Source organism: Buttiauxella massiliensis (genome assembly GCF_902500225.1).
GTDB classification, from domain to species: Bacteria; Pseudomonadota; Gammaproteobacteria; order Enterobacterales; family Enterobacteriaceae; genus Buttiauxella; species Buttiauxella massiliensis.
The window spans coordinates 172,761-230,431 of sequence record NZ_LR722650.1 but is presented as its reverse complement, the minus strand read 5'-3'; the positions used below and the strand labels follow the sequence as shown (position 1 = coordinate 230,431).

Here is a 57,671-nt window from a genome sequence, read left to right as displayed (position 1 = left end):
CAGATGCCACGAACATCCCCTATCTCTATTTCGATGCTGATCAATGGACTGCCCGTTGATGCACAAAACCAGGCAACTTTTGAACGCCGCAATCCGCTAGATGAACACGTCGCGACTATCGCACCTGCTGCCACTGTCAATGATGCTCGCGCAGCAGTCGAAGCCGCAAGCCAGGCATTTGTCGCCTGGTCACAAACTCCGCCAAACCAGCGCCGGGCTTTGCTTTTAAAAGCCGCTGATGCGCTGGAAGCCAAACAAGCCGCATTTGTCGCCGCGATGTTGGCCGAGACAGGTGCTACCGCTCAGTGGGCTGAATTTAATGTGCATTTAGGCGCCGGGATTCTGCGTGAAGCCGCAGCTCTCACCACGCAAATTAATGGTGAAGTTATCCCATCAGATGTGCCAGGAAATCTGGCAATGGCAATACGCCAACCTGCGGGTGTCGTGCTGGGAATGGCACCGTGGAATGCACCGGTGATTCTCGGCGTGCGGGCTATCGCCACACCGCTGGCCTGCGGCAACTGCGTAGTACTGAAGGGTTCTGAAATCTCCCCCGCAACACATGGTTTGATTATTGATGCACTCAATGAAGTCGGATTCCCGGCGGGTGTGGTCAATTTTGTCACCAATGCGCCACAAGATGCGGGAACCGTAGTGGAGACAATGATTGCTCATCCCGCAGTGCGCCGAGTGAACTTCACCGGTTCAACGCACGTCGGAAGGATTATCGCGCAAACTTGTGCTCGTTATCTCAAACCTGTGGTTTTAGAGCTGGGTGGCAAAGCACCTTTGCTGGTTCTGCATGATGCTGACATTGATTTGGCGGTGAACTGTGCGGCGTTCGGAGCCTTCGCCAACTCCGGGCAAATCTGCATGTCAACCGAACGCATTATCGTTGACGAACGGGTAGCCGATGAATTTGTAGCAAAATTTGCAGCTAAAGCGACGAGTTTGCCGTGCAGCGATCCGCGCCTTGGCCCTACCGTGCTGGGTTCAGTTGTCGATGTACAGACGGTTTCGCGCTGCAATGATTTGATTGATGACGCATTGGCAAAAGGTGCAAAGCTGGTTGCCGGTGGCAAAGCGGATTCCACCCTCATGCCCGCTACAGTGCTGGATTTTGTCACTAATGAAATGCGCATTTACCACGAAGAATCCTTTGGGCCGGTAAAAGGAATTATTCGTGCAAAAGGTGATGACGAAGCGCTGGCTATCGCCAATGACAACGATCTTGGCTTGTCTGCTGCGGTATTCAGTCGCGATACCGTTCGCGCATGGAATATTGCCAGCCGCATTCAAAGCGGAATCTGCCACATCAATAGCCCAACGGTGCACGACGAAGCGCAGATGCCATTTGGCGGTGTGAAAGACTCAGGTTACGGTCGTTTTGGTGGGCAGGCAGGAGTACGAGAGTTTACCGATCTGCGTTGGATAACGATGCAAACACAGCCTCGCCCCCTGCCGTTCTAGCGAAAATGGTGGATGACGTGATGCGCTTGTCCACCTTTTCCCCGCTCGCCAATATCCACTCATTTGAATTCTGATCACTGCGCTAATAATACGATAAAGGTTGCAGGTCAAAAATCGGTAGCTGGAAATTATTCATGATTTCTGCCAGGATTTGCTTATTCATCAACCAACTGAATATATAAGGAGGAACCCATGCTGCTGTTTCGTGAAATTTTGTTTATTTCACATACCTTTGGTGATCGCCATAGCTCAAGCGTTATCGATATCGCACTGCGATAATCCGGCTTGAGCGAAGCAACCAACTGCAATCCCTTCCCTCGGGCTTACCGGGTTATCGTCAGCCATATTTGACGAGGCGTTTTAGCGCCTGTAACTCTTGAGTAAGCAACAATGAGCACATTATTAACCGCACAATCCCTTAGTCTTGATACCGCTTTCGGCCCGCTGCTGGCTGACATCACTTTTACGCTTAAAAAAGGCGATCGCCTGGGCTTAATCGGCCACAACGGCTGTGGTAAAAGCACCCTTCTTAAATTGCTTGATGGCACAATCGAACCCAATAGTGGCAGCGTGACGCGCGCGCATCACTGCTTATTGGCGCGTGTCGAACAGCATTTACCTAAAGATTTACATTCTCTCACCTTACTTGAAGCCGTGATAGCGAGACTGAGTGAAGCACAGCAACATACCGATGGCTGGCGAGCACAGGCGCTCTTAGCCAGCATGGGTTTTGATGAAAGTGCCTGGCAACTCAGTGCCGGAACGCTAAGCGGTGGGCAACACACACGTTTATTATTGGCGCGTGCGTTGATCACCGAGCCGGATCTCTTGCTGCTTGATGAACCAAGCAACCACCTCGATTTGCCCACACTACTGTGGCTGGAGCAGTTCTTACGTAACTGGAACGGCAGCTTTGTGCTGGTTTCTCACGATCAACATCTGTTGGATAACGTCACCAACGGAACATGGATCCTGCGTGACCACGGACTCAGTTTCTTCCAGCTACCCTGCTCTGCAGCCCGCGCAGCTCTTGAAGAGCGTGACCGTACCGATGCACACCGCCATCAGGCCCAGCAAAAGGAAATTGACCGCATAGCGGCCAGTGCGAAACGTCTGGCAATTTGGGGCAAAGTCTATGACAACGAAGACCTTGCCCGTAAAGCTAAGCAAATGGAAAAACGCGTCGACAAACTTAAGGACAGCCAAACCGAGCTAAGTGCTGCGAACCTGTGGCAACTGATACTCAAAGGCGAGGCATTACCCGCTAACCGCCTGCTGGAAATGGAAAACCTGTCGGTAAGTCCGGCACCGGATTGTCCTCCACTGTTTAACCTGACTATGCAACGCCTGAAAAGTGGTGATCGGGTGGCAATAATCGGCAAGAACGGCTGCGGAAAATCATCTTTATTACGCCTGCTGTGGCAGCATTATCAGCAGTCGCAAGATGAGTCCTCAATCCGCCTGCATCCACGCGTAGAGATGGGTTATTACGACCAGACACTCCATCAGTTACGTGACGGTGACACCTTGCTCGAAGCACTCGAACCTTTTGCGCCGTTATCCGAGCGCGATCGCAAAATGGCGTTGATCAGCGCCGGTTTTGCCTGGTTACGCCATGGGCAAACGGTCAGCACTTTGAGCGGTGGAGAACGATCCCGATTGCTGTTTGTTGGGCTGACTCTTGCGCGCTATTCTCTGTTACTGCTTGATGAGCCAACCAACCATCTGGATATGGAAGGCAAAGAGGCGCTGGCAGAAACGCTGCAAAGTTTTGAAGGTGGCGTGTTGCTGGTCACACACGACAGGACATTAATCGCCAAAAGCTGTAACCGCTTCTGGTTGATTGATAATGGCGAATTGAGCGAGTGGCACTCACTTGAGGGGCTATATGCGCAACTGACAAATGACAACGTCGATATCGTGACAACGTCACAGAAAGACGAGTCATCAACGGCGGTTCTGGTTCATTCGGAAACTGAAAGCTGGTTGGAACGCCTGGTTGAGCTGGAGGAGAAGCTTGCGCAGGATTTAGCACGCAAGCAAAGCCACCAGAAACCAGCGCTTCAGCAGCAATGGCGGATGGAGATTGCCGCGCTTAATCTGCGGCTGGAACTCGAGTAAACGTTAGCATCGGATGTCGCGGAGCTAATCCGACCTACGAGGTAACACCATTCATTTAAGCTAATGAATTAGGGGAAACACCGGGATTTGGTTCCCGGAGGGACCCCAAACCCGGTGGTCGCCCCGGATATCTCATTCTTAAACTAACGGTGTTAACAACCTACGAGTGGCATTTTCTGGGAGTTTATAGGGTGGATTAGCGCAAGCGACATCCACAGATTCACATCATCTAAAATGTTGCCCAGTTATCGTCTTCGTCTATAACGGTTTTAGCGGCCTTAGCGGTGGTTTTCGGCTTTTCAGGCTGAGTTTTGACAACGTTAGGCTGATGGCTTAAACGAAATGTTCCTACCGCGGTAGTCAGGCGTGCCGCCTGCTCCTCAAGAGAATTCGCCGCAGCGGTTGCTTCTTCAACCAGTGCTGCGTTCTGCTGCGTCACATTATCCATCTCGTTTATCGCGATCCCGACCTGCTCAATACCACGACTTTGCTCATCCGATGCCGCCGCAATTTCTTGCATGATATCGGTGACACGTCGCACCGCGCCGACAATATCCGTCATAGTTTCGCCTGCATGGGCAACCTGACTTGAGCCACTATCAATGAGCGATACTGATTCACTGATAAGCCCCTCAATTTCTTTGGCAGCTTGTGCACTGCGCTGTGCCAGAGTGCGTACTTCAGTCGCTACCACAGCAAACCCGCGCCCTTGTTCACCGGCTCGCGCCGCTTCAACCGCCGCATTCAGCGCCAGAATATTGGTCTGGAAAGCAATGCTGTTGATGACCGCAGTTATCTCGGAAATTTTCTTCGAGCTGGTAGAGATATTGGTCATGGTTTTCACAACACTTGAGACAATGCGCCCACCGTCACCGGCTTTGTTAGAGGCTTCTTCGGCAAGCCTGGTCGCGTGATGGGCGTTATCTGCATTCTGTTTCACCGTGGCCGTTAACTGCTCCATACTGGCCGCCGTTTCTTCAAGTGCCGCCACTTGCTGTTCAGTACGCGCCGACAAATCGGTGTTACCGGCAGAGATCTCGCTGGTGCCCTGGTAAATCGCCTCGGCCCCCATGCGCACTTCGCCAACCGTATTCACCAATGAAACCTGCATATCCTGCAAGTTCTGATTCAGTTTGCCGATTTCACTGTTACCGAACGATTGCAATGGCTGGGTTAAATCGCCTTTGGAGATATGTTCGATGCGCGTTGCCGCCTGTTGCAGAGGTTGAATAACCACGCGGCGTAACACGACAAAGGTAAATATCGTCAGGAGCAGCGCGATTGCAAATGCACATGCCATGACCATCACACTTAAATGTGAGCGGGCCTGGGCTTGCTCATGAAGTGCTACTGCACGCTCGGTACGGATCTTCGCCGCTTGCTCTAACACTTTGTTGTAGTCCGCATCCAGCTTGCGGGCTTCTTCATTTTCATGATTGATGATGGCCTCAAACATGCCGTTTTTGGCATATTTCATCATCGGCGCCATACCTTTATTCAGATATTCATCAAAGCGTGTGCGTAGCTGGCTATCCAGCGCTTCACCCGCCTCAACTTTGTCTGCACGAGCCATATAAATATCGAAACTGGCCTGCGCTTGTTTAATCAGCTTTTCTGCCTCAGCGATATTAAATTTCATATCATCCATGTCGGCCACACGCCCTGCCGCCCCTGCATGGATGATATTCAGTCGCGCACTACGCAAATTAGTCGAGCTTTCCGAAAGCCCAATCCGTACCTGAATTTCGTTGGTCACATCTTGCAGCGCTTTGTCGCTCTGGATCAAAAAATAGCTCGCAAGCCCTACACATAAAGCGAACAGCACTAAAATCCCAACCAGAATTGATGTAAACAGCGGCACTAATCGGATGTTGTGCCAGAAACGAACAGCCCCTTGTGGGGAGATTTTTGTAGTTGCCATGTCCTTGGTTTCTCTTTTTGTAAAAAGGTGTTTCTGTAAAAGAGTCATCGGCCATGAGAAACAAAAGATTGAACAAAAAGTTGTCGTTTTGTGGAGGGGTTAACAAATCATCGATGAATAGTTATACAGATCACAGTTTAGCCCTGGAATTAGTAAGGCTTACATTCAGTTTAAACCGGAGTAAACTGACTGTAACAGTAAATGGCGTAACCGCGTGCGGTCGCTCAAAGGACAACAATTAAGCGTTATGAAATTTAAATCTGCAATCAAACCCTATCGCGCTGCAGCCGGTGGCTGGGGCTCTCTTGAAGCAACTACCCGCTTTGTTATCGACAGTAAACACGCCATAAAAAACCTGCGCAACTTGATGCGCATGAACAAAGCCAAAGGGTTTGACTGCCCAGGTTGTGCATGGGGCGATGACAATAAAAGTACTTTTAGCTTCTGCGAAAATGGCGCGAAAGCAGTGACATGGGAAGCAACTCGCCGTTTTATCGATAACGAGTTTTTTGCTAAACACAGTGTCAGTAATCTGTATCAGCAGAGCGATTATTTCCTTGAATATCAAGGACGCCTTACTGAGCCGTTGCGTTACAACCCGCAGACTGACCATTACGAAGCCATTAGCTGGGATGACGCACTGGCGCTTATCGGTCAGCATATTAAAGCATTGGATAATCCCGACCAGATGGAACTGTACACCTCAGGACGCGCGAGTAACGAAGCGTCTTATCTGTACCAATTATTCGGTCGCATGATGGGAACCAATAATTTCCCGGACTGCTCGAATATGTGCCATGAAGCCAGCGGCAGCGGGCTTAAACGCAGTATCGGCGTCGGTAAAGGCACCATTCATTTAGATGATTTCGACAAGGCTAATGCCATTTTTGTGTTTGGCCAAAACCCAGGTACTAACCATCCTCGCATGTTGCATAGTTTGCGCCACGCAGCTGAGAACGGCGCACAAATTGTGACCTTCAATACCCTGCGTGAACGCGGTCTTGAGCGTTTTGCCGATCCGCAAAAGCCGTTAGAAGTGGTGACACCACTGGCCGGTAAAATCAGTAGCTACTATTACCAGCCGAACCTGGGCGGTGATATGGCTGCGATTCGCGGTATGGCAAAAGCGCTACTGGAAACCCATCGTCAGAAACTTGAGAACGGTGACACGGGTATTTTCGATGAAACCTTTATTGCTGAGCACACTCATGGCGTGGAAGCATGGTTTGCTGAAATCGACAACACGTCCTGGGAGCACATTACCCATCAATCCGGATTGAGCGAGCAGCAACTGCGTGATGCCGCGACTATCTGGCAGCAGGCCGAACGTGTGATTTGCACCTGGGCAATGGGAATTACCCAGCACAAACACTCCCTGAACACCGTACGTGAAATCGTTAACCTGCAACTTCTGGGTGGCCATCTTGGAAAACCTGGTGCGGGCCTGTGCCCAGTGCGCGGTCACAGTAATGTGCAGGGTAACCGCACGATGGGCATTGATGAAAAACCATCGGCTGCATTACTCGATAGCCTTGCAACTCATTTCGATTTTGAACCTCCACGCGCGCAAGGCCATAACACCGTTGAAGCTATTGCGGCAATGCTACGTGATGAAGTTAAAGTTCTGATTACACTTGGTGGCAATCTTGCGGCAGCAGCACCAGATAGCCCTCTCACCGAGGAAGCTCTGCAACGTTGCGGCCTGACGGTTCATATCAGCACCAAACTTAACCGCAGCCATGTCGTACCCGGCAAAGAGTCACTGATTTTGCCAACGCTTGGGCGTACTGAAGAAGATATGCAGGCCAGTGGGCGGCAGTTCATCACCGTTGAAGACTCATTCAGCATGGTGCACGCATCTGAAGGTATCGGGAAACCGATTGCTGCAACACAGCGTTCAGAAACCGCCATTGTTTGTGGGATTGCTAACACCGTTCTGGGGCAAGAAAAGCTCGACTGGCTGGCATTGTCAGGGGATTACAATCTGATTCGCGACCATATTGCGGCCACCCTTCCAGGCTTTAAAGATTTTAACCAGCAGTGCGAAAAACCAGGTGGTTTCTACCTTGGTAACGCGGCGGCGGAATTGCGCTTTAACACCCCGACGGGGAAAGCGGAATTCAGTGCAGTCCCTCTTCCGAAATCATTATTTGGTGATTTGAAAGCCCCGTTTGCGCTGCAAACCTTACGCTCGCACGATCAATACAACACCACAATTTACGGGTTGGACGACCGATACCGTGGTGTTTACGGCCAGCGTGAAGTGCTATTTATTAACCCAGAAGATCTTGCGGCACTTGAGTTGCACGAGGGCGACCTGGTAGATATCGAAACGATATGGAACGATGGCATCACACGCAAAGTCAGCGGTTTTAAAATCGTGCCTTACAACATCCCGCGCGGCAATCTGGCAGCCTATTACCCTGAAACGAACCCATTGGTTCCTCTGAGCAGCGTCGGCGACGGCACCGGGACGCCAACATCGAAATCAGTACCGGTTAAAATTTGCCGTACTGCTCCCGTTGAACGCCTGCGTATAGCTTAAACCTCCCGTTACTCTGCATTTGTCGGGTAGCCCACGCTACCCGACCCCCCAACCCATTCCGCTACTAATTCGCAATAAATGCGCGATTTCTCATTAACAACTTTGCAATACCATAACGGAAGATTATGATACCCCAGCATTAACCATTTGGTTCGTTATGCGTAAATCACTTTCGAGATAACGCTAAATACAGTCACCACATGCGTTTTTGTTTATACCCAAAGGTACAAATCAGACGATCTCCTGCGACAAGGAGACGTTGTTGCATATGAAGCTGAAGGAACACGCTTCAACAGGAGAATGTTATGGCAAATCTTACCCCCCCGCGCGGCCTGGCACTTGGGCTGCTGTGGGTTCTTGGCGGGCTAATGGCACTTATTGGCCTCGCGATCGGTATTGGTGGGGCTTATTTAATTGCCCTGGGCGGCAGTTGGTATTTCTTGCTGATGGGCATTGTGATGCTCATTTCCGCCATTTTGATTATCAAGAAGAAAATCGCCGGGCTGGTGCTCTATGGCCTGGCATTTGTCTGCTCAATATATTGGGCAATTAGCGAGGCCGGTTGGGACTTCTGGCCGCTGTTCTCGCGCCTGTTTACCCTTGCGGTGCTCGCCTTCCTTGCTGCCATTGCATGGCCCATTTTACGCGCTGCCAAAAGCACGGCTCCGGTAAAAAAAGGGCCGGCATATGGCATTGCGGCCCTGCTCGCAATTTGTATGTTGGTAAGCGCAGGCTGGATGTTTGTGCCGCAGGTGCAAGTTACCGCCAATGAAGAGGTCCCGGTAAAACCCGTCGCACCTGATGAAGTACAAAAAGACTGGAAGCACTGGGGCAATACCACCCACGGCGACCGTTTTGCCGCCCTTGATCAAATCAACAAGGGTAATGTCTCGGAGTTGCAAGTAGCCTGGACCGCGCATACGGGTGATATTCCCCAAAGCAACGGCTCAGGCGCTGAAGACCAGAACACTCCGTTACAGGTTGGCGACACACTTTTTGTCTGCACACCGTATAGCAAGGTGCTGGCATTGGATGTCGACTCCGGTAAAGAAAAATGGCGCTATGACAGTAAAGCTACAGCACCGAACTGGCAGCGCTGCCGTGGTTTAGGCTATTTCGAAGAAACGACTCAACAGGCTGCCGCTACTCTTGCCGAACCAGCGCAGCCCGCTGCATGCCCTCGCCGTCTTTTCCTGCCTACTACCGATGCGCGCTTAATTGCGATCAACGCTGATAACGGCAAGTTGTGCGAAGACTTTGGCGACCACGGTACGGTCGACCTGAAAGCTGGCATGGGTGAAGTTAAACCAGGCTATTACCAGCAAACCTCTACACCTCTTGTTGCCGGTAACGTGGTGGTCGTCGGTGGTCGTGTGGCAGATAACTTCTCCACCGGTGAGCCTCCGGGTGTGGTACGCGCTTATGACGTTCACACCGGTAAACTGGCCTGGGCATGGGATCCGGGTAATCCGGCTATCACAGGGTTGCCACCTGAAGGCCAGACTTATACACGTGGCACACCAAACGTCTGGTCTGCCATGTCTTATGATGCAAAACTAGACCTGATTTACCTGCCTACTGGTAACGCCACACCTGATTTCTTTGGTGGAACGCGTACTGCACAGGACGATAAATACAGCTCATCTATTGTTGCAGTTGAAGCAACAACGGGCAAAGTGCACTGGCATTTCCAGACCACGCACCACGATTTGTGGGATTTCGATTTACCATCACAGCCACTGCTTTATGATTTACCCGATGGTAAAGGCAGCACTACGCCAGTGATTGTTCAGACCTCCAAACAGGGCATGATTTTCATGCTCAACCGCGAGACTGGCGAGCCGGTAGCGAAGGTAGAAGAACGTCCTGTGCCACAGGGCAATATCGAAGGTGAGCGTTATTCGAAAACCCAGCCGTATTCGGTCGGGATGCCCATGATTGGCAACGAAACACTGACTGAATCGGATATGTGGGGTGCGACACCAATCGATCTGCTGATTTGTCGTATCGAGTTCAAAGGCATGCGCCACGAAGGTGTCTACACGCCGCCGGGTCTTGACCGCTCTTTGCAATATCCAGGCTCGCTGGGTGGGATGAACTGGGGCAGCGTTTCTGTTGACCCGAATAACAGCCTGATGTTCGTCAACGATATGCGTCTGGGTCTTGCAAACTACATGGTGCCTCGTGCCAATGTGGCGAAAAACGCCAGCGGTATCGAGATGGGTATCGTTCCAATGGACGGCACACCGTTCGGCGCAATGCGTGAGCGTTTCCTTTCACCTCTGGGTATTCCATGTCAGAAACCACCGTTTGGCACGATGTCGGCGGTGGATCTGAAGTCAGGGAAAGTTGTCTGGCAGGTTCCGGTGGGTACGGTACAAGACACCGGGCCACTCGGGATTCGTATGCATTTACCGATTCCAATTGGCATGCCTACGCTTGGTGCATCGCTGTCGACACAGTCTGGTCTGTTGTTCTTCGCGGGCACGCAAGATTTCTATCTGCGCGCGTTTGATACCGCAAACGGCAAGGAAATCTGGAAATCCCGACTGCCTGTTGGTAGCCAATCAGGGCCGATGACCTATGTGTCACCAAAAACCGGTAAACAGTACATCGTGATTAACGCAGGCGGTGCACGTCAGTCTCCTGACCGTGGTGATTACATCATTGCTTACGCGTTGCCAGACGCGAAATAAGCCATAAAATAACGGGTGCTAATCGCACCCGTTTTCAGTTACTTCACATCCACCTGATAGAAAATGTGCTTACCAAACGGATCGACTTCATAGCCGGTCACTTCTTTGCGAACCGGCTCAAAAATCGTCGAGTGAGCAATCATCACCGCAGGCATTTGGTCATGCATCATCTGCTGTGCTTCTTTGTACAGTGCCACGCGTTTTTCGTGATCGCTTGAAGTACGCGCTTCAAGAATCAACTTATCAAATGGCTGATAACACCATTTTGCCGAGTTAGAGCCGCCATCCGCTGAACGACAGGTAAACAGTGGGCCGAAGAAATTGTCCGGATCCCCTGTGGCCGTGGTCCACCCCATCAACGCCGCCTGATGCTCACCACTTTTCACACGTTTTAAATACTCGCCCCACTCAAAGGTGACAACTTTTGCCGTGACGCCAATTTTCGCCCAGTCGGCCTGAATCATCTCCGCCATCCGCTTAGCGTTAGGGTTATACGGACGCTGTACCGGCATCGCCCACAGATCGATGGTCAGGCCATTAGCAAAGCCCGCCTCTGTGAGTAACGCTTTGGCTTTTTCCGGGTCGTATTCGTAATCTTTGAGCGAATCATCAGCACTCCACACGCCTGGTGGCAGCAGATTTTTCGCAGCCGTTCCGGTGCCACGGAATACCGCGTCAATAATCGCCGGCTTGTTAATAGCCATTGCCAGCGCCTGGCGTACTTTCACATTATCCGTCGGTGCTTTTTGGGTATTGAATGCGAGGAAACCGGTATTTAGCCCCGCTTTTTGCATCAGGTTGATGTCAGCATTTTCCTTCATGCGCGGCAAATCGGCAGGATTTGGGAATGGCATCACCTGGCACTCATTTTTCTCAAGCTTAGCTAAACGCACTGAGGCGTCGGGGGTAATGGAAAATACCAGCTTGTCGATTTTTGCCTTGCCCTGCCAGTATTCAGGGAATGCGGTGAACAGAATGCGTGAGTCTTTTTGGTACTGCGCCAGACGGAAAGGCCCGGTGCCGATAGGGTCCATATCCACACGTTCTGGAGTGCCTGCTTTTAGCATCGAATCAGCATACTCAGCGGAAAGTATCGAGGCGAAATACCAGCCAAGGTCAGCAATAAATGGCGCTTCTGGGTGAGTCAACGTGAATCGAACGGTATTATCGTCAACTTTATCAATCGAGGTAATTAATTTGCCAAACTCGAGACTTTCAAAATTGGAATAGTTTCCATTAGAAACGTTGTGATAAGGATGTTTTGGATCTTTCTGGCGCATAAACGAGAAAATGACATCGTCAGCGTTAAAATCACGGCTTGGTTTGAAGTATTTATTACTCTGGAATTTCACCCCTTTACGCAGATTGAAAGTATAAACTTTGCCATCTTCGCTGACATCCCAGCTTTCTGCGAGGCTCGGCTGTAACTCGGTAGTACCAACTTTAAAATCTACTAAGCGGTTATAAACCGGTACAGCGCTCGCATCAACACTGGTTCCCGATGTATATAACTGCGGGTTAAAGTTTTCCGGTGAGCCTTCGGAGCAATAAACTAATGTTTTAGCTGTAACAGTAGAACTGACTGTCAGCGCGGCTATTATCAATGCAAGTTTTGTGGTTGTTGTTGTGATGGAAGTTTTCATGCCTGCCCTATTATTTATAATTTTCACCCAGGATAGTGCTTGTACAAAGCGGCTTAATAAATAACATTAAAAGTCGATTTCAAACAAATGAATATATCCAGTAAAGAGGAAGTCATGGCATCACAACTCTCAGAACAATTAACACAACGTTTCTTCCGTTATCTGGCGATCACCAGCCAAAGCCAGGCCGGTGCCAGCACCCTACCAAGCACTCCAGGCCAACATGAAATGGCACAATTGCTGGCAAGTGAACTCCGCGAACTCGGTCTTGACGATGTAGTTATCGACGAACATGCCACTGTCACTGCGGTCAAAAAAGGCAATGTTCCCGGCGCACCACGCGTTGGGTTTATCACACACATCGATACTGTCGATGTTGGGCTTTCACCGGATATTCACCCGCAAGTGCTGCGCTTTAACGGCGAGGATCTTTGCCTTAACCCGCAACAAGATATCTGGCTGCGCACCGCTGAACACCCGGAAATTCTCGCGTACCCGAACGAAGAGATAATTTTTAGCGATGGCACCAGTGTGCTCGGCGCAGATAATAAATCTGCCGTAACCGTGGTGATGACGCTACTGGAAAACCTGACACCAGAGATGAAGCACGGCGATATTGTCGTCGCCTTTGTACCTGATGAAGAAATTGGTTTATGTGGTGCTAAAGCGCTGGATTTGGCGCGTTTTGACGTTGATTTCGCCTGGACTATCGATTGCTGTGAATTAGGTGAAGTGGTGTATGAAAACTTTAATGCCGCACACGCAGAAATTCGTTTTACTGGTGTGACCGCACACCCAATGTCAGCAAAAGGCGTCTTAGTGAACCCACTGTTAATGGCGCATGATTTCATCAGCCATTTCGATCGTCAGCAAACGCCGGAAAATACCGAAGGCCGCGAAGGGTATATTTGGTTTAACGGCATGAACACCACGCAAAATGACGCCATACTGAAAGCCAATATTCGTGATTTTGATACGCTGAGTTTTGAAGCGCGTAAACAGCAATTGCGCGACGTGGCGCAAATAATTTCAGCGCAGCACCCTACCGCGAAAGTGGATATTTCAATCAGCGACACTTACAGCAATATTAGCAATGCGATTAAAGACGATCGTCGCGCCATTGATCTTATTTTCGAAGCGATGAAGGCGTTAGATATCGAGCCTAAGGTCATTCCTATGCGCGGTGGCACCGATGGTGCAGCACTTTCGGCAAAAGGGTTATTAACGCCAAACTTCTTCACGGGCGCGCATAATTTCCATTCTAAGTTCGAGTTTTTACCGCTGAGAGCATTTGAAGCATCTTATAACGTGGCATTAAAGCTTTGCCTGTTAGCCGTTAAATAAAAAATCTTACGGGCGAATGTTTGGGCATTTGCCCGCCCCTGACTTAAATGTAGAAATATTGTTGCCATATATTTATTCACATTGATTAACATTAATTCAATAAGCTTAACATGTATTTCAATCGATGCTGGCTTGCGTGTGACCCGATTCAATTTTTTACTGGAGCTTTTAAGATATATTTTCAATGTCTGTCAATAAATAAATTGGTCGGAACTTGAAATGAATAATAAGTATAAATTACACGAATTTCTTGATGTCAAACGGCTTCAGACGTTGCAGGATAATTTTAGCAAGTCGATGATGATTGCCCTCGTGGTGGTCGACAACGATGGCATTCCGGTGACAACCCCAAGTGGTTTTTCCGATTTTTGTGCTCGCTCCCGTCTTAACGCAACGCTTGCCAAACATTGCCATGAAAGCGACAACGCCGGGGGCCGCGCCGCGATGGAAACCCTCAAACCGGTGGTTTATCGCTGTTACTGCGGGTTTGTCGAGTTTGCCGTACCGATCACCATTAACGACCATTATCTGGGTGCTTTTATTTCCGGACAGGTAAAAGTTGAAGAAGAAAAAGAGCAAACCATTCCTTATATTCTAAATAATAATGAAGTCTGGCAGGAAAACCCGTGGTTAATTAATTTACATGACAACACTAAAAGAATGCCGTATGAACGTTTTGAGTCAACGGCTTCCACTCTGTTGCATGTTTCATCTTATTTAGTCGAGCAGGCGCACGCTAATAATATTCAACGCGAGCTACGTAAAAAAGATCTGGAACTTACTGATGAACTGAGAAAACGAGTTGAAATTGAACGTTCATTACATGAAGCTGAATTTAAAGCGTTGTCTTATCAGATTAACCCTCATTTTTTGTTTAATGTATTAAATACCATCGGGCGCCTGGCGTATCTGGAAGATGCCGAACGGACCGAAACAATGGTGCATGACTTCTCTGATATGATGCGTTATTTATTACGCAAGAGTAACCATGGTTTAATCACCATGAACCATGAAATAAACTATGTTAAGAGTTATATGTCGATCCAAAAGGTAAGAATGAGCGACCGCTTTGATTACCAGTGTGACATCCCGGCAAAATACCTTGATATTGTCTGCCCGTTTTTAATTCTGCAACCGCTGGTCGAAAATTTCTTCAATTACGTGGTAGAACCTCGTGATACCAGCAGCTTCCTCTTGATACGTGCGATCGACGATGGCCGAGATGTTATTCTCGAAGTCACCGATAACGGCGATGGCATTTCACAAGAAGATATTTCCAGTATTTTATCAGGTAATCAGAATCGCCAGAAAGGCAGCATCGGTATTAATAATATTCAAAATCGTCTGCGTTTGTTATTTGGTGAAAGTTATGGACTGGATATTATCAGTGCTCATCAACCCACAATGGGCACCACCATCAAACTGCGATTCCCTATGCTGCAAGCCTGAAAACACGGAGAGTTAGCATGTATAACATTGTTATTGTGGAAGATGAACCGATTGAGTCTGAGTCATTACGGCGCATTATTTCCCGTTGTGTGGATAACGCGGTTATCCATGAAGCTTCCACCGGGAAAAAAGCCATTCATCTTATTGATACGCTAGAACAGATCGACATGATGTTTGTCGATATAAATATCCCGTTGCCTAACGGCAATCAGGTTATTGAATATTTAAAGAGCAAAAACAATGACACCAAAGTGATCGTCACAACGGCCAATGACGATTTTGATCTGGTGCGCAGTATGTTGAACCTGAAAGTTGACGACTACCTGCTTAAACCGGTGAAACAAAGTATTCTCACCGAAACTATTAAAAAGACTTTGGATGTTAATGAAGCCGATATTGCCGCGCTCAAAGAGCTAAAACAGACCATGATTAAGCTGATCGAAACTTGCGATTACGCCCAATGGCACAGTTTTATCTTTAAGAAACTCGACGATGCCTGTACCCGCAAATCGCTGACTGCCGACCAGCGGAAAGTCGTAACCGACATGCTGGAAATACTGCATCAATATATTGTGAACCAGGGCGAAAAAATGGCACCGACCGGGAAAAAAGTCGCTGCATTGATTCAGGATATTACGCAGCATGGTTTAAGCAGCACGGCCTATTACCGAATCATGGTAGCGCTGATGACTATCAGCGAAGAAGTGTTCGACCACGCGCTCAAGTATTTCAACGGCAATATGGATTTCACCGAGCGGGCAAAATTCCACATCGAAAAGAATGTGCTCAACAATCTTACACTTGATGATATCGCCACCAAATCTTTCGTCAGCACCTGCTATTTAAGCCGTGCGTTTAAGAAAAATATTGGCACTGGGTTTTCAAATTATATTGCCAGCCGGAAAATGAGTATTGCGAAATCGCTGCTGCAATTCAGTAACCTCAAGGTTAATACCATTGCGCTGGAGTTATCTTACCAGGATGCGAATTATTTCTGCCGCATCTTTAAAAAAGAGACCAGTCTGGCCCCCTCTGATTACCGTAAAATTGTCTCTCCTGAAAGTGATTAATCGCCGCACTGCTCGCTCTGGAAATATTGCGCAGAATGACGTAGGGAAGGCAAAAAAGTCCAACATGCCAACAAGATAGTTTCCTGCTGTAGCTGGGTTTGCCGCCTAAGATGGGGAATCCTGTTTATCAGAGTGCCTCCCCTTTGGACGATTATCTGTTTACCTCCGAATCCGTGGCCGAAGGGCATCCGGACAAAATGGCAGACCAAATAGCCGATGCCATTCTGGACGCTTATCTGCTTCAAGACCCGTGGTCAAAAGTCGCCTGTGAATGCATGGTGAAAACCGGGGTTGCTATCATTGCTGGCGAAATCGCCTCCTCTGCAGTGGTGGATATTGAGTCCATCGTTCGCAGTACTATTAAAGCGATTGGTTATGATCACTCTGATCTTGGCTTTGATGGCAACACCTGTGCGGTGCTGAATATCCTCGGCAAACAATCGAGAGATATTGCCCATGGTATAGCGAATGCATCCCCTCACTTACTCGGCGCAGGTGACCAGGGTATAACCTTTGGCTATGCCTGCGATGAAACAGCAGAGGCAATGCCAGCAACTCTCATTTACGCCCATCGTTTAATGGCGCGGCAAGCGCTGCTGCGCAAATCCCAACGGCTTCCTTTCCTGCGCCCTGACGCCAAAAGCCAGGTGACCCTGCGTTATAGCAACGGTCAGATACAGTCGGCAGATACGATTGTGGTTTCCACGCAACACAGCGCGGAAATTCCACTTGAGCAACTGCGTGAAGCCGTTATCGAGGAGATCGTCAAGCCGGTCATTCCTGCTCACTGGATAACACCAGAAACCCGATTTCTGATTAACCCTGCCGGGCAATTTGTTATTGGTGGTCCTGTTGGGGATTGCGGGCTGACGGGTCGTAAAATTATTGTCGATGCCTATGGAGGCGCAGCTTGCCATGGTGGCGGTGCGTTTTCGGGTAAAGATCCCTCAAAAGTTGACCGCTCCGCCGCTTATGCTGCGCGTTACATCGCAAAAAACATTGTGGTTGCGGGTCTCGCTACCCGTTGTGAAGTCCAACTGGCATGGGCTATTGGCGTTCCACGGCCGGTGTCGATTCGAATTAATACTTTTGGCAGCGAAAAAATTGCCGCCAAAACCCTTCAGGAACTGGTCACTCATCATTTTGATCTCAGCGTTTACGGCATTATCCAAATGCTGGATTTGCTGGTTCCACGTTATCGTCAAACCGCCTGCTACGGCCACTTTGGCCGGGACATTTTTCCATGGGAAAAAACAGATAAAGCAGCGGTTCTGCGTGCTGATGCCCGCAATACCTAGCGGTGCGTAAACGCGCTATATCATAAATTTTTAACAGGAGAAGGTTATGTCCGGGCAGAGTTTAGGTTTGATTGAAACCGTCGGGTTGGCAGCGGCAATTGAAGCCGCTGACGCTGCGATGAAATCCGCCAACGTCCAACTGGTGGGTTATGAACTGACGAAAGGCGGCGGCATGATTACCGTCAAATTTGAAGGTGAAGTGGGCGCAATTAATGCGGCAGTTGCCGCAGGTGTAGCGGCTGCCAGCAAAGTGAGCACGGTTTATGCACACCGTGTTATCGCACGTACTGCAGACTATATTGATAAAATTATTCATTCCGCAGATACCGTTGGGCTTGAACCCGTGAAAGAGGAAGAAACGCCACCAGTTGCGAGTCTTGAGATCCCAGTGGTCGTTCTGGAGGAAAGTGATTCAGGTTTATATTGTGGGGACATTCTGGAAGTACCTGTAATTACCCAACCTGAAACGCCTGTATCCGCCCCCCAACCTGCCGAGACTGAGGAAGTGAAACCAGCCGCTGGCGCATCTGAAAGCAAAAAAGCCTCACGTTCCGGAAGCCATAAAAAACGCTAACAACTGGGTGTTCCAATTAAAAAGCCGCGATATTACGCGGCTTTTTCGTTAAGCAATGCTGGTTCTTTGTTTACTAAAGCTTATTTTCTTCCAGCTTACAGGTATTACACGGTAGATTTCTGGCGATACCAAAGCGATAGATTGCTGCGCCCAGGCAAGCACCGATAATCGGCGCGATGATAGGGACAATGAAGTAAGGAATATCGCGACCGCCGGTCATGGAAACTTCGCCCCATCCCGCAAAGAAAGTAAATAATTTAGGACCAAAATCACGGGCAGGATTCATGGCAAATCCGGTTAATGGTGCGGTAGATGCACCGATTACTGCAACCAGAAGGCCAATCAACAATGGGCCTAATGGGCCACGTGGCACACCGTTACCATCGTCGGTTAGCGCCATAATTAACCCCATAAGCATAGAGGTAATAATTATCTCAACAAACGCAGCCTGCCACACACTAATTGCAGGTGATGGAAACGTACTGAATATACTGGCCAGTTGCAGGCTATCCATACTGCCACGCACCATATTGTGCGCAGTTTCATATTCAACGAACAGGTTGTGATACAGCATATAGGCAAGCATTGCCCCACCGAAAGCACCTGAAATTTGTGCAATGCTGTAAGGAAGTACTTTGCGCCCTGGGAAACAGGCAAATAACCATAATGCAATAGTAATTGCCGGGTTAAGATGCGCACCGGAGATCCCGGCAGTAAGATAAACCGCCAGCGAGATTGCCAATCCCCATACAATACAAATTTCCCACAAACCAAAACTTGCGCCTGCAACTTTTACTGCTGCCAGACAACTGATACCAAAAAACATAAACAATCCTGTACCGAGAAATTCCGCGGTACATTGAGCTCTGAGTGAATCGTTCATAGGGTTACCCTGCTTGTGATTATTGTGATTGATAAGGTGCATATCTAATAAAAAATATTAACCACCGATGTGGCAATTAAAACCTAATGACTCAATTTCATTTTTCAGAAGCGCCATTTTATTGGCACTAATTTCTTGGGCATCATCCATCGGGTAAATACGGCCTAAAAGGCTATATTTATTTTCACCATAAGAGTGATACGGCAATAAATGAATGGTGTCGACATTCTGCATTAATCGTGAAAACTCTCCGATGCTACGGATCTCTTCTGGGTTATCGTTAACTCCCTGGACCACCGGAATACGCACAATAACTTTGGTGATGAAAGAAATTCGGATCAGGTTTTCCAGAATGCGGCGGTTGTCCACACCGGTATTGCTCAGATGTACTGCGGGATTGATCGCTTTAATATCAGTGAGCGCGAGGTCCACATACGGGAAAACCTCATCAATCACTTCCGGGTTACTGAAGCCGGTGGTTTCCATTGCGGTATGCCAGCCCTTTTCCTTACAGGCTTTCAGTAATTCACGAGCAAACTCCGGCTGTGCCAGCGGCTCCCCACCGGAAAGCGTAATGCCCCCACCCGAACGCCGGTAGAGGTTTTCCTCTTTTTGTAACTCCCGCATGACACTGGCAACCGTCATGCGTTTACCTTTCATTTCCAGCGCTTGTGTCGGGCAAACTTCGGTGCATTTCCCGCACTGAATGCAAGCAGAACGATCGATAAAATTAGGATGAGTAACCGATAACGCGCGCTGCGGGCAGACATCCACACATTTGCCACAACGAATACAATCATTCTTTTTAAAAATCAGCTCGGGTTGCGGGCGTTGTGATTCTGGATTACTGCACCATTTACAAGATAATGGGCACCCTTTTAAAAAAGGAATTGTGCGAATACCGGGACCGTCATGCAAAGAATAGCGCTGAATATTAAATAACACGCCTTCCACTTCGTAATCGACTTTATTCATAGCTTCGCTCGCAATTAACGCAGCAAGTTATTTATGCGGCGTAAAGACGTTATCCGTAGAGAACGGGTAAATAAAATTCACTCTCAGGATAAACAGATAATTTTCCGGAAGTTTATGCAGGGCCATGAGAAATAACATGGCCCATTAAGTGACGCTATTAATTACAACGTCTGTTCGGTACGGCTAATAATGTCATCCTGGACTTCTTTCGCCAACACGACCCACTGTGCGCTATATCCCGCAACACGGACGACTAAATCCTGGTACTGTTGTGGGTTTTTCTGCGCTTCAATCAAGATGTTGCGGTCGATGACGTTAAACTGAACGTGCATGCCTTTCTTGTCGAAGTAGTTTCTTACCAGCCCACTAAAGTGACGCAAACCATTTTCCCCGGCCAAAGATGACGGCAGGAATTTTTGGTTATAGAGCGTACCGTTGGAAGCAATAAAGTGGTCGAGTTTTGCTACCGAGTTTGCCGCAGCTGTTGGGCCGAGTGTATCTTTGCCCTGACGTGGAGAGACCCCATCTGCCAACGGTTCTTTCGCCAGACGACCATCAGGTAATGCACTTACATCCTTACCAAACAGTACGTTAGCAGATACCGGGTAAATACCAGCCTGGAACTGACCGCCACGAGGGTTAGTATATTTCTCAACTTCCTGGCAGTAGATCAGCGCGCAGCGACGGGCCACAAAATCAACATCGTCGATGTCGTTACCAAAGCACGGCGTATTTTCCAGAATATGGCGGATTTCTTCATAACGTGAACTGTTACCCGTTGCAGCAGGTGCCGCAGCCACGCTGGAAAGCTGGCGGTAAACTTCGTTTTTAATTGCCGCAGGGTCAAGTGAACCGTGGCTATCAATAATGCGTTTTACCACTTCATAAACATCTTGCTCACCCAAAGATGATTTGGTCGCAACACTACCTACTTGATGACCAAAGTTGGCATCCAGCGCCCCTTTCAGCTCATTGAGGGTTAGTTTACGATCTTCAAACACCTGTTTCTGGATGGCATACACTGAGTCACCGGTATCAGCGATACCAAATGCTTGTGGGCCGGTGAAGTTGTAGATTGCGCCCCCTTCCTGCAACGATTTCCCGCGCCCGATGCAGTCATCTACCAACGCAGAAAGGAACGGCAGTGGGCAACGTTCGCCATGGGCAATATCAACGCTATTACAAGCTTCAACCAACTGATGAACAAAGTGCGCCATCTGTTTTGTGAATGCGCTATAGAAATCGTCCATGCTGGTGTACTGGGTCATTTCCCCGGTTACTGGACCCAGTTGTTTGCTGCCGGAACGACCGTTATTGAGGGTGATTTCCAGGACTTTTGCCACGTTAAAGAACGCAGCATCGTGCCAACCCTCAGTACGATGTGGTGCCTGTGGTTCTACGCAACCGATAATGCAGTAGTCGCGTGCATCACGCAGTGACACTCCACGGTTTTGCAGCGCCGGAATAATGACTTCATCGTTGTACATCGCCGGAACACCCAGTCCCAGACGTACAAGTTCACAAGCACGATACAAAAACGTATCAGGTGAACCTTGCCAGACACGAATGGAGAACGAAGGTTGCGGTAAGCGCACATGTGCGGTCGCTTCCATACACATGTAGCTCAGGTCGTTAGTTGCATCTAACCCGTCTTCTGTCTGGCCGCCAACGCATAAGTTCTGGAACACCGCATAACCCGCAAAGGCCTGCGCCGAGACTTCATCACGTGTTTTGTTGATGTCGTTGAGCTTGATCCAACAGCAGTCCACCAGTTCCTGTGCAAATTCTTTGGAAATGGCTTTATCTGCTACCAGGTATGGGTACATGTACTGGTCGAAACGCCCAGGGGAGATAGAGTGACCGCTGGACTCAATCTGCAACATGCTCTGGATGAACCAGAAAGTCTGGCAAGCTTCCCAGAAGGTAGTTGCGCCAAATTCAGGCACTCGCGTACAGTTCTGCGCGATCTGCTCTAATTCGCGTTTACGCGTTGGGTTGCCTTCCTGTTGTGCCAGGCGAGTCGCCTCTTGCGCGTAGCGATGCGCAAATTTAATCGCGGCGTTATAGCTGATAATTACCGCGCGATAGAACTGTTCTTTCTTAATGTATCCAGGCTGGCTACGGTCGAGAGATTCCAGGGCACGAGTCACTTCATTAATGATGCCGCGGAAACCGATTTTCAGTACCTTGCCGTAATCGACGCTCACGTGGCCAACGCCACCATAGAAGTAGTTACCTACTGTGAAAACGCCACCCGCCATGCTCTCTTTGGTACTTTCAGACATATAAGATGCGGCAAGTGAGCTGGTTGTTTTCCCCGGCCAGTATTTAAAGGCTTCGTGCAGGTCTTGCGCGGTTTTTTTCGGAATAATAAAAGGATCGGCAACACGGTGTTCCATGGTGTCGAATTCTTTTTCTACCCAGTCGTAAGAAAATTCAGGGCAGATTTCAGTTGAACGCGGATTAATAGTTACCGCACCCACAATAAGTTCGTCAGGACGTATCGTTACCGGTAATTCGTTAAATATTTTTTCAACCACTTTTGCCCGACGCATAATAGCCGGCAATTGCTCACTGTCTTTATAAGCTTCGGTAGCCAGCACTGCACGTTCAGATTCCACATAAGGGGTAGCATGCAAAATCATATTCTTGAGTCTGACAACACGGTCGGTTGGATTAGAAAAACCTTTCTCTAACATAAAATACTCCCGGAATTAATTATTTAACCTTGCGGCAGTGCAGGGTACGCTTAATGGATAATACTGATGCCAATCAGATTGATAAAATGGCGCAATATTGCCGGATGACCCAGCCAGGTTGGCGCGGTAACAATATTGCCATCAACTACCGCCTCGTCGTCAGCGGCGGCCACCCACTCACCCCCCGCTAATTCAACCTCAGGTCTGACCGTGAAATATCCCGTCAGTTTTTTTCCCTTTAATACTCCTGCCGCGACCAATATTTGCGGGCCGTGACAGATAGCAGCTACCGGTAATGAAAAATTAATTGCATAGTGGATAATATTCAGAACAGATTTGTTCAAGCGTAAATATTCAGATGAACGCCCTCCTGAAATATAAAACCCACAATAGTCCTGTAGCCTGACCTCATCGAATGAAGCCGTTAACCGAAATAAATGCCCTGGTTTTTCAGTGTAGGTTTGGTCGCCTTCAAAATCATGAATAGCGGTTTTAATAAACTCCCCACTGCGTTTTCCAGGACAAACGACATCTACTCTGAAACCTAACATGCTTAATGCCTGCCATGGCACCATGACTTCATAGTCTTCAGAGAAATCGCCTGCGAGCAATAATATCTTTTTCATCGCGAACTCTCAGAATATATAACGTCGTCCTCTATTAATCGCATGGCTTCATTGACTGCTGATATTTCACCGAAAATAGCGAGAGTTGTCACGTGTTGCGGGCAACTGCCATGAATTTCCGATACCACTACATGCGCACTTTTACTGGCGACGTCGGCATAGAAGTAGAGATCAGGCACCGGCATCATCGCCAGCCCAATTGCATCGATGCGAATAGAGTCCAGCCGTGTACGAAACTCTCCGGGCATCCGGCGTTTTAACATGGCCAACGTTTCCGGCGTCGGTGCATTTATGATGCGTTTCTTCATCCCCGATCCCCTAAGACTAATCAGCGCACATTCAGTGCTTCAACAATGACACAACGGCGATTTCTTGCGAACGAACGCGCTGATGTCAAACCTTCACCGGTAGGCCCGGCAATGGTGAAGGTGGCGTACCCTTCTCCACCGACGCCCAATCCAGCATAAGACGGCCCATTTTTGACAAAAATGGTGGTCTGGATCTGACGTGCCATTTTGGTGAGTTTGTCGACATTGGTTGAGTGCATGATGGCGGTATGTCGATTGCCATGTTCAACCTGAACGGCCAACTCAATTGCTTCATCAACGTTGTCGACCCGCACAACAGGCAGGACCGGCATCATCAACTCATGCACCACGAACGGATGGTTTTTCTCGGTTTCGATTAAGATAACCTTTGTTTCATCCGGCGCGTTGACGCCCAGTTGTTGCAGAATGTAGCGCGCATCCTTCCCGACGTAAGCCGTGTTTGGACCCGTACCTTTTTCGTTTAACACCAGTGTCTGCAATTGCTGAATTAACTTCGGATCGCACAGCAGATAAGCGCCACTTTTCTTCATGCAATGAATCAGATAATCCGCAACCTGGTTCACCACAATCACTTCTTTCTCAGCAATGCACGGCAAGTTGTTATCGAAGCTGCATCCTTTCACGATATCGCGAGCTGCTTTTTCAATATTTGCCGTTTCATCTACAACAACAGGAGGGTTACCCGCCCCTGCACCAATGGCCTTTTTACCCGACGACATCACTGTTTTCACAATTGCCGGGCCACCCGTCGCCACTAACATATTGATGCGCGAGTCGTTAATTAATGCATTGGTGTTATCAATTGAAGGCTGAGTGACTGTCACCACCATATTGGCGGGAGCGCCGAGACTGGCCAGTTTATTATTAATTAATTCAACTACGTACAATGAAACCTTACGCGAACGGGGATGTGGACTGAATACCACTGTATTTCCCGCAGCCAGCATCCCGATACTGTTGTTGATGATGGTCTCTGTTGGGTTGGTGGTTGGCGTAATGGAACCAATCACTCCGTATGCAGAAAACTCCATCAACGTCAGACCGTTATCCCCGCTTAACGCACCAGTGGTGAGATCTTCCACACCTGGAGTTTTAATCGCAGCAAGGCGGTTTTTGGTGAACTTATCTTCATAGTTCCCCATTCCCGTCTCTTCTACCGCCATGTGTGAGATTGCCTGCAACACATCGTCTTGCAGGAAAACATCGCGGATACCCTGAATGAAGTTTCCGCGATCTTGCATGGAGCAATGCCTATACTGCACCTGTGCAATCACAGCCGCGGCAATGGCTTCATCCATCGTAGCGAATGCACCGCTGTCCGCCGTAGAAGGTGCGGCCGACACCGCTACTCCAGATTGCTGCGCCAGGGCTTTGGCGATAATCGCATCTAACGAGTCGCTTTCCTGTCCGCTTGCGGCGGCAGGTTTTGCCTGTGGAGCGACATCCGGCGTGGTTTTGGTGTACTTACTCAGCACGTTCGAAACCGCCTGAGCAATGTCAATATCATTCATGCTGTTGATTTCCTTGCTTCACATCGCTTCACAAGCATTTACGCCCTGGGCTAGATATAAGGCTTAGTGGCTGAATGGATCAGAGCTGGATCCAGCGTAGCAAGCAGCTGCAGACCGACTTCACGCGCCGCAATGACCGCCTGGCGAACCGCACCAGAATCACCAGCAAAGGTGAAGATCACTTCGTTACTGAAGCTAGTGCCGTTAGCTGGGCTTGCGTAGCCAATTGGCTCAATGATGGCTGATTTCGCCGCTGCATCTGCAATCAATACACCAATTGCCGCTGGGCAAGCACAGGTCATGCCGAATGACTTACCAACTGGTGCACCAAATGCTTTATTCAAAGCGTGGCTTGCACGAGCGGTATACTGAAATTCAAGGTGGCCTGCTGGAGAACCGTACACATCGCCCATGGTACGGTCGATTTCCGACAACGCCACCTCAATGGCACGGCGCACATCAGAAACATCGGTTGCACCGAAAATAATCAAGCAACCGTGTCCACCACCACCTTCTGTATCACGAGCCAGTTCAATGGATAATATTTCGCTGTTGGTCGCTTTAATGGCTTCATCAGCAGCAAAAATATGTGGTCCCGCCCCCGTACGTGCGCCAAGAATACCGATAGAGCGATATTTCTTATCGATATTCATGACTTCATGTAATTGATTATCGACATTGGCAATGACCAAACCAATTGTATGACCCATTGCGGTTCCAACAAATTCTGTTAAACCACATGCGGCAATACTGGTGGCATTTTTACCCGTTGCACTGACATCAGTCTGTTTATTCATTACTTCAGATATAATCTGCTCAACAAGATTATCTCTCATGGTCAGTATCCTCTGGCATTATTAACCGACGGCTTTTGGAAGGATTTTTTCTACTTCCATATGCGGACGAGGAATAACGTGTACAGAAACCAGTTCACCTACTTTAATTGCAGCAGCAGAACCTGCATCAGTTGCGGCTTTCACAGCACCCACGTCACCGCGCACAATCACAGTCACCAACCCGGAACCAATTTTTTCGTAACCCACTAAAGTAACGTTAGCCGATTTAACCATGGTGTCTGCCGCTTCAATTGCAGAAACCAAACCTTTCGTTTCAACCATACCTAGCGCTTCTTGTTGCATAATGACCTCATGTATTTCATTGGTAACCAAATAAACGCAGAGGAATAACCGATGCGACTCTTCCCCTGCGCGTAATATATTTACGTAATATGATACTAGGGATATCAGGACAAAATGTTTTGCCCGTTAGCTTGATTATCTTGTTATCTCGAAAACCCCTGGACAATAAAATCCACATTTATTACAAAGCAGAAGTAATAGCGGCTGCATCCATCGCAATCATTTTTTCTTCATTGGTCGATAATACGGCCACCAGCGGACTGTTTGCTTTCGAAATAACACAGCTGCGCCCACCAAAAGCCTGTTGATTCTTCTCTTCATCAAGTTGCAGACCGAACACGCCGAGCCGTTTGACTGTCAACTCCCTGACCAATGACGAGTTCTCACCGATTCCACCTGTAAAAATCAGAGCATCAAGACGATGAAGTGAAGTTAAATGCCCGCCTAAATGGCGTGTCAGACGATGAACCATGACATCAATCGCCAGCGTTGCACGCGCATGACCCTGGCTACGAGCCTCCTGCAAAGTGCGACAGTCACTGGACAACCCCGACAGCCCATACAATCCGGATTGGTTGTTCACCATTTTGTAGAGTGATTCGATCGATTGCCCGGTAGATGAGGCTATATAAGCCGCGGCGCCAAAATCCAGATCACCACAACGCGTTCCCATCACCAGCCCTTCCAGCGGTGTCATTCCCATAGATGTATCCACGCTTTTGCCGTTTTTCACAGCACATACCGATGAGCCATTTCCCAAATGGGCAATCAGAATGCCGTGGTCGGCCGGGTTGAGATCAAATGCGGTGAGTGCCTCAGCAGCAATGTAACGATGAGATGTACCGTGAAAACCGTAACGCCGTACCTGATAACGTTCCTGATATTCCAGCGGGATAGCGTAGGTATAGGCTTCCGGGGCTAAAGTCTGGTGAAACGCCGTATCAAATACCGCAACTTGCGCAACGTCTGGCAGGAGTACCATCGTCGCTTCAATGCCAACAAGATTGGCGGGATTGTGTAACGGTGCCAGTACCGAAAGCGCGCGGATCTTTTCAATCACATCGCTGTTGATTGCCACGGACTGTTTAAACTCGCTCCCGCCGTGGGCAACCCGGTGCCCTATCGCTTTAACCGCTGGCAGCAGTTGGCGTTGGTTCAGTTCGTTAAAAAGGATTTTCAACGCACTAAGATGGCTGGACTCCGGTAATGTCTGGCTGTATTTGTTACCCGCCTGGTCTTTAAACGTAATACTGGCTTCATCAAGCCCGAGCTTTTCAGCCAGCCCTGAAAGCACTGGCTCACCATCAGTAAAAGAGATCAGCGAAAATTTCAGCGAGGACGACCCGCAGTTAATCACTAAAACCAGTGAAGCAATGGACATATTGATAATCCCAAAATCAACGTATATTTACGTAGGCCGGATAAGCGCAACCCCCCTCCGATTACATTGACGCAAAGGGTGGATGGCGCTGACGCTTATCTCCCTACAACTCTGATATATCTGGTTGTTTTCTACTCGTCAGAATAAAATGTTCACTGCTGAAACGGCGTAGTGTGTTGCGGGCAATAGCCAGATCCTGTTCAACACTTCCGCCGCTAATCCCGATGGCACCAACCAACGCACCACGCGACCAGCACGGCACACCGCCACCAAAACAACAGATTCCTTTTTCGTGCTGGAGGCCATAAAGTTCAGCGCCTGGCTGCACAAGAGGCGTTAATTCGTGAGTTGCCATTTTGAGCGCTACGGCCGTCCAGGCTTTCTGAAAAGCAAGGCTATGGCTGACCAACAGCGCATTATCCTGACTGAAAAAGTAACGTTGATGGCCGCAGGCATCGACAAGACTGAACACTATCGGGATGTCGAACGCCTGGGCTTCGAGACAGGCATACCCCCCTAATGCAACTGCATCTTCCAGACTCAGTGAAAGCCGCCGTTCAGGTAATTGGCGCGTGATCGCGGAAGTTATCCAGTTGTCGAGTGATGTTGATTGTTCTGACATATCTGTTCCTCGCTAAGCGTTCGAAACTAGTGCATCAACAATGCCGACAACCGCCGCATCAATGACCGAATGTTCTTTGCTATTACTCATGCGAGCGGAACTCCCGGTCGTGACGATGACAATTTCACCGTTCCCTGCCCCCACACAATCTACTGCCACCTGTGCGGTACCTGTCGGTTGATGGTTTTCATCCAGACGTGCAACGACTAACAATTTGCAGCCATTTAGTGAGGCATGCTTGGTTGTTGAAACCAGCGCACATGTGACTTTTGCCAGATACATAAATCCTCCTACGATCCCTGAATAACAGTGATGTTCTGACGGCGGATTTCATCCTGCGCGGCAGGTGTAATCAGCGAATGACTTTCGATATGTAAGTTTTCCGTTCTGGATAAAGTGCGGATGTCGCTAAGCGTAATCAGGTGTTTTTGTAAGCTGACTGATTTGCCGGCTTTACCGATGTGGCGATGATGGGAGCTGGATGCTTTTTTACCTGCAATCACAATTCCGTATTGCTCCAGTGTGGTGACGTACTCTGAGAGGCGTGAAAGTAGCGGAAGCGTAAACCCGTTTTTTTCGCAGCTCACGCATTCCGGATTCAATGTGGCAATCACCTTTGTGCGCCGACTCAGCGCATGAAACACCCATGAGCTCGCGAGGTTGTCTCTGATACCCAGTGCAATTTTACTCAGGCTGTTGGTGGAAAGTGCAGGTAAAAACATGCTGCTGTAATCATCTTCACCCGCTACGGGTTCTTGTTCGGAATAAAGCGCCCCGGCACAAATCGAATCGACCTCGTTGATGTAAGCCGCTTTCAACCCGGATACGCTGGCGCTATGGGAAAATGTCACCAGTAATTGATATCCCGCGCGATCCAGAGCCGCGAGGCTGAGCAATGTCGCAGGCAGTGTGCTGAAGTTATCGCCCGTTACCACCACGCGGACTTTTTTACGTCCGGCGTTTAACTCACGACGTTTTTGTTCTAGCAACCCCGCAATCAGCAAGTCCAACCGTTGGGATAAAGTCTGATGTTCCATAGCATCCCTCACATCAATTGGCTTGATTGATTCGATAAACCAGATCGCCGTTGCGCAGCCCTAATCCGTTGGCCTCTTCCACATCAACATGGAGTTCAAGCACCGCATCAGCACTGACTCGTACCACAACGTGGCCTAGCACCCCTGCCCGCAAACCATCAGCCTGAATATCAATTTCCATCCCATCTCGCAGACCGTGCAGTTCAGCTTCCTGCGGGGAAATATGAATGTGGCGCCAGGCAACAATGGTTCCGTGTGGTTTCACGACGCGCCCTTTGGGGCCGATAATTTCAATGCCCGGCGAATCATCCAGATCGCCAGACATGCGTACTGGCGCTTTCACCCCAAGCACGAAACTATCTGCCACAGAGATTTCAATCTGCGTTGAACTGCGTAACGGCCCTAAAACCCTGACATTCGGGATATCGCCTTTTGGGGTGTGCAATGTCACCGTTTCTTCTGCGGCAAACTGCCCAGGCTGCTTCACCGCTTTCATGCGAGTTAACGTGGAGCAGTAACCGAACAACACGTCCATATCTTCGCGGCACAGGTGAATATGGCGGTTAGAAACGCCCACCGGAATCATTAACGGTGCGGGATTTTTACCGGCAGCTAATTCCTGCATAATTTGCCGGGTGAGCCATTCGGCTTGGTGCTGAATATCATTCATAACTAAGCGGCCTGATAAATAAGTGAAAGTAACCGGTCAATATCCTGCACCGTGGGCTGACGTGGATTGGTTATTGTGCAACCATCGGCAAGCGCCGCATCAATTAGCGGCTGGCGCAACGACTCAAATAACGCCTTCTCGGTACCCAACTCTTTTAAAGTGGCCGGAATACCAAACTGGCGATTAATAAGGCGGATATTTTTGACCAGATGGGAAATAGCAATCTGCGGATTTTCATGATCAACACCGATAATACGAGCACATTTGATATAACGTTCGAGTGTGAGCGGCGTCGACCCAGCGGCATTAAATTCAATAATCAGCGGCAACAGCATGGCATTAATTTTGCCGTGGGGAATATGCAGCATGCCACCAATAGCGTGCGCCATGCCGTGAACCAGTCCAAGACCGGAAGAATTAAAGGACATGCCAGCCATGCAGGAAGCATTATGGATATGCGAACGAAACGCCAGGTTGCTCTCATCGTGACAGACCTGTGGTAAATACTGCCAGACTATCGCTATCGCCTTTTCCGCCAGCGCGTCGCTGAAATCATTCGCCCCAGTCGAAACCAGCGCTTCAATCGCATGCGTCAGCACATCCATTCCGGTGTCGACGGTAATATGCCGCGGGATGCTCAGCACCAGATAGGGGTCAAGAATGGCAATATCGGGGACCAGCTCTTGCGCCACTAAGGGATATTTACGGCCATTTTGTGGGTCAGAAATTATCGCGTACGAAGTGACTTCAGAGCCTGAACCACTGGTGGTTGGAATCGCAATCAGCTCAATCGAATGGGAGCGATAATGTTCTTCAAGTGTGACTTTAATGCCTTTTGCCGCATCCAGCGCTGAGCCACCACCCAAAGCGATAATCACGTTTGGTTTGAACGCTTTAAATTTTTCAGCACCTGCTTTTAAAATATCGATATTCGGGTCTGGTTTCACCTCACTAAATATGGATATTGCGGCATGGGGCATAACATCTATCAGATAACGTGTCTTACCGGATGACACCATAAAATCATCCGTGACGATGGCGACTCTTTTATTATTTAACGTACTTAGTGAGTTTATCGCCTCTTCACCAAAATAAATTTTTGGACAGGAGAAAAAATGATTCGCCATCGCTTAAATACCTATGAACACCAAACGCAAAAGAGGGTTTTAAGCTAGCATGGGGAGATTTAAAACAGGCTACGAATGCTTGTGCAGGAGAAGGATTATTTTGCCCGGTTGTTTTGCAAGGCAGCAAAAAAATACCCCCGAACGACAAACTCAATGCTGTGTTTCGGAGGTATCACTAAACTTAAACGCCGTTAATTGATGCCCCGCCATCCACCAGTGAAGCGGTACCCGTCACAAACGAAGATTCATCAGACGCGAGCCAAAGTACCGCTCGCGCGATTTCTTCCGGTTTACCTACCCGTTTGAGCGCATGCAACCCCGTGATGAATGCCTGCGATTCCGCCGTATCATTCATATCGCGATACATATCGGTATCCACTGCGCCCGGTAAAACTGAATTCACGCGAATATTCTGCGGGCCAAATTCCGTTGCTAACGCCTGCGTTAGCCCAATTAACCCGGCTTTGCTGGCGGCATATGAGGCGACTTGTGGGAATGCGAAGGAATAGCCGACGAACGTAGACGTAAAGATCACTGAGCCACCGCCGTGTTTGAGCATTTCGGCAATCTGGTGTTTAGCTCCGAGGAAAGATCCGGTTAGGTTGATGGCCACCGCATTGGCAAACCCTTCCGCTGAGACTTCAGTACTCGGGCCATTTTCACCCAACGTTCCGGCATTATTAAAGGCGATATCCAGACGCCCCCATGTTTGCACCGCTTTTTCCACCAGCGCTTTAGCGTAGGCTTCTTCGCGCACATCGCCCGTTACGGCGACGGCCTCGCCTCCCGCAGCTATGATTTCATCAACCAGTTGAGCAAGTTCGGCTTCACGTCTGGCACCAACGACCACTTTTGCGCCTTCAGCGGCGAACAGTTTGGCGGTGACATATCCGATGCCAGAACTGGCTCCGGTAACAATGGCAACTTTATCGGCTAATCGTTTCATGAGAGGACCCCAGTGGAGCGGTCAGAATTTGACCGCTCATGGAGTATAGAAGTGGAGTCGGGCTTACGCCGTAATCTGTTCCATCGCCTGTAAAATACGCTTATCAGAAATCGGATAAGGCGTACCCAATTGCTGCGCAAAGAAGCTCACACGCAGCTCTTCGATCATCCAGCGGATCTCCTGCACGTCTTCGTCAACCCGGCGTGCTGGCGGCAGTTTGTTCAGCCACTGCTGCCAGGTTTGCTGCACGTGTTCCACTTTCAGCATTTGCACGCGGTCACGATGCGGATCGACGGCCATTTTCTCGAGGCGTTTCTCAATGGCATTCAGGTAACGCAGCGTATCGCCCAAACGTTTGTAGCCGTTTCCGGTGACAAAACCGCGATAAACCAGCCCGCTCATTTGGGCTTTTACATCCGACAGACCCAGCGCCATGGTCATATCCACGCGCCCTTTCAGCCGTTTGTTAATGTTGAAAACGGCAGTGAGGATTTGCTCGACCTGCTTCGCAATTTCCACCACGGTTTCGTTGAGTTCTGCACGCACTTGCTCATGCAAAGCTGCAAAGCCCTCTTCACTCCACACCGGGCCGCCCGCCTGCGCGATCAGCTTGTCCACGCCGCAAGAAATACAGTCGTCGATCAAATCCATGACTTTGCCGTACGGGTTGAAGTACAGGCCGAGTTTGGCTTTGTTCGGCAGCTTTTCATGCAGGTATTTAATCGGCGATGGGATGTTAAGCAGCAGCAAACGGCGCAAACCACGCCACATTGCCTGTTGCTGCTCAAGCGGGTTATCAAATAGCTTGATTGCCACGCTCTCTTTTTCATCCACCAGCGCCGGGAAGGCCTTCATGCGATAGTTACCGCGTTTCTGCTCGTAGCTTTCCGGAAGCGAGCCAAAACTCCAGATATGCAAACCGCTTTGTTCAATACCGTCATCGGCTACAGCCGAGAGCGTTTGCTGGACTTTCTCTTTCAGCCCACCTTTCAACTCGGTGAGGTCTTTACCCTCTTTGAGTTTCTTATTGTTTTCATCGACGATACGGAAAGTCATTTTCAGGTGATCGGGCACCTGATCCCAATGCCAGTCTTCGCGGTCGATAGTAATGCCCGACATACGACGGAATTCACGCTCTAAACTTTCCAGCAGCGGCAGTTCCAGCGGCGTGGCACGGCCTAAAAACGCTTCGGCGTAGTTTGGCGCAGGCACAAAGTTACGGCGTACTGGCTTAGGCAATGACTTAATCAGCGCAATAACCAGTTCACGGCGCACGCCCGGAATTTGCCACTCAAACCCGGCCTCTTCGACCTGGTTTAATAGCGGCAGCGGAATATGCACCGTCACACCATCGGCATCCGCGCCCGGTTCAAACTGATAAGTCAGGCGCAGCTTGAGATTGCCCTGATGCCAGAAGTTCGGGTAATCCAGTTTGCTGACTTGTTCCGCGCCTTCTTTGATCAACATGCTCTTTTCGAAATTGAGCAGATCCGGCGTCTCTTTGCTGGCCTGTTTCCACCAGTTATCAAAGTGACGTGCAGAAATCACATCGTGAGCAATGCGCTGGTCGTAAAACTCAAACAGCGTGTCGTCGTCCACCAGAATGTCGCGACGACGGGATTTGTGTTCAAGTTCTTCAATTTCATTACGCAGCTTGAGGTTGTCGCGGAAGAACGCATGGCGCGTCTGCCAGTCACCTTCCACCAACGCGTGGCGAATAAACAGCTCACGGCAAAGTGCCGGGTCAATCTGGCTGTAATTCACGTTGCGGGCAGCAACAATCGGCAAGCCGTACAGCGTGACTTTTTCAGTTGCCATCACCGCGCCCTGCGATTTCTCCCAGTGCGGTTCGCTGTAAGAGCGTTTTAACAAATGCTGCGCCAGCGGCTCTACCCATTCCGGGTCGATACGGGCCGCGATGCGCCCCCACAAGCGGCTGGTTTCTACCAGTTCGGCAACGATCGTCCATTTTGGCGGTTTCTTAAATAAACCGGAGCCTGGAAAGATAGAGAAACGGGCGTTACGCGCGCCGGTGTATTCCTGTTTATCGGCATCTTTCTGGCCGATATGGGAAAGCAAACCGGTCAGCAAGGCACAGTGAACGGAGCGGAAATCCGCCGGTTCGCTGTTAATCGGCAAGCCCAGCTCTTTCACCACCTGGCGCAATTGGGTGTAAATATCCTGCCATTCACGCACACGCAGGTAGTTCAGGTAATCGAGTTTGCACTGGCGGCGGAACTGGTTAGACGAAAGCTCTTTTTGCTGCTCGCCGAGGTAGTTCCACAGGTTCACGTAGGCCAGGAAATCAGATTCTTTGTCGTGGAAACGACGATGTTTTTCATCTGACGCCTGCTGTTTGTCCATCGGGCGTTCACGCGGGTCCTGAATCGACAGGCCAGCGGTGATGATCATCACTTCACGCACGCAGCCAAATTTCTGCGCTTCCAGCACCATTCGCGCCAGACGCGGATCGACAGGTAACTGCGCCAGCTGGCGGCCCGATGCGGTGAGTTTATAAACGCTAAGATCTTCTTCGCTGGTGATAGCGCCAAGCTCTTCAAGCAGGCGCACACCGTCCTGAATATTGCGTTTATCTGGCGCTTCCACAAACGGGAACGCGGCAATATCGCCAAGGCCAAGCGAAGTCATCTGCAAGATAACGGATGCCAGGTTAGTACGCAGAATTTCCGGATCGGTAAAATCCGGGCGCGACAGGAAATCGTCCTCGGAATACAGACGAATACAGATCCCGTCAGACACGCGCCCGCAGCGGCCTTTACGCTGGTTGGCGGAAGCCTGGGAAACTGGCTCAATCGGCAAACGCTGCACTTTGGTGCGGTAGCTGTAACGGCTGATACGCGCCGTACCCGGGTCGATAACGTATTTAATGCCCGGAACGGTGAGCGAGGTTTCCGCGACGTTGGTTGCCAGCACAATTCGACGCCCCACATGCGACTGGAAGACGCGGTTTTGCTCGCTATTCGATAAGCGCGCATACAGCGGCAGCACTTCGGTGTGCGGCAGATTCAGCTTGTTTAGCGCATCAGCGGTGTCGCGAATTTCACGCTCGCCGCTCATGAAAATCAGAATGTCTCCGGCACTTTCATGACCGAGTTCATCCACCGCATCAAAAATCGCCTGTAGCTGGTCGCGATCGGTATCGTCAGCATCTTCAACAATCGGGCGATAACGCACTTCCACCGGGTAAGTACGGCCAGAAACTTCGATAATCGGCGCATTATTGAAATGACGTGAGAAGCGTTGCGGATCGATGGTCGCAGAAGTGATGATGATTTTCAGATCCGGGCGACGCGGCAATAACTCACGCAAATAGCCCAGCAGGAAATCGATGTTCAGACTACGTTCGTGCGCTTCATCGATAATGATGGTGTCGTACTGCATTAGCAGACGGTCTTGCTGAATTTCCGCCAACAGGATGCCGTCGGTCATCAGTTTGACCATGGTGTTTTCACTGACGTGATCGGTGAAACGCACCTTGTACCCGACGCACCCGCCCGGTTCGGTTTGCAGCTCTTCGGCAATACGGTTGGCAACGGTTCGTGCCGCCAGACGGCGCGGCTGCGTGTGACCAATCAGCCCAGTTAACCCGCGCCCCAGTTCCATGCAGATTTTTGGCAACTGCGTGGTTTTACCTGAGCCAGTTTCCCCCGCCACGATAACCACCTGATGGTCACGAATGGCATCGTAAATGTCCTGTTTCTTCTGGCTGACAGGCAAGTTTTCTGGGTAGGTGATTTTCGGTCGCGAAGCTGCACGCAGCAGAACCTTACCGGCTGCCGCTTCGATTTCCTGGGCCAGTGCCTCTAACACCGCCTGCTGCGATTCAGGATTTTTCACCTTCTTCGCGCCATGTATCCGGCGGGAGAAGCGTTGCCTGTCGCGTAGCATTAAGCCGTCGAGGCGAGAGAATAATGAGGACAGTGAGGGTTTTATGTTTTCCATTGCGTAGTCGTCATGGCAGCGCTCTGCCAGATAATCCAGATATTTATGTATACCCTAAATAGTTCGAGTTGCATCGCGGCGGCAAAAGAACGAGTCCCGATGAGCTTACATAAGTAAGTGATTCGGGTGAGCGAGTGCAGCCAACAAAGAGACAACTTGAAATATGACGGGTATATCGTCAATTGGCGCTAGATTAGCACATCACACCTTTCAACGCCTTGTTCAATAAAATCGAACATTGAGTTCGATATATTGCGCTATCACTGCAAGCGGATTGTGAATAATCTACACCACAGCAACGGGCAATCAGTCCCGAATGAACACAACAAAGGAATCACCCATGAGCAAAGTATTAGTCCTGAAGTCCAGCATCCTGGCAGGTTACTCTCAGTCAAATCAGCTGTCCGACTATTTTGTTGAACAATGGCGTGAAGAGCATAGCGCAGATGAGATTACCGTGCGTGATCTGGCTGCGAACCCAATCCCAGTATTGGATGGCGAGTTGGTTGGCGCACTGCGTCCAAGCGATGCCCCACTGTCACCACGTCAGCAAGAAGCTCTGGCGCTGTCTGATGAGCTGATCGCCGAGCTGAAAGCTCACGACGTTATTGTCATCAACGCACCAATGTACAACTTCAACATTCCAACACAGTTGAAGAACTATTTCGACCTGGTAGCCCGTGCTGGCGTGACTTTCCGTTACACCGAAAAAGGCCCAGAAGGTTTGGTAACCGGCAAACGTGCTGTGGTTCTGACCAGCCGTGGTGGTATTCATAAAGATACCCCTACCGATCTGCTGGTGCCGTATCTGAACATTTTCTTAGGCTTTATCGGTATTACCGATGTGAACTACGTGTTCGCTGAAGGTATTGCATACGGCCCTGAAGTAGCGACTAAAGCGCAAACTGACGCGAAAGCGGCGATTGATAGCATCGTTACTGCGTAATTTTTAGATAGTGATTTTTGAAAACGGCAAACTTTATGTTTGCCGTTTTTTATTGTATTGATTCGCAAGGATTCACAGCATCAATCGCGTCCACACCCGCAGCGGCTTTCAACACTATGCAAATTTGCGTGAGCCCACTACGCAAGCAATGACTCCAAGTGTGACGATTAGCATCAACACACTGACCGTTTCATGAAGCAGTGTTGCCGAAAGCGCAAGACCAAAGAAAGGTTGCAGTAGTTGTAGTTGGCCCACGGCTGCAATGCCCCCCACTGCGAGCCCTTTGTACCAGAATATGAAACCGATAAGCATGCTAAAAAATGAGACGTAACCAAGCGCAAGCCATGCTTGAGTGCTGATGCTGGAAAATGTTGCTGGCATCGTCGCCCATGAGGCTATCAGCATAAAGGGAAGTGAGATAAGCAGTGCCCAACTGATAACCTGCCACCCTCCCAGCTCTCTCGAAAGTTTCGCCCCCTCGGCATAACCAAGACCACACACCGCAATAGATGCCAGCATCAGTAAATCACCCGTTTGCGAAATCGAAACGTTCTGGGAAAGAGCAAAACCCACCACCAGTAAACTACCAATGATTGAAAACACCCAAAATGCCTGGTGAGGACGTTCACCACCACGAATAACGCCAAAGATGGCGGTAGCTAACGGTAATAGTCCAAGAAAAACAATCGAATGGGCTGAGGTGACATATTGTAAGGCCATCGCTGTCAGTAATGGGAAACCAATAACCACGCCCAATGCGACAATCACCAATGAGCCAATTTGAGACGTCTTCGGACGTTGTTCCCTGAAACTCAGCACCAATATCAGCGCTAACACACCCGCAATAGATGCGCGGATAAACGTAAGGAATAAAGGATCGATTTCGTGTACTGCCAAACCCAAACGTGTTGCCGGGAGCGAACCACTAAAAATAACCACGCCAATCAATCCGTTTAGCCATCCTGATAATGAACCTGCACTCTTTTTATAAACCACATTCACCTCAATCTCAGCAGCACGTGAAGAGAGCTCCACGGCATCTCTTACATAGACAGGTTGCATGATAGGCGGCACAATCCATGACAATCAAAATATTGTCATGGATACATTCAGTGAAAGCGCGATATAAAGCGATTGTTGATGACTATGCTGCTGCCATCCGTTTAGGTCATCTGGCAGCAGGAACCCAGTTACCTACTCACCGGGCATTATCTGCTGAAAAACATATTTCACTCGCTACGGCGACTCGCGTATACGCTGAACTTGAATCCATGGGATTGGTGAGCGGGGAAACCGGACGCGGCACTTTTGTCAGGGAAATATCTCTTCCCGCCGGATTAGGGATCGATCAGCAAATTGTGGCGGCCGATGTACTGGATTTGAACTTTAACTACCCCGCACTTCCTGAGCAAACTGAACTGTTGAGAGATGCTTTACGACAACTCACTACCATCGGCGACCTGGAAGCACTGTTGCGCTATCAACCTCATGCTGGCCGTTGCAGCGAACGTGAAACCATAGCATCCCATCTAGCCCTCGCAGGGATACGCGCTTGCCCGGACGATGTTCTTATTGTTAGCGGTGCCCAGCATGGCTTGGCCATTACCGTTTTGGGGCTTTTTAAACCTGGAGATGTGATAGCTGTCGACGCGCTGACCTATTCAGGCTTTAAGACGCTGGCGGTAGCATCGAGCCTCGAACTGGTAGCAATTCCTGTATCTGCCACAGGCCCGGACCTGAATGCTTTGCGCAAATTATGCCTGCACAGGCGAGTACGTGCCATCTACACGATGCCCACTCTACATAATCCGCTGGGGTGGGTACTCAGTTCCGATCAACGTAAAGAAATCGCAGCTATCTCCAGAGAACATGATCTGCTGGTGATTGAGGATGCGGCATATGCTTTTCTGGTCAGTAACCCGCCCCCGCCGGTGGCTACTTTTGCACCAGAACGGACTATTTATGTCACTGGTTTTTCGAAGAATATCGCGACCGGCTTGCGCGTCGGGGCTGTTGTCTGCCCTGCTCCATACAGAGCGGCGCTGGAACGAGTGATTAGGGCAACCACCTGGAATACGCCTGCCCTTATGACATCCATAGTATGTGGCTGGATACGTGATGGAACGGTCAACAGACTTGAATCACTCAAGCGAGAAGATGCTCAAAGGCGTCAAAACATTGCGCGCGAAGTGTTTGGATCGCTGCCCTATATCAGTCATCCAGTATCTTATTTTTTATGGCTGCCGCTGGCTGAAGAAGTGCGAGCCGAAAGTGTGGTACGCAGCTTGCTGGAGAAACATATTTCTATCTCAACTGCGGAGCCTTTCAGTACTTCGCAAAATGTTCCCCACGCTATTCGTATAGCACTCGGGTCCGTCAGTGAAGATCTTCTTTATCAGGCGCTGATCACGGTGCGTGAAACAATTGAATATGAGCAGTATCGTTAATAATAAAAAGAAGTGCGAGACAGGAAACAAATGTATTGCGAGGGAAATATAAATGGGCGGTATTTACCGCCCATTTACTTTATTTAGCCAACCAGCAACGGTTGTGCTGTTTTCTCAACCAACGCCAGCAGGACTTTAATATCCTCAAGCGTAACGGTCGGATTCAGCAGAGTCAGCTTCAGGCAAGTGACGCCGTTATGCTCAGTCACACCTACGTTTGCGCGGCCAGAGTCCAGCAATGCATCACCAATTTTCTGGTTCAGCAATGCAATTTCTGCGTCGCTATCAGAAGCCATTTGCTCAGGACGGAAACGGAACAGAACGCTCGCCAGTTGTGGTTTCATCACCAGTTCCAGAGACTGCTCTTCAGTAACGTACTGCGCAACTTCTTGTGCAAGTGTCACACCATGATCGATGATCGCGGCATATTGCTTCTGACCTAATGCTTCCAGACCCATCCACAGTTTCAGTGCGTCGAAACGGCGAGTCGTCTGCAAAGATTTAGACACCAGGTTTGGCACGCCAGCTGCTTCATCGAACTCAGAGTTCAGATAAGCCGCCTGATAGCGCATCAACTCGTAGTGGCGCGCTTCTTTCAGCAAGAAAGCACCACAGCTGATGGTCTGGAAGTACTGTTTGTGGAAGTCCAGGGTGATGGAGTCCACTAACTCAATACCGTCCAGATAGTCGCGATATTTCTCGGACATCAACAACGCACCGCCCCACGCTGCATCAACATGCACCCAAATCTGGTGCTCTGCTGCCAGGGTGGCGATTTCACGCAACGGATCAATTGCGCCAGCATCGGTAGTACCCGCTGTTGCAACAATCGCCAGGATCTGTTCGTCGTTTGCCTGAGCCTGTGCCAGTTTCTCACGCAGGTCGTTAATATCCATACGCGCGAATTCATCGGTTTTCACCAACGTCACTGACTGGTAACCGAGGCCCATTAAAGCCATGTTCTTCTGCACTGAGAAGTGCGCGTTTTCAGAACACAGGACTTTAATCTTTTTCAGGTTGCCGACCAGGCCATCTTGCTGGATGGAGTGGCCCTGGCGCGCAAAGAACGCGTCACGAGCCAGCATAAGACCCATCAGGTTGCTCTGGGTGCCACCACTGGTGAACACGCCAGCATCGCCTGCCTGATAACCCACTTGAGCACGCAGCCATTCAATCAGCTTCATCTCAATGATGGTCGCAGACGGGCTTTGATCCCATGAGTCCATGCTCTGGTTTGTGGCGTTGATCAATACTTCTGCAGCCTGGCTGATAACCAGACTTGGGCAATGCAAGTGCGCGACACACTGCGGGTGATGCACCGACAGGCTGTCTTTTAAGAAGTATTCGATCGCACGCTCAATAGCGACCTGGTTGCCCAGGCCCTGAGGATTAAAATCCAGTTGAATGCGTTCACGCAGTTCAGCAACAGATTTACCCTGATACATCTCAGGTTGCTGCAACCACTGCACAACAGCCGCGCTGGTCTGTGCAATGGCCTGCTGGTAGGCTTCAGTGCTTTGCGCTGAGCCTGCCAGGATAGGATTTAATTCAGACATCGAGGTCATTAACTCCACTCAAACAGGCTTGATGCCAGCCGCTAACAGCGCCTGCTCAAACTTATCGAGGAAAATAGCCAGCTCATCATTAGTGATAAGCAAAGATGGTAGCAGACGCAGCACGACGCCATTACGGCCACCACGCTCCAGAATCAGCCCTGCTTTGAAGCAGTTCTTCTGCAGCAATGCGGACAACTCAGCATCAGCTGGGTAGCAACCCATATGATCTTTGGCTTCGTTTGGTTTAACGATTTCGATACCGATCATTAAGCCAAGACCACGAACCTGGCCAATGACCGGGTAACGTTTTTGCAGCTCAGCCAGTTTGCCTTTCAGCCACTCGCCCTGTGCTGCAACTTTGTCAGCAATCTTGTTTTCGGTCAGGTGCTTCAGAGTTGTCAGGCCGGTTGCCATCGCCAGTTGGTTACCACGGAAAGTACCGGTGTGGTGGCCAGGTGACCATGCATCAAACTCTTTTTTAATGCCCAGAACAGCCAGTGGCAAGCCACCACCAACCGCTTTAGACATAACAATGATGTCCGGCTCGATACCAGCATGTTCGAAGGCGAACAATTTACCGGTACGGCAGAAGCCAGCCTGAACTTCATCGATGATCAGCAGAATGCCGTGTTCTTTGGTGACTTTGCGAATGCGCTGCAGCCACTCAACAGGAGCTGGGTTCACGCCACCTTCACCCTGAACCGCTTCCAGAATGACGGCCGCAGGTTTGCGCACGCCACTCTCAACGTCGTTGATCAGGTTTTCGAAGTAGTAAGTTAATGCTTTCACGCCAGCCTCACCGCCAATACCCAGCGGGCAGCGGTACAGGTGCGGATAAGGCATAAACTGAACTTCAGGCATCATGCCATCAACCGCTTCTTTCGGTGACAGGTTACCTGTTACGGAAAGTGCGCCGTGAGTCATGCCGTGATAGCCGCCAGAGAAGCTGATGATGCCTGAACGACCGGTGACTTTCTTAGCCAGTTTCAGTGCAGCTTCAACTGCATCCGCACCGGATGGACCGGTGAATTGCAGGCAATATTCTTTACCCTGACCTGGCAATAAAGAGAGAAGATATTCCGAGAACTGATCTTTCAACGGTGTTGTAAGATCCAGTGTATGTAACGGCAAGCCGCTGGTAATGACATTTTGGATGCTTTGCAGCACGTCAGGATGGTTATGCCCAAGAGCAAGCGTACCCGCACCGGCCAGGCAATCAAGATATTGATTATTCTCAACATCAGTGATCCAAACACCGTTGGCCTGCGCAATTGCTAAAGGCAATTTACGTGGATAACTTCTGACATTCGATTCAAATTCAGCTTGACGCGCCAAATAGGTTTCATTGTTACCATTGAATGAATTAGCACCTAAACTATCAATACGGACTTTATCCGTCATCATATCTCTCCCACAGCTGCCGGTTCGTTAATTTGGCAGTTGAATTAATGAATGTAGAAAAACTGAGCACCATGTAAAAAACGCCGTCAATATAGGTTCTTTTTACTCCCTACTCAATATTTTATTTTGTGAATGTCTGTATGTTGTCCTAATGTTTTTATCTTGTACTTATTTTATGAAAATCAGTGCATTATCTACGCATCAGATACTTGCTCTGTGCATTCGCACTTGCGCAGTCATTAGCTTCACATATTTGCATTTTTACAGCTAAATAATTCGATACGCCCAATCTCAGTATGAGATGCAACGAGGTACTGTCACGTAAATCCTACCTAACGGATACTACCGTTCATGAGGAGGCTGTTTTCTTAATCGAGAATGTACTTAAAAAATATAAGGTGAATATTTTAAATAGAATAAAAACCAATCACTGGTTTTAAATTAAGCTGCTGAGAAAATAAGCTTTTTATTTCGGATGCTATATAAATATATGTTAATAGCACCTTAACGAGACCAGCATTAAGACCTCTGGTTGGTAACCGTTTGATGCTATACAACAACTGATCCACTTATTTCTTAATGACGGATTGAACCGGGTTGTCTGAGGTTGCCCGTATGCCCAAAAGCCGGCATTGGCGAGGATGAGGATGTAGGGTTGATAGTCTGCGAATCGCTCCCACTGAGACCAGCTACGGTATCGCTAGTCCCAAGGCCGGCAACCGTATCACTGCCTATCAAGTCGACGGTACCTGTTTGCTGGCTGCTGCTCGATGAACTGCCTGAGCCCGTATTACTTGTTCCAGAGTTCATCGTTAATTGCGCGAACGCCGCTGTGGTAACCAGAGATAGCACCACGGTCAAAACAATCTTTTTCATTAGTTGTTCCTCATCCAGTACTCATAGCTGTATCCATAGTACGGAAAAAAAGAGTGGCTTTTTGTCCCTATACTATTTCACGCATACAGGTAAATGAGCGGACTTCAGAACAACGGTATCGCTAATACATGCGTGTACAATCCGTGTCATCAAAGCAACTTCAGTGTAGCCCAGCGCCTTGTGTCACGAGTTATTTTTTCATCCATTGGCCGTTAATGCCGCGTACGAATTCGCCCGGTTGTGCGCGAGCCACCAGCTTCTGCCCGGCCAATTCTGCGACCTGGTTTGCTGAGATATTGTTGCTGTCTGCCAGTTTCTGATAATTTTCCGCACGCGCTTCGTTAATGCTTTTCACCAACGCCAGCGTCTCTTTATCTTGTTTAATTGGCGCAACATAACCGCTTAGTGTCTCCCCCACTCGCCCTTGCTGGCGTGCTTCCGACAGGGTTAATGCCAATGCCTGTTGGCTCAGTAATATGCTTGCCAGTAAAACACTCTTAACGATTTTGTTCATGAGCTTCACTCCTGACCAAACAAATCGCTGCGGTTTTTAAGCAACGTTTCAACGTCTTTATCGACTTTAATATGAATCTCATGCTCGATTTTCACGTTCATATTAATGGTGATAGGTTCTTTTGGCGCCGCGACTTCAATACGCGGCGTGCATCCCGTTAACCCGGCAATCCCTGTCACCAGGAGCATAGCGATGACGATTTTCATTGTGTTTCCTCACAAGCTTTATCGCGAGCCTGGCAACGCACATCCGGCAGTTCGGTATGTTGCTCAAGCCAGGTTTGCAAATTGTCCCCAAAACGCAGGCTGCGCCAAAGCGTAAAGAGGTTTTCCTGATGGCTGTAGTTCAGCCGCACCGCATTCCTTTTCCCTTCAACCTGGCTTGTGCCCTGCACATTCGCCCGCAAAGTTAACACGCCAAGGTTATCTAAATTAATATCTGTCCAGGAATGAGAAATCTCCATATAACGCAGCCAGTTAACCGCAACGCCTGCAGCAATATTGTTCTCAACAATGGCATCAGCCATATCTTTATCCAGCCGCAATGTCAGTGGGCCTGGATTTGTCAGCCAGCCACCTTTAATGATCCATTGTGGATGGTTAAGCCACAGCGGCAAGGCACCATTCACACGCCCGGACATAGTGAACTGTTTGGGATTGACCGCAGTAATCAATTCGCTCGACGAGATATTTTCTAAGCGTAGCAAGGCTGCATCACGTTGCGGCATGCGCAACTGCTGCATTCGTAATTTTCCACCCAGAAGATCCACATTAACGTTACTGAGCATCAGCGGCTGCTTTTCACTCCATGGATACCATCCTTCAAGATCGGCCGTCACATTTGTCGCGGCAATCTGATTTTTAACTTCGGCTATCCGCAAGGTGACCGGACCATCAGTCCCTAATCGCCAGGTGCTGTGGCTAAAGCGGAATGGCAGCACAAAATCAACACCATTAATTTGGTTATCCGGCAACCAGACGCTGCCATTTTTCACCACACCATGGCCGCCGGCCTCAAATCCCTGCCCTGCGGCTGCGGAAAAAGCCACCTGTGAATAGAGCGAGCCATCTTTTAAAGTCATTTTCCAGTCAGCGGGGATAAGCGACTGGAACACAGTTAAACCTTGCTGTGGCCACCACGCATTACCGCGCAGGCGCACACCATCCCAGCGGCCATTCACACGTACCGGGCCAATACTGCCTGCGTGGAGGTCACCTTTATACTGGAATGAAGAAGGGTCTTCGCCCGTTACGCTAAAGGTTAATGTTGACGGCGGTAACGTACTGCCACCGCTGAAAGTCGTTTCTCCCGCATTGAGGATAAATGCGCCGTCAAAAGTGGGAGCGGTTTGCGCACGCTGCCAGTGTAGAGGCCTCTCCAGTTTCAAGCGTGGTTCAGTGACCAGCATTGAGCCATACTCAAGCTTGTCAAAGCCGGTAGAAAGCGAGCTAAGTTCAATCACGCTATCGCGCCACTCTCCTTGTCCGCGCACATCCCACTTAGCCTGCATCGGGGTAAACTCACCCTTGCCCCAATACTTCCACCGCCATAACCCAGCATCTGGCAAAAAGTCATCCGCTTTGCCATCCAGATGCAGCACGAAATTACCCCTTTGGTTTTCGTGTGCGCGAACAATTGCCTGCAACCGCCCATCGACACCGCGCTGCGTGACGCTGACACCGGCAAGCGGCCAACGGATTTCATCGACGTCAATGGAGTCGATGACACGCCCACGTGATCGCAGTAGAGCGCCTGGACGGAACAACAATTTTGGATCGGCAATCGCTCCGCTAATTTCACCCGGCAGCACTGCGTAAAACACCATGCCATCTTGTTTTGCTTCACCGGTTAATTGCACCGGTAAGGAGCTGTTGATCATGCTGAGCTTCCCGGGACCAATATTTAGCACCGCGTTGGCTTTCCCGGCACTACCCTGCGTGACGACGTTCATACGCCCGCTGATTAAGGCCTTTTCCAGCCCCTGCTTCCAGTCATCAATCCGTAAAGCAATGCCACCTCGCAGCGGGAACCCGGCATAGGGCCAGAACCACTGCCCACCATTGACTTCAAAAATGTTCTCACTGATGGTCCATGGCAGCGTCAACAATGCCTCAGCCGCAGCAGGCTTCTTCAGTGAAAATGAACCCTGTTCATCATTCCAGTTCAGAACGACATCGACCAGTTCAGGCTCTTGTGGAATGCGTAATTTAGTTGCGAGATGACCCTGTTCAGGCAGTTTATCGGTAAGCGGAGGTAAGGTAATGGTGCCGACAAGTTCCAACGGGTCCATACCAGCAAAAGCCTGAATCTTTAACTTTTGCAGATTGAGCATTTGACCGTTTAGCTGCGCATCAACGCTGAGCGATGGGCCTTGGTAGTGAACCGTTTGCTGCTGCGGTGTTAACGTTAAACGTAAACCGCCGGAGAACTGTTGAAAGGGGGTTACATTGACCCTATCTATAGTGAGCAGGCTTTCAGGCAGCAGTGATTGCCACTCGGCCAAAGTACGCGGTGCGGCTGGGCCAGATTCGTCGAGAGGAATTTTACTCAGGCAATCAACGTTAAGATTGAGCGTATCAAGATGAATGCGCCAGCGTTTGGGGTGGCTAAGAGTGGCATCTTTTATCATCGCCAGCCCGCAATCTCCGGCAAGATAACGTAAATCAGGAACGATTATCGCACCACGCGTAAATCGCGGGCTGGCTTCCATAGCAATGCGTGTCCCTTGCGGCAGCCAGATACCGGCAAGTGTTGGCAGCCAATGGGCTATAGTCATCAGAAGCGTTAACGGTAGTAGAATGAGTATCAATGCCAACGCAATAATGGCTTTATATTTACCCTTCATGGGTGATTAATATCCTGATTCTGCGACAATTATGTGCCCATTTAAACAACATATGCGATCATTCTTGCATTATTTGGACCGGGCGTGAAGGTCGTACCTGGTATAAGCGTAGCCAACCTTGGGTTAGCAGTAGAATTTCATGCTTGAAAATAAATTTTAATATTTGTATGAATATTTTAAGCGTGATAATTTTACATCAATATTATTCTGGAGATAAGTCTCATGAAACTGGCAGTGTATAGCACAAAACAGTACGACAAAAAGTATCTGGAGCAGGTTAACAATGAATACGGCTTTGAACTTGAATTTTTCGACTTTCTGCTAACCGAAAAAACAGCCAAAACTGCTCATGGTTGCGATGGTGTTTGTATCTTCGTGAATGACGACGGTAGCCGCCCTGTTCTCGAAGAGCTCAAAAGGCATGGTGTGAAGTTCATCGCATTGCGCTGCGCGGGCTTTAACAACGTCGATCTCGACGCTGCTAAAGAGTTAGGCCTGCCGGTGGTGCGAGTTCCAGCTTATTCACCAGAAGCCGTAGCAGAACATGCACTCGGCATGATGATGTGCCTGAACCGTCGTATTCACCGCGCTTATCAGCGTACCCGCGATGCGAACTTCTCTCTGGAAGGGCTGACTGGCTTCACCATGTACGGCAAAACCGCCGGTGTGATTGGCACCGGTAAGATTGGTATTGCCGCGCTGAGAATTTTGAAAGGCTTCGGGATGCGCTTGCTGGCGTTCGATCCGTACCCAAGTGCAGCCGCACTTGAACTGGGTGTGGAATATGTCGATTTGCCAACGCTGTTCGCACAGTCAGATGTTATTTCACTGCACTGCCCTCTGACGCCTGAGAACTATCATTTACTTGACCAGGCTGCATTTGCACAGATGAAAGATGGCGTGATGATTATCAACACCAGTCGTGGCGCTTTGATTGATTCCCAAGCCGCTATTGATGCACTGAAAAATCAAAAAATCGGTGCGTTAGGTATGGATGTGTATGAGAACGAACGCGACCTGTTCTTTGAAGATAAATCTAACGATGTGATTCAGGATGACGTGTTCCGCCGCCTGTCGGCCTGCCACAACGTGCTGTTTACCGGCCACCAGGCGTTCCTGACAGCGGAAGCGTTAACCAGCATTTCCGAAACGACGCTGGAAAATTTGCGTCAGTTAGAGAACGGCGAGCCTTGTGTTAATCAGGTGAGCTAATCAATGGCGGATGGCGCAACGTCATCCGCCATTTTTAAGATTATACCCAATGGATGAATCCATAAATTTGCTACAATCCCCAGCAACTCATTGATGAACTGAATAACTTAGGGAAAAGAAATGAAAAAATTAGCTTCTTTAGCGCTGGCTGCAATGGTACTGGCTGGCTGCGCGCAATCTGGCGATAAATCCGCAGTCACCGCGCAAGATCTGCAACACCACCGTTATGTTCTGCAAACCGTAGACGGCAAACCGTTGGACGGCATTAAACGCACGCCGGAGCTGAGCTTCGGTGAAAACATGCATATTTCCGGTGCGATGTGTAACCGCTTTATGGGCCAGGCAACGCTTGAAGACAGCACGCTGAAAGCGAAAGGTCTGGGAATGACCATGATGTTATGCGCGGAGCCGCAGCTTAACGAGTTGGATCACATGATTAACGATATGCTGACTACGGGCGCAAAAGTTGACTTAGCTCCGCAACAACTGACGCTCAAAACCAGCCAGCATACTTTAGTTTATAAACTGGCCGATCTGGTCAACTGATTAGGTTAGTACGCCCCACAAGTCCCGGCGGCAAGCGCATTTTCACTACAGCGTTTGCCGTTCGGCATCGCGCACATACCGATTGCTGAACCATCAAGCTGACGAGCAACACTCAACGTCCCACCAATCATTGCACAACTCGCCTGCCCCTGATTTGACATTGCTGCGCGCATACCAGGCGGTACGTGAGCTGCAGTGGCTTGTTGAGGTGGTTCACTACTACATGCCGACAATAACAGTACGGCAAATCCCGCTAAAAACGCAGCTCGCATTACTCTTCTCCCCCTGAACGTTGCAAAACCTAAGAATCATAAGCGCAGGCGTTGCGTTACGTCGAGGCCGTAAAGCCATAAAATGTGTGTGATTTTGCAATAGGGATCACTTAATTGCGCAAAACTCACCCACACGCCCTTTTCCACGACCTCAATCAAAGCGCAACGCAGGACACAAAAGCGAAAATCACCTTTTGTGGGCTTTGCTAGAATTAAATAATTATTCTTCGGCTCGTGCAGGCATACGGGTCTTTTCGATTTCTTATTGTTGCGCAATGTAAGGGTGTCCCATGATCACAATCGACGGCAATGGTGCGGTTGCGTCTGTCGCGTTTCGTGCCAGCGAAGTAATTGCCATCTACCCAATCACGCCCAGCTCAACCATGGCTGAACTTGCTGATGCCTGGTCCGGGGACGGGCGACAAAACGTGTGGGGCGATACGCCTCGCGTGGTAGAAATGCAGTCCGAAGCCGGAGCTATAGCTGCGGTTCACGGCGCACTGCAAACCGGCGCACTCTCCACCTCATTTACTTCATCGCAGGGTTTACTGCTGATGATCCCGACGCTCTACAAACTGGCCGGGCAACTGACGCCGTTTGTGCTACATGTCGCGGCGCGTACTGTTGCCACCCATGCGCTCTCTATTTTTGGTGATCACTCGGACGTGATGGCGATTCGCCAGACCGGCTGCGCTATGCTGTGCGCCAGCAGCGTTCAGGAAGCACAAGACTTTGCGCTGATTTCGCATATCGCCACCCTAAAGAGTCGCGTGCCATTTATTCATTTCTTCGATGGTTTCCGCACATCACATGAAATCAATAAAATTGTCCCGATGGCCGACAGCACCATTCTGGAACTGCTGCCGCAAAAAGAGATTGATGAGCACCGCGCCCGTGCGCTAAATCCTGAGCATCCGGTTATCCGGGGCACCTCCGCTAATCCGGATACCTATTTTCAGTCACGGGAAGCCAGCAACCTGTGGTACGACGCGGTGTACGAGCACGTTGAGCAGGCGATGAACAGCTTCGCCACCACCACAGGCCGCCAGTATCGCCCGTTTGAATACTACGGCCACCCGCAAGCCGAACGCGTGATTATCCTGATGGGCTCTGCCATCGGGACATGTGAAGAAGTCGTCGACGAATTACTGACGCGCGGCGAGAAAGTCGGCGTGCTGAAAGTTCGCCTGTTCCGCCCTTTCTCCGCCGACCATCTATTAGAAGTGCTGCCAGAAAGCGCACGCCAGATTGCCGTGCTCGACCGCACCAAAGAACCCGGTGCGCTGGCAGAGCCGTTGTATCTCGACGTGATGACTTCACTTGCCGAAGCATTTAACCGTGGCGAGCGTGAAACGTTGCCGCGCGTGATTGGCGGGCGTTACGGCCTCTCTTCAAAAGAGTTTGGTCCAGATTGTGTGCTGGCGGTATTTAACGAACTGAAAGAAGCTAAACCGCGCCCACGCTTTACGGTCGGGATTTACGACGACGTCACTAATTTATCCCTGCCATTGCCAGAAAACACTCTGCCGAACCGCGCCAAACTTGAAGCGCTGTTTTACGGCCTGGGCAGCGACGGCAGCGTGTCAGCCACCAAAAACAACATCAAAATCATCGGTAACTCGACGCCGTTCTTCACCCAGGGTTATTTCGTCTATGACTCGAAAAAAGCCGGTGGCCTGACTGTCTCTCACCTGCGCGTCAGCGAGCAGCCGATTAACTCGACCTACCTGATTGATAAAGCAGACTTTGTTGGCTGCCACCAGTTGCAGTTTATCGACAAGTATCAGATGACCGAGCGCCTGAAACCGGGCGGTATTTTCCTGCTTAACACGCCTTATAGCGCGGACGAAGTGTGGCACCGCCTGCCGCAAGAAGTTCAGGCGGTTCTGAATCAGAAGAAAGCCCGTTTCTTTGTAGTGAACGCGGCGAAAATCGCCCGTGAATGCCAACTTGGCGCGCGTATCAACACCGTTATGCAGATGGCGTTCTTCCACCTCACCAACATTCTGCCGGGTGATAGCGCACTGGCAGAGCTGCAAGGTGCGATTGCTAAAAGCTACAGCAGCAAAGGCCAGGAACTGGTCGAGCGTAACTGGCAGGCACTGGCGTTAGCACGTGAGTCGCTGGCCGAAGTGACTTTGCAGGAAGTGAACGAAACAAGCCCAATGCGCCCGCCGGTTGTTTCCGATGCAGCACCGGATTTCGTCAAAACCGTTACTGCCGCGATGCTCGCAGGCCTTGGCGACGCGTTGCCTGTTTCCGCACTGCCGCCAGACGGCACCTGGCCGATGGGCACCACGCAGTGGGAAAAACGCAACATCGCCGAAGAAATCCCTATCTGGAAACCGGACATTTGTACCCAGTGTAACCATTGCGTTGCCGCCTGCCCGCACTCGGCGATTCGCGCCAAAGTCGTGCAGCCAGAAGCGATGGAAAACGCCCCTTCCGCCTTGCAGTCTCTGGATGTGAAATCCCGCGATATGCGTGGGCAAAAATATGTGCTGCAAGTGGCACCGGAAGATTGCACCGGCTGTAATTTGTGTGTCGAAGTTTGCCCGGCGAAAGACCGCCAGAACCCTGAAATCAAGGCCATCAATATGATGTCGCGCCTTGAGCACGTCGAAGAAGAAAAGGAAAATTACGACTTCTTCCTTCAGTTGCCGGAAATGGAGCGCACCAGCCTCGAGCGTATCGACATTCGTACTTCGCAACTGCTGCAACCGTTGTTTGAATATTCCGGCGCATGTTCCGGCTGCGGTGAAACGCCGTACATTAAATTGCTGACCCAGCTGTATGGCGACCGCATGTTAATTGCCAACGCCACGGGTTGCTCGTCAATTTATGGCGGTAACTTGCCGTCAACGCCATACACCACCGATGCCAACGGGCGCGGTCCGGCCTGGGCGAACTCGCTGTTTGAAGACAACGCCGAATTTGGTTTAGGTTTCCGTCTGACCGTCGATCAACATCGCGCCCGCGTGATGCGTCTGATCGGTAAGTTTGCCGACAAACTGCCTGCTGAACTGAACGAACAGCTTCATGCTGAGGCAACACCAGAAGTGCGCCGCGAGCAGGTTATCGAACTGCGCAAACATCTGGCAGATATCGACGACCCGGACGCGCGCCAGCTCATCACCGATGCCGATGCAATGGTAGATAAATCTATCTGGCTGATTGGCGGCGACGGCTGGGCTTATGACATCGGCTTTGGCGGCTTGGATCACGTGCTTAGCCTGACCGAAAACGTCAATATTCTGGTGCTTGATACGCAGTGTTACTCAAATACCGGCGGCCAGGCGTCGAAAGCCACGCCACTTGGCGCGGTGACCAAATTTGGCGAACACGGCAAGCGTAAAGCACGTAAAGATCTCGGCGTCAGCATGATGATGTACGGGCATGTTTATGTGGCGCAGATTTCCCTCGGAGCACAGCTAAACCAGACCGTGAAAGCGATTCAGGAAGCGGAGGCGTATCCGGGGCCGTCGCTGATTATTGCTTACAGCCCTTGCGAAGAACACGGTTACGACCTGGCGTTGAGTCACGATCAGATGCGCCAGTTGACGGCGACCGGCTTCTGGCCGCTGTATCGCTTCGACCCGCGTCGTGCCGACGAAGGCAAACTGCCGCTGGCACTGGACTCTCGCCCGCCGTCTGATGCACTGGCTGATACGCTCATGAAAGAACAGCGCTTCCGCCGACTGAATGCACAGCAGCCAGAAGTTGCCGAGCAGTTATGGAAAGATGCTGCCGTCGATTTGCAAAAACGCTACGACTTCCTGGCTCAAATGGCAGGTAAAGCGGAGAAAGCTGACAGCGAGTAACCGCTCTGTTTCGCGCTTATCTTCCACTCAATAATGGAGTGAAGGTAAGCGCGAACATCATTTCAAAACGAGATTTCAATTTAATCAGCCTCTTGATTCATAAATGAGCACCACCTCGCCTTTTTCATATTAACGGTATGTTATATCTCACTTAATCATTCGAAAAAGGAAAGGTTATGTTAGGTCGCTCTCTGCTTGCTACTTCGATATTACTGTCCATGAGTGGTGCCGCGCAGGCACTAGCTGAATTTCCCGTCTGGCCCCAGGGTGAAGCACCGGGTGCAAAAAACAGTCAGGTTAAACAAGAAACGGTCGACAGACGCAAGGACGGCGGGCTGGCTGACCGCGCGGTAACAGGTATTCGTACCCCAACCATCACCGCTTATTTGCCTACAAAACCCAACGGTGTGGCGTTATTAGTCACGCCTGGCGGTTCCTACCAACGCGTGGTTCTGGACAAAGAAGGCAGCGATCTGGCCCCCATTTTCAATGCCCACGGCTACACCCTGTTTGTGATGACTTACCGTATGCCGGCTGATGGACATGCGGAAGGTTCAGATGCGCCGCTGGTCGACGCTCAGCGAGCCATTCGCACCCTGCGTGCCGATGCTGAAAAGTGGAAAATCGATCCACATCGCATTGGCGTGCTGGGGTTCTCGGCAGGCGGCCATGTCGCAGCAAGCTTGGGGACGCGTTACAACGAGTCCGTTTACCCGGTAACGGATGAAACAGACAAACTCAGTGCGCGCCCTGACTTTATGGCGCTGCTATATCCGGTGATCACCATGCAAGAAAGCCTCGCTCATCCGGGATCGCGTAAAGCCCTGATTGGTGAGAAACCCACGCCTGAGCAGATAAAGAAATATTCACCGGAGCAAAATGTGACGGCCCAGACGCCACCAACGTTTATCGTTCATGCGGTGGATGACCCTTCCGTGCCGGTTGATAACAGCCTGGTGATGTTCTCGGCCTTACGTGCCCAGCACGTTCCGGTGGAAATGCATCTTTTCCAGGAAGGTAAACATGGGTTTGGGATTCGCGGTGCAGTCGGTTTACCTGCCGCCAACTGGCCGGAATTATTGATGAACTGGATTAAGGCGTTGCCCGCTTCTGAATAATTCGAGTTGCAGCCAGGCGACAAGGGAACATAGTCAACGCGGCTGCAACTCGATGTAAGACGGGTATTACTTAAAGCTAATACGCACGATATCGTCCGGGCTAGTTGGCTCTTTCTCACGGCTGCCCGGTTGTTTTACGCTGACAAACAGCTGCTGCCCATCTGGTGACAACGCCAGGCTATTTGGCAATGCAGGCGTGTCGATGGTTTCCAGCACTTTGTAGCTTTTCGCATCAATCACGCTGACTTTGCCTGCTTTGCGATGCGTCACGTAGACTTCGTTGCGCGTAGGGTTAAACAGCACATCCAGACCCAGCGGCACATCCACTTTATTCAGCACTTTGCTGGTTTGGGTATCCACAACCAGCAACTGCGGTGTCTTAGAATCGCTGACAAACGCACGGTTATTGGCGGTATCCAGCGCAATATTCAGATAAAAATGCTCGCCTTCGGTATCCAGTTTTGTGCGCGAGATAACCTTGTTGGTTTTGCTGTCGATAACAATAAATTCGTTGTCGGCATTGGTCATATAAATACGCGAGGATTTCTCGTCGATAGCCAGGCCCGTCGCCATTTTGCCGAGACCTTTAATCGTATCGCGCAGCGTTAACGTATCGCCGTTAATGACCCACAGTACGCTGGACTCACCCAACCCACCCATATACAGCGTGTTGGTGGCTTCGTTAACCACTAACTGGCGCGGCATTAGCGGGCGCACGGTTTCGGTACGTTTGGTTTCATCCACCACAAGCGTTTTAATCACATCACCGGTTTTGCTGTTAATCGCCGTCACCGCACTGCTGGTGGTGTTACCGAGGAACAATGTACCGGTGGTTTTGTTGAGCGCCAAGCCGAACGGCTTCAGGTTGTTATGAATGGCCTGAGTCACTTCGAGTGTTGCCGGGTCAAGGCGGTAAACCACCCCGCCTTTATCCAGTTTGCGGCTTTGGGAAGTGGCAACGTACAGCGCGGATTGGTCTGCGCTATAGGCCATTTCGTACGCACCTTTGCCAACGGGTTTTCTTTCAACCGTGAATGAGGTGTCGGCAAATAATGAAGTGGAAAACAGCAGGCTGGATAGCATTAAAGCAGGCAATGCACGCAGGCGGGTTTGTGGTAAAGCAGACATAAATATCCTTATCAATAGCACGGACAAACCCTTTGCTAACAGAACGTTAGCAAAGGGTGAAAAAATACCATTGATAATTATTATCATTTATAAATGAGAAAGTAAATCATTACACCTGCAAATAGACCACCTGGGTTTGCAGATACTCATTCAAACCGTGGCGACCATCGGCACCACCAATACCCGATTTACGCCAACCGGCATGGAAGCCCTGCATCGCTTCAAAGTTTTCACGGTTGATGTAGGTTTCGCCGAATTTCAGCCCCTTAATCGCTTTCATCGCGGTATTTAAATCACGAGTGTAGACCGAAGAAGTTAGCCCGTAGTCGCTGTCATTCGCCATTTCCAGCGCTTGTTCCAGCGTGTCAAAAGTGGTGACAGGCAGCACCGGGCCGAAGGTTTCGTCGTGCATAATCGTCATTTCCTGGCGCACATCCACCAGCAGCGTTGGCGGGTAGAAATACCCTTTCCCTTCCGGCGTTTTGCCGCCAATCAAGACTCGTGCGCCTTCGCTAACCGCGTGAGCCACTTTTTGCTCTACGCGCTCAAGGGCGGCGGCGTTAATCAACGGCCCCATCGACACATCGTTACGCTCGCCGGTATCACCAAAACTCACCTGCTTGAAGGCTTCGCTCAGGCGAGTAATAAATTCGTCGTAAATGCCTTTTTGCACATACACGCGTTCAGCGCAGTTACACACCTGCCCGGTGTTGATCATGCGTGAATCGACAATCGCTTTCACCGCGATATCCAGATCCGCATCATCCATCACAATCGCTGGCGCTTTGCCACCCAGCTCAAGGCACACTTTGGTGATGTTTTTAGACGCCGCCGCCATGATTTTTTCACCCGCGCCTACGCTCCCGGTCATGCTAACCATCGCGACTTTCGGGTTACCCGCCAGTTCTTGCCCTACCGTTTCACCGCGGCCAAGCACCAGGTTAAACACCCCTTTCGGCAGCCCAATATCATGGACAATTTCAGCAAAGGCGATAGCGTTATTCGGGGTGAATTCGCTCGGTTTGATAACGATGGTGTTGCCGGTAATCAGCGCTGGCGCGAGTTTGCGAGCAATCAGGAAGAACGGGAAGTTCCACGGCAAAATCCCGGTCGTCACGCCAAGCGCACGTTTGAACACCAGAATGTTTTCACCCGGGCGGTCACTTTGCAGAATTTCACCTTCGTATCGGCGCGCCCATTCGGACATGTAATCAAGATAATCGGCGGTGAACGCCACTTCGACTTCAGCTAACTGTTGGGTTTTCCCGCCTTCGGCAACAATCAATGCGCTGATGGTTTTTGCACGTTCACGAATCCCGGCAGAAATTTTACGCAACCATCCAGCACGCTCAATCGCAGGCAACGCTTCCCAACCGGCCTGTGCTTTATGCGCCGCATCAATCGCATCACGGGCGTGCTTTGCGTCACCATCGGGAATGCGGGAAATCAGTTCTTCTGTTGCAGGGTTAATCACATCAATCCACTGATCGCCCTGCCACTGAACAAATTGACCATCAATATACATCGGGTGTTGTACAGGTGCTGTCATGACCGGCTCCTTTGTGTTCGCTGTTTTATTGTTTCAAGTATGTAAAATACATGTAAACACTTTAGGGTTGTAAAACAGCTAACCGGGCAATATGGTCATGAACTGTGATGGTTCTCAATAAAAATGGCTGAAAAGAACGCTTTTTGGGGAATGGCTGGAAACTGAAAATGACCGTTTTAAGCGTGCTGGTACGAAAACGGTCATCAAAGGGGAATTACAATAGTTCGCGAGCAGTCGGGTAATCGGTGATCAGCACGTCAATATAACCGCCGCGCAGCGCACCACGAATGGCATTGGTTTTGTCATTCCCACCGGCAAGTGCCACCACATGCGGGCAGTCGCGAACCTGGCTCAGTTCCATGCCGATAACTGGATCTTCTTCTTTGCTCAACACCGGCTCGCCCTGCGCATTGAAATAATGCAGGCAGATATCCCCCACCGCACCACGCTCAGCCAGCGTTTTCAGCATCGCTTCGCCATAATAGTTGCCCGAATTTTTCAGCAGCTGGGACGGCTCAAGCTCACCGATACCGAGAATAGCCACGTCCACTTCGGCAAATTTATTCACCACTTCGGCGACATCATCGCTGGCGACCAGTTTTGCTCGCTCTTCAACGGAATGCTCAATACTTTGCGATGGCAGCAGCCAGGCCGGGCAATCCAGTTGCGCCGCCAGGTTTTGCGTCAGAATGGTTGCCTGCACGTTACCGTTCGGCCCCACGCCACCCAACAACTGAATCACGCCGCGCGCTTTAATGCTCTGCGGGTGCAGCTCGTCGACCATTGCACGAATGGTGGAACTCCAGGAGGAAATCCCCACCAGATCGTTTGGCCGCAAACGTGTTTCCACATAATGCGCCGCCGCACTGCCTATCGCATGTTTGACTTGCGAGGCTGGAGCTGATTCGTCGACATCCACCACAATCGCCTGGCGAATACCGTACTTTTTCTCCAGCGCCTGTTCGAGCGAGAGAAAAATATTGGCGGGCTGGATAACACTGATTTTTACCACGCCCTCTTTCTGGCAGCGTGTGATGGCGCGTGAGACAAATGACTGCGACAGGTGCAATAACCCGGCGATTTCTGACTGCTTCATCCCTTCTACAAAGTAGAGCGTCGCAATCTTGACCAACAAACGTTGTTCATCCTGCTTTGACATGTGCGCCTCCTGATTCTCTACCCTGTATTTTTATTCAACACTGCATAAATAACAAGACAGCATTCCTTTTGACGTTAATTTGTACGATTTGTGATCACATTCGCCTTTTTATCATTTTGATCAATTCCACATGGACAGAATCATGAGTGGGGCATATCGTTACATTGAATAATAAATCATGTTTGAATATATATTCAATGTGGAGATAAAAATGAAATTTACCCTACTGAAGACCTCACTCG

General features: G+C 49.9%; 45 protein-coding genes (1 of these 45 only partly in view). 16 read left to right on the top strand and 29 right to left on the bottom strand.

Translation table 11 applies throughout. The features are described from left to right. The first annotated feature begins 3 nt into the window (after nucleotides 1-3). Nucleotides 4-1,470, top strand: a complete 1,467-nt coding sequence (locus tag GC128_RS05565) for an aldehyde dehydrogenase (protein WP_151993468.1) — start codon at nucleotides 4-6, stop codon at nucleotides 1,468-1,470. A 390-nt stretch (nucleotides 1,471-1,860) separates the two neighbouring features. Next, nucleotides 1,861-3,591 carry an ABC-F family ATP-binding cassette domain-containing protein gene (locus GC128_RS05560; protein WP_151993467.1) on the top strand — a complete coding sequence of 577 codons (1,731 nt, stop codon included), beginning with the start codon at nucleotides 1,861-1,863 and terminating at the stop codon, nucleotides 3,589-3,591. 229 nt (nucleotides 3,592-3,820) lie between these two features. Here the strand turns inward: GC128_RS05560 and GC128_RS05555 are convergent, their stop codons facing one another. Next, nucleotides 3,821-5,512 carry a methyl-accepting chemotaxis protein gene (locus GC128_RS05555; RefSeq protein WP_151993466.1) on the bottom strand — a complete coding sequence of 564 codons (1,692 nt, stop codon included), beginning with the start codon at nucleotides 5,510-5,512 and terminating at the stop codon, nucleotides 3,821-3,823. A 247-nt stretch (nucleotides 5,513-5,759) separates the two neighbouring features. Between GC128_RS05555 and GC128_RS05550 the strand changes: the two genes are divergently transcribed. Next, nucleotides 5,760-8,057: an FdhF/YdeP family oxidoreductase gene (locus tag GC128_RS05550; RefSeq protein WP_151993465.1), complete on the top strand. Its 2,298-nt coding sequence runs from the start codon at nucleotides 5,760-5,762 to the stop codon at nucleotides 8,055-8,057. 305 nt (nucleotides 8,058-8,362) lie between these two features. Then, complete coding sequence (locus GC128_RS05545; RefSeq protein ID WP_151993464.1) at nucleotides 8,363-10,753, top strand: glucose/quinate/shikimate family membrane-bound PQQ-dependent dehydrogenase; 2,391 nt, start codon at nucleotides 8,363-8,365, stop codon at nucleotides 10,751-10,753. Between the two features lie 38 nt (nucleotides 10,754-10,791). Here the strand turns inward: GC128_RS05545 and GC128_RS05540 are convergent, their stop codons facing one another. After that, nucleotides 10,792-12,396 (bottom strand): ABC transporter substrate-binding protein, encoded by a 1,605-nt coding sequence (locus GC128_RS05540; RefSeq protein ID WP_151993463.1) that lies wholly within the window; start codon nucleotides 12,394-12,396, stop codon nucleotides 10,792-10,794. Nucleotides 12,397-12,510: 114 nt separating this feature from the next. On the opposite strand from GC128_RS05540, the gene pepT reads away from it, so the two are divergent. The 5 genes from pepT to GC128_RS23255 all read left to right on the top strand — a co-directional run bounded on the left by pepT (nucleotide 12,511) and on the right by GC128_RS23255 (nucleotide 18,131). Beyond that, entirely contained in the window at nucleotides 12,511-13,740 is a 1,230-nt protein-coding gene (pepT, locus tag GC128_RS05535) for a peptidase T (protein ID WP_151993462.1), read from the top strand. Nucleotides 13,741-13,959: 219 nt separating this feature from the next. Further along, nucleotides 13,960-15,189 carry a sensor histidine kinase gene (locus GC128_RS05530; protein ID WP_151993461.1) on the top strand — a complete coding sequence of 410 codons (1,230 nt, stop codon included), beginning with the start codon at nucleotides 13,960-13,962 and terminating at the stop codon, nucleotides 15,187-15,189. 17 nt (nucleotides 15,190-15,206) lie between these two features. After that, nucleotides 15,207-16,259 (top strand): response regulator transcription factor, encoded by a 1,053-nt coding sequence (locus tag GC128_RS05525; RefSeq protein WP_151993460.1) that lies wholly within the window; start codon nucleotides 15,207-15,209, stop codon nucleotides 16,257-16,259. 143 nt (nucleotides 16,260-16,402) lie between these two features. Beyond that, nucleotides 16,403-17,557 carry a methionine adenosyltransferase gene (metK, locus tag GC128_RS05520; RefSeq protein ID WP_226812004.1) on the top strand — a complete coding sequence of 385 codons (1,155 nt, stop codon included), beginning with the start codon at nucleotides 16,403-16,405 and terminating at the stop codon, nucleotides 17,555-17,557. A gap of 46 nt (nucleotides 17,558-17,603) precedes the next feature. Beyond that, on the top strand, nucleotides 17,604-18,131 hold the full coding sequence (locus GC128_RS23255; RefSeq protein WP_151993458.1) for a BMC domain-containing protein: 528 nt from the start codon (nucleotides 17,604-17,606) through the stop codon (nucleotides 18,129-18,131). Nucleotides 18,132-18,204: 73 nt separating this feature from the next. Here the strand turns inward: GC128_RS23255 and GC128_RS05510 are convergent, their stop codons facing one another. From GC128_RS05510 to hrpA, 16 genes are all read right to left on the bottom strand, one after another. Next, a complete protein-coding gene (locus GC128_RS05510) occupies nucleotides 18,205-19,014 on the bottom strand; it encodes an MIP/aquaporin family protein (protein WP_151993457.1) in 810 nt (269 codons plus the stop codon). A 57-nt stretch (nucleotides 19,015-19,071) separates the two neighbouring features. Next, nucleotides 19,072-19,989: a glycyl-radical enzyme activating protein gene (locus tag GC128_RS05505; RefSeq protein WP_151993456.1), complete on the bottom strand. Its 918-nt coding sequence runs from the start codon at nucleotides 19,987-19,989 to the stop codon at nucleotides 19,072-19,074. Nucleotides 19,990-20,150: 161 nt separating this feature from the next. After that, on the bottom strand, nucleotides 20,151-22,688 hold the full coding sequence (gene grpM, locus GC128_RS05500; RefSeq protein WP_151993455.1) for a glycyl radical diol dehydratase GrpM: 2,538 nt from the start codon (nucleotides 22,686-22,688) through the stop codon (nucleotides 20,151-20,153). 50 nt (nucleotides 22,689-22,738) lie between these two features. Next, a complete protein-coding gene (locus tag GC128_RS05495; protein ID WP_151993454.1) occupies nucleotides 22,739-23,314 on the bottom strand; it encodes a DJ-1/PfpI family protein in 576 nt (191 codons plus the stop codon). Beyond that, nucleotides 23,311-23,622 carry a BMC domain-containing protein gene (locus tag GC128_RS05490; RefSeq protein ID WP_151993453.1) on the bottom strand — a complete coding sequence of 104 codons (312 nt, stop codon included), beginning with the start codon at nucleotides 23,620-23,622 and terminating at the stop codon, nucleotides 23,311-23,313. Before GC128_RS05490 ends, GC128_RS05495 begins: the two co-directional genes overlap by 4 nt. Nucleotides 23,623-23,642: 20 nt before the next feature. Next, a complete protein-coding gene (locus tag GC128_RS05485; RefSeq protein ID WP_151993452.1) occupies nucleotides 23,643-25,154 on the bottom strand; it encodes an aldehyde dehydrogenase family protein in 1,512 nt (503 codons plus the stop codon). Nucleotides 25,155-25,204: 50 nt separating this feature from the next. After that, a complete protein-coding gene (gene pduB, locus GC128_RS05480) occupies nucleotides 25,205-25,990 on the bottom strand; it encodes a propanediol utilization microcompartment protein PduB (RefSeq protein ID WP_151993451.1) in 786 nt (261 codons plus the stop codon). Nucleotides 25,991-26,011: 21 nt separating this feature from the next. After that, nucleotides 26,012-26,293: a propanediol utilization system shell hexameric protein GrpH gene (gene grpH, locus GC128_RS05475; protein WP_064546893.1), complete on the bottom strand. Its 282-nt coding sequence runs from the start codon at nucleotides 26,291-26,293 to the stop codon at nucleotides 26,012-26,014. A gap of 181 nt (nucleotides 26,294-26,474) precedes the next feature. Continuing rightward, nucleotides 26,475-27,674 carry a propionate kinase gene (gene tdcD / locus GC128_RS05470; RefSeq protein ID WP_151993450.1) on the bottom strand — a complete coding sequence of 400 codons (1,200 nt, stop codon included), beginning with the start codon at nucleotides 27,672-27,674 and terminating at the stop codon, nucleotides 26,475-26,477. A gap of 103 nt (nucleotides 27,675-27,777) precedes the next feature. Next, nucleotides 27,778-28,296: a GlcG/HbpS family heme-binding protein gene (locus GC128_RS05465; protein WP_151993449.1), complete on the bottom strand. Its 519-nt coding sequence runs from the start codon at nucleotides 28,294-28,296 to the stop codon at nucleotides 27,778-27,780. 12 nt (nucleotides 28,297-28,308) lie between these two features. Then, nucleotides 28,309-28,578 carry a EutN/CcmL family microcompartment protein gene (locus GC128_RS05460; protein ID WP_151993448.1) on the bottom strand — a complete coding sequence of 90 codons (270 nt, stop codon included), beginning with the start codon at nucleotides 28,576-28,578 and terminating at the stop codon, nucleotides 28,309-28,311. Between the two features lie 8 nt (nucleotides 28,579-28,586). After that, a complete protein-coding gene (locus GC128_RS05455; protein WP_151993447.1) occupies nucleotides 28,587-29,333 on the bottom strand; it encodes a hypothetical protein in 747 nt (248 codons plus the stop codon). 13 nt (nucleotides 29,334-29,346) lie between these two features. After that, nucleotides 29,347-30,003 carry a phosphate propanoyltransferase gene (gene pduL, locus GC128_RS05450; RefSeq protein WP_151993446.1) on the bottom strand — a complete coding sequence of 219 codons (657 nt, stop codon included), beginning with the start codon at nucleotides 30,001-30,003 and terminating at the stop codon, nucleotides 29,347-29,349. 2 nt (nucleotides 30,004-30,005) lie between these two features. After that, nucleotides 30,006-31,130 carry a 1-propanol dehydrogenase PduQ gene (locus GC128_RS05445; protein ID WP_151993445.1) on the bottom strand — a complete coding sequence of 375 codons (1,125 nt, stop codon included), beginning with the start codon at nucleotides 31,128-31,130 and terminating at the stop codon, nucleotides 30,006-30,008. 181 nt (nucleotides 31,131-31,311) lie between these two features. Then, nucleotides 31,312-32,076, bottom strand: a complete 765-nt coding sequence (locus GC128_RS05440) for an SDR family oxidoreductase (protein WP_151993444.1) — start codon at nucleotides 32,074-32,076, stop codon at nucleotides 31,312-31,314. A gap of 63 nt (nucleotides 32,077-32,139) precedes the next feature. Beyond that, nucleotides 32,140-36,039, bottom strand: coding sequence for an ATP-dependent RNA helicase HrpA (hrpA, locus tag GC128_RS05435; RefSeq protein WP_151993443.1), 3,900 nt, complete (start codon nucleotides 36,037-36,039; stop codon nucleotides 32,140-32,142). A gap of 340 nt (nucleotides 36,040-36,379) precedes the next feature. Here hrpA and azoR point away from each other — a divergent pair, with 340 nt between their 5' ends. Then, entirely contained in the window at nucleotides 36,380-36,985 is a 606-nt protein-coding gene (azoR, locus tag GC128_RS05430; protein WP_034455656.1) for an FMN-dependent NADH-azoreductase, read from the top strand. Nucleotides 36,986-37,099: 114 nt separating this feature from the next. Here azoR and GC128_RS05425 read toward each other — a convergent pair whose 3' ends face one another. Further along, complete coding sequence (locus GC128_RS05425; protein ID WP_151993442.1) at nucleotides 37,100-38,047, bottom strand: DMT family transporter; 948 nt, start codon at nucleotides 38,045-38,047, stop codon at nucleotides 37,100-37,102. Nucleotides 38,048-38,097: 50 nt separating this feature from the next. On the opposite strand from GC128_RS05425, the gene GC128_RS05420 reads away from it, so the two are divergent. Then, the gene (locus GC128_RS05420) at nucleotides 38,098-39,432 is read left to right on the top strand and encodes an aminotransferase-like domain-containing protein (protein WP_151993629.1); all 1,335 of its coding nucleotides are present in this window, start codon (nucleotides 38,098-38,100) and stop codon (nucleotides 39,430-39,432) included. An 83-nt stretch (nucleotides 39,433-39,515) separates the two neighbouring features. Here GC128_RS05420 and GC128_RS05415 read toward each other — a convergent pair whose 3' ends face one another. From GC128_RS05415 to GC128_RS05390, 6 genes are all read right to left on the bottom strand, one after another. Then, a complete protein-coding gene (locus tag GC128_RS05415; protein WP_151993441.1) occupies nucleotides 39,516-40,988 on the bottom strand; it encodes a pyridoxal phosphate-dependent decarboxylase family protein in 1,473 nt (490 codons plus the stop codon). Nucleotides 40,989-41,006: 18 nt separating this feature from the next. Beyond that, complete coding sequence (locus tag GC128_RS05410; protein WP_151993440.1) at nucleotides 41,007-42,392, bottom strand: diaminobutyrate--2-oxoglutarate transaminase; 1,386 nt, start codon at nucleotides 42,390-42,392, stop codon at nucleotides 41,007-41,009. A gap of 573 nt (nucleotides 42,393-42,965) precedes the next feature. Then, nucleotides 42,966-43,265, bottom strand: a complete 300-nt coding sequence (locus GC128_RS05405; RefSeq protein WP_151993439.1) for a hypothetical protein — start codon at nucleotides 43,263-43,265, stop codon at nucleotides 42,966-42,968. A 190-nt stretch (nucleotides 43,266-43,455) separates the two neighbouring features. Further along, nucleotides 43,456-43,779, bottom strand: a complete 324-nt coding sequence (locus tag GC128_RS05400) for a YdbL family protein (RefSeq protein WP_151993438.1) — start codon at nucleotides 43,777-43,779, stop codon at nucleotides 43,456-43,458. Nucleotides 43,780-43,784: 5 nt separating this feature from the next. After that, on the bottom strand, nucleotides 43,785-43,985 hold the full coding sequence (locus tag GC128_RS05395) for a YnbE family lipoprotein (RefSeq protein ID WP_034455663.1): 201 nt from the start codon (nucleotides 43,983-43,985) through the stop codon (nucleotides 43,785-43,787). Then, nucleotides 43,982-46,624: a YdbH family protein gene (locus tag GC128_RS05390; protein WP_151993437.1), complete on the bottom strand. Its 2,643-nt coding sequence runs from the start codon at nucleotides 46,622-46,624 to the stop codon at nucleotides 43,982-43,984. Before GC128_RS05390 ends, GC128_RS05395 begins: the two co-directional genes overlap by 4 nt. 222 nt (nucleotides 46,625-46,846) lie before the next feature. Here GC128_RS05390 and GC128_RS05385 point away from each other — a divergent pair, with 222 nt between their 5' ends. Both GC128_RS05385 and hslJ read left to right on the top strand, forming a co-directional pair. Next, nucleotides 46,847-47,836: a 2-hydroxyacid dehydrogenase gene (locus GC128_RS05385; RefSeq protein ID WP_151993436.1), complete on the top strand. Its 990-nt coding sequence runs from the start codon at nucleotides 46,847-46,849 to the stop codon at nucleotides 47,834-47,836. 120 nt (nucleotides 47,837-47,956) lie between these two features. Beyond that, nucleotides 47,957-48,382, top strand: coding sequence for a heat shock protein HslJ (gene hslJ / locus GC128_RS05380; RefSeq protein ID WP_151993435.1), 426 nt, complete (start codon nucleotides 47,957-47,959; stop codon nucleotides 48,380-48,382). 5 nt (nucleotides 48,383-48,387) lie between these two features. On the opposite strand, the gene GC128_RS05375 is transcribed toward hslJ, so the two are convergent. Further along, nucleotides 48,388-48,654 (bottom strand): putative hemolysin, encoded by a 267-nt coding sequence (locus GC128_RS05375; RefSeq protein WP_151993434.1) that lies wholly within the window; start codon nucleotides 48,652-48,654, stop codon nucleotides 48,388-48,390. 290 nt (nucleotides 48,655-48,944) lie between these two features. Here GC128_RS05375 and nifJ point away from each other — a divergent pair, with 290 nt between their 5' ends. Both nifJ and paeX read left to right on the top strand, forming a co-directional pair. Then, nucleotides 48,945-52,475 (top strand): pyruvate:ferredoxin (flavodoxin) oxidoreductase, encoded by a 3,531-nt coding sequence (gene nifJ / locus GC128_RS05370; RefSeq protein WP_151993433.1) that lies wholly within the window; start codon nucleotides 48,945-48,947, stop codon nucleotides 52,473-52,475. 176 nt (nucleotides 52,476-52,651) lie between these two features. After that, nucleotides 52,652-53,593, top strand: a complete 942-nt coding sequence (gene paeX, locus GC128_RS05365; protein ID WP_151993432.1) for a pectin acetylesterase PaeX — start codon at nucleotides 52,652-52,654, stop codon at nucleotides 53,591-53,593. 66 nt (nucleotides 53,594-53,659) lie between these two features. On the opposite strand, the gene yncE is transcribed toward paeX, so the two are convergent. The 3 genes from yncE to GC128_RS05350 all read right to left on the bottom strand — a co-directional run bounded on the left by yncE (nucleotide 53,660) and on the right by GC128_RS05350 (nucleotide 57,429). Next, nucleotides 53,660-54,721, bottom strand: a complete 1,062-nt coding sequence (yncE, locus tag GC128_RS05360; RefSeq protein ID WP_151993431.1) for a 7-bladed beta-propeller protein YncE — start codon at nucleotides 54,719-54,721, stop codon at nucleotides 53,660-53,662. Between the two features lie 109 nt (nucleotides 54,722-54,830). Next, entirely contained in the window at nucleotides 54,831-56,270 is a 1,440-nt protein-coding gene (aldA, locus tag GC128_RS05355; RefSeq protein WP_151993430.1) for an aldehyde dehydrogenase, read from the bottom strand. Nucleotides 56,271-56,484: 214 nt separating this feature from the next. Further along, a complete protein-coding gene (locus tag GC128_RS05350; protein WP_151993429.1) occupies nucleotides 56,485-57,429 on the bottom strand; it encodes a sugar-binding transcriptional regulator in 945 nt (314 codons plus the stop codon). 211 nt (nucleotides 57,430-57,640) lie between these two features. Here GC128_RS05350 and GC128_RS05345 point away from each other — a divergent pair, with 211 nt between their 5' ends. Continuing rightward, nucleotides 57,641-57,671, top strand: partial view of a D-ribose ABC transporter substrate-binding protein gene (locus GC128_RS05345; RefSeq protein WP_151993428.1) — the start only. 911 nt of this gene lie beyond the right edge of the window; 31 of the gene's 942 nt are visible here — the first part of the coding sequence; it begins with the start codon at nucleotides 57,641-57,643; the stop codon falls past the right edge of the window.

Bases quoted from the DNA above. Each gene is read 5' to 3' on its own strand.
- GC128_RS05565 (WP_151993468.1), top strand. From the start codon at position 4: ATGCCACGAACATCCCCTATCTCTATTTCGATGCTGATCAATGGACTG.
- GC128_RS05560 (WP_151993467.1), top strand. From the start codon at position 1,861: ATGAGCACATTATTAACCGCACAATCCCTTAGTCTTGATACCGCTTTC.
- GC128_RS05555 (WP_151993466.1), bottom strand. From the start codon at position 5,512: ATGGCAACTACAAAAATCTCCCCACAAGGGGCTGTTCGTTTCTGGCAC.
- GC128_RS05550 (WP_151993465.1), top strand. From the start codon at position 5,760: ATGAAATTTAAATCTGCAATCAAACCCTATCGCGCTGCAGCCGGTGGC.
- GC128_RS05545 (WP_151993464.1), top strand. From the start codon at position 8,363: ATGGCAAATCTTACCCCCCCGCGCGGCCTGGCACTTGGGCTGCTGTGG.
- GC128_RS05540 (WP_151993463.1), bottom strand. From the start codon at position 12,396: ATGAAAACTTCCATCACAACAACAACCACAAAACTTGCATTGATAATA.
- pepT (WP_151993462.1), top strand. From the start codon at position 12,511: ATGGCATCACAACTCTCAGAACAATTAACACAACGTTTCTTCCGTTAT.
- GC128_RS05530 (WP_151993461.1), top strand. From the start codon at position 13,960: ATGAATAATAAGTATAAATTACACGAATTTCTTGATGTCAAACGGCTT.
- GC128_RS05525 (WP_151993460.1), top strand. From the start codon at position 15,207: ATGTATAACATTGTTATTGTGGAAGATGAACCGATTGAGTCTGAGTCA.
- GC128_RS23255 (WP_151993458.1), top strand. From the start codon at position 17,604: ATGTCCGGGCAGAGTTTAGGTTTGATTGAAACCGTCGGGTTGGCAGCG.
- GC128_RS05510 (WP_151993457.1), bottom strand. From the start codon at position 19,014: ATGAACGATTCACTCAGAGCTCAATGTACCGCGGAATTTCTCGGTACA.
- GC128_RS05505 (WP_151993456.1), bottom strand. From the start codon at position 19,989: ATGAATAAAGTCGATTACGAAGTGGAAGGCGTGTTATTTAATATTCAG.
- grpM (WP_151993455.1), bottom strand. From the start codon at position 22,688: ATGTTAGAGAAAGGTTTTTCTAATCCAACCGACCGTGTTGTCAGACTC.
- GC128_RS05495 (WP_151993454.1), bottom strand. From the start codon at position 23,314: ATGAAAAAGATATTATTGCTCGCAGGCGATTTCTCTGAAGACTATGAA.
- GC128_RS05490 (WP_151993453.1), bottom strand. From the start codon at position 23,622: ATGAAGAAACGCATCATAAATGCACCGACGCCGGAAACGTTGGCCATG.
- GC128_RS05485 (WP_151993452.1), bottom strand. From the start codon at position 25,154: ATGAATGATATTGACATTGCTCAGGCGGTTTCGAACGTGCTGAGTAAG.
- pduB (WP_151993451.1), bottom strand. From the start codon at position 25,990: ATGAGAGATAATCTTGTTGAGCAGATTATATCTGAAGTAATGAATAAA.
- grpH (WP_064546893.1), bottom strand. From the start codon at position 26,293: ATGCAACAAGAAGCGCTAGGTATGGTTGAAACGAAAGGTTTGGTTTCT.
- tdcD (WP_151993450.1), bottom strand. From the start codon at position 27,674: ATGTCCATTGCTTCACTGGTTTTAGTGATTAACTGCGGGTCGTCCTCG.
- GC128_RS05465 (WP_151993449.1), bottom strand. From the start codon at position 28,296: ATGTCAGAACAATCAACATCACTCGACAACTGGATAACTTCCGCGATC.
- GC128_RS05460 (WP_151993448.1), bottom strand. From the start codon at position 28,578: ATGTATCTGGCAAAAGTCACATGTGCGCTGGTTTCAACAACCAAGCAT.
- GC128_RS05455 (WP_151993447.1), bottom strand. From the start codon at position 29,333: ATGGAACATCAGACTTTATCCCAACGGTTGGACTTGCTGATTGCGGGG.
- pduL (WP_151993446.1), bottom strand. From the start codon at position 30,003: ATGAATGATATTCAGCACCAAGCCGAATGGCTCACCCGGCAAATTATG.
- GC128_RS05445 (WP_151993445.1), bottom strand. From the start codon at position 31,130: ATGGCGAATCATTTTTTCTCCTGTCCAAAAATTTATTTTGGTGAAGAG.
- GC128_RS05440 (WP_151993444.1), bottom strand. From the start codon at position 32,076: ATGAAACGATTAGCCGATAAAGTTGCCATTGTTACCGGAGCCAGTTCT.
- hrpA (WP_151993443.1), bottom strand. From the start codon at position 36,039: ATGGAAAACATAAAACCCTCACTGTCCTCATTATTCTCTCGCCTCGAC.
- azoR (WP_034455656.1), top strand. From the start codon at position 36,380: ATGAGCAAAGTATTAGTCCTGAAGTCCAGCATCCTGGCAGGTTACTCT.
- GC128_RS05425 (WP_151993442.1), bottom strand. From the start codon at position 38,047: ATGCAACCTGTCTATGTAAGAGATGCCGTGGAGCTCTCTTCACGTGCT.
- GC128_RS05415 (WP_151993441.1), bottom strand. From the start codon at position 40,988: ATGTCTGAATTAAATCCTATCCTGGCAGGCTCAGCGCAAAGCACTGAA.
- GC128_RS05410 (WP_151993440.1), bottom strand. From the start codon at position 42,392: ATGATGACGGATAAAGTCCGTATTGATAGTTTAGGTGCTAATTCATTC.
- GC128_RS05405 (WP_151993439.1), bottom strand. From the start codon at position 43,265: ATGAAAAAGATTGTTTTGACCGTGGTGCTATCTCTGGTTACCACAGCG.
- GC128_RS05400 (WP_151993438.1), bottom strand. From the start codon at position 43,779: ATGAACAAAATCGTTAAGAGTGTTTTACTGGCAAGCATATTACTGAGC.
- GC128_RS05395 (WP_034455663.1), bottom strand. From the start codon at position 43,985: ATGAAAATCGTCATCGCTATGCTCCTGGTGACAGGGATTGCCGGGTTA.
- GC128_RS05390 (WP_151993437.1), bottom strand. From the start codon at position 46,624: ATGAAGGGTAAATATAAAGCCATTATTGCGTTGGCATTGATACTCATT.
- GC128_RS05385 (WP_151993436.1), top strand. From the start codon at position 46,847: ATGAAACTGGCAGTGTATAGCACAAAACAGTACGACAAAAAGTATCTG.
- hslJ (WP_151993435.1), top strand. From the start codon at position 47,957: ATGAAAAAATTAGCTTCTTTAGCGCTGGCTGCAATGGTACTGGCTGGC.
- GC128_RS05375 (WP_151993434.1), bottom strand. From the start codon at position 48,654: ATGCGAGCTGCGTTTTTAGCGGGATTTGCCGTACTGTTATTGTCGGCA.
- nifJ (WP_151993433.1), top strand. From the start codon at position 48,945: ATGATCACAATCGACGGCAATGGTGCGGTTGCGTCTGTCGCGTTTCGT.
- paeX (WP_151993432.1), top strand. From the start codon at position 52,652: ATGTTAGGTCGCTCTCTGCTTGCTACTTCGATATTACTGTCCATGAGT.
- yncE (WP_151993431.1), bottom strand. From the start codon at position 54,721: ATGTCTGCTTTACCACAAACCCGCCTGCGTGCATTGCCTGCTTTAATG.
- aldA (WP_151993430.1), bottom strand. From the start codon at position 56,270: ATGACAGCACCTGTACAACACCCGATGTATATTGATGGTCAATTTGTT.
- GC128_RS05350 (WP_151993429.1), bottom strand. From the start codon at position 57,429: ATGTCAAAGCAGGATGAACAACGTTTGTTGGTCAAGATTGCGACGCTC.